Below are 57,671 nucleotides of genomic sequence, written 5' to 3' on the forward strand. Positions count from 1 at the left end.
GCGATGCTGGTCTGCTGCATGCGGAACTCGCCCTTCAGGCTGCTGCGCGCGCGCAGCACATCGATCAGGCCCTCGACCATCAAGCGGTAACTGCGGCCGATGGTTTCCATCTGCGCGGCGGCATCGGCGGCGTCGATGCGCAGGTGCTCGATGCCGGCACCGCGCAGGAAGGCCTGGAGCAAGGCATCGCCAGCGGCCGCCTGGGCCGCTGCCACAGGGGCCGGCGCCACCGCTGCGAGCGGGGTCGCGACGGGCGCGGGCACGGCGTGCGGCTCTGGCGTCGGGGGCGGCGGCGCGGCCGCTGCTCGCTGGGGTACTGGTGCAGGGGCGTCGTCGAACAGCGCCCAGTCGGCGGGAATCACCCCTGGGGCAGCCGGCGCGGCGGCAGGCGGCGCGGGCGGCGGCGCCACAGGCGTTGGTGGGCGAAAATCGTGCTGCTGGGCCGGCACATGGTCCGGCTGGCTCACCGGCGCCACGCTGGCCGGGCCAAGAAAATCGAACAGGTCCGGCAGGGTATCGTGGCTCGACGCCCCTTGCAGGAAGGCCGCTGGCGCGCCGCCGATAGGTGCGCTGGGCGCCGCTACCTGGTTGGCCATCAGCGCCTCGAAGCTGTGGACCTCGGGCTGTCCGCCCAAGGGAATGGCCAGGCCGGCATCGATGCGCGCCTGGATTTCGTAATCGCCAATTCGAATAACTTCGCCGTCCATCAACGGTTCGCTGTTACCCCGGCGCAGGCGAATACCGGCGTGTACCAACTCCACGCCGTTGGTGCTGTTGTCGGTCAGGTAGTAACGGCCATCCTTGAACTGGATGACGCAATGTTTCGAAGATACAAGGCGCTCGGGATCGGGTAATACCCAATCATTATCCGTGGCTCTTCCCACCGTAATGGCACCGGTTTCCAGCAACTTCTCCGGACATTGTCCTGGGGTGATCTTGTGGTAACTGGTGATGGTCAGGCAAAGTGCCATCATGCCTCCTTGCATATATATGAAACACTTATCCATCCATTTGAGTGGATGCACAAGCCCGACCCAGCAAACCGGCAAACCCCCTGTGAACACTGGGGTAACGCCGAGAAGCCTCATTCCGGAAGGTCGTATTAAACCCTATCGGCAAGGCACTTTGATGGCACCTGACCAATGGACACGAAGGCTTGCCAACTGGTTCACAGTCGCCTCCTCGCGGCGCGTAGCTTACCTTGACAGCAATTTGGAAATAAACCATAAATGCGCAACTTGAGAGTGCCAAAGTGATATCACACTGATATCAACTTCGCATTCTTTGACAAGTTTGTGCGCCAGTTCACAGTTGCAACTTGGTGTATACCAAGCCCGTGCCAAGGGCCGATATGGAGATCGAATTCTGGTGAACTCGCCGCTGCTGCTCGCCGCTGTTTCCGCAGACTTCCCCTGTGGCGACGATCTCGAATACGACGCCGATTTCCTGCAACTGGAACGCGATGCCCAGGGCCGCCCCGAGCGCGTGATGGGCGACGCCGTGCAGCCGGCCGAACCGCCGCAGTGGCGCGCCATCGAACAGTCCTGCAGCACCCTGCTGCAACGCAGCAAGGACCTGCGCATCACCCATTTCCTGGTCCAGGCCAACCTGGCCCTGCACGGCCTGCCGGGCCTGGCCGCCAGCCTCGAGCTGATTCGCGACCTGCTGGGCGAATACTGGCTGTACCTGCATCCGCAACTGGACGCCGCCGACGACAACGACCCCACCGTACGGGTCAACGCCTTGGCCGGCCTCACCTGCGACACCAACATCGCCCTGCTGCGCGACGCCGTGCTGGTGCGCTCGCGTGCCTTCGGCCCAGTGACCCTGCGCGCCGCCCTGCATGCCGCTGGCGTGCAGCACTTCGCCAGCGAGCAACTGAGCGCCGAGGAGCTGGGCGCCGCCCTGCGCGACGCCGACCCCGAGCAACTTGGGCAATGCCACCAGGCCCTGCAACTGGCCCGCGAAGCGCTGGACAGCATCGAAAGCCGGGTCAACGACCAGGTCGGTTCGGCCAGCGGCATCGACCTGTCCGCCCTGCGCCAGCCACTGCGCCAGGTCCAGCAGGTGCTCGCCGACTACAGCCCGGAAGGTGCCGCGGCGCCGCTGGAGGCCAGCGACGACGAGACGGCGCCGGGCCCCCACCACGACCCACAGCCCACGGCCAGCGCCACTGCCGTCGCGCCGCGCCCTGCCGCGCGCCCCGGCGAAGTGAACAGCCGCGACGACGTGCTGCAAAGCCTGGACCGCCTGCTCCAGTACTACGCCCGCCACGAGCCCTCGAGCCCGCTGCCGGTGCTGCTGCGCCGGGCGAAGAACCTGGTCAACGCCGACTTCGCGACCATCGTCCGCGACCTGATCCCCGACGGGATGTCGCAATTCGAGAACCTGCGCGGCCCGGAACACGACTGACGTCGCTCCGGCCGCCTAAACACCGACGCCCGCAACAAGCAGAGCCGCCCTACCGGCGACCAGGAGGAACAACGTGGCGAAAGACAGCTCCCAGAAATTCATCGCGCGCAACCGTGCGCCGCGGGTACAGATCGAGTACGACGTCGAGCTGTACGGCGCCGAGAAGAAGGTCCAGCTGCCCTTCGTCATGGGCGTGCTCTCCGACCTCGCCGGCAAGCCCGCCGAGCCGCTGCCGGCAGTGGCCGAGCGCAAGTTCCTGGAAGTCGACGTCGACAACTTCGACTCGCGCCTGAAGGCCATGAAGCCACGCGTGGCGTTCAACGTGCCCAACGAGCTGACCGGTGAAGGCAACCTGAGCCTGGACATCACCTTCGAGAGCATGGACGACTTCAGCCCCGCCGCCGTGGCGCGCAAGGTCGACGCCTTGAACCAGCTGCTCGAGGCGCGTACCCAGCTGGCCAACCTGCTGACCTACATGGACGGCAAGACCGGCGCCGAGGACATCATCCTCAAGGCCATCAAGGACCCGGCCCTGCTCCAGGCCCTGGCCAGCGCGCCGAAACCCGCCGACACCGAGCCGAAGGCCTGAGGAGACCGACCATGAACGATCCGTTGCGCGACAGCCAGGCCCCGCAGGCGGCCACCCAGGACCCGAGCGAGTTCGCAAGCCTCTTGCTGCAGGAGTTCAAGCCCAAGACCGAGCGGGCCAAGGAAGCCGTGGAGAGCGCCGTGCGCACCCTGGCCGAGCAGGCCCTGGCGCAGACCAACCTGGTGTCCAACGATGCCATCGGCTCGATCGAGCAGATCATCGCCGCCATCGACGCCAAGCTCACCGCCCAGGTCAACCAGATCATCCACCACGATGACTTCCAGCAACTGGAAAGCGCCTGGCGTGGCCTGCACTACCTGGTCAACAACACCGAGAGCGACGAGCAGCTGAAGATTCGCGTGCTCAACATCTCGAAGACCGACCTGCACAAGACCCTGAAGAAATTCAAGGGCACCGCCTGGGACCAGAGCCCGGTGTTCAAGAAGCTCTACGAAGAGGAATACGGCCAGTTCGGCGGCGAGCCTTACGGCTGCCTGGTGGGCGACTACTACTTCGACCAGTCACCGCCGGATGTCGAGCTGCTGGGCGAGGTGTCCAAGGTCTGCGCCTCGATGCACGCGCCGTTCATTTCCGCCGCCTCGCCGACGGTGATGGGCATGGGCTCGTGGCAGGAGCTGTCCAACCCGCGCGACCTGACCAAGATCTTCACCACCCCGGAGTACGCCGGCTGGCGCTCGCTGCGCGAATCGGAAGACTCGCGCTACATCGGCCTGACCATGCCACGTTTCCTGGCGCGCCTGCCCTACGGCGCCAAGACCGACCCGGTCGAGGCCTTCGCCTTCGAGGAAGACACCGACGGCGCCGACAGCAGCAAGTACACCTGGGCCAACGCCGCCTACGCCATGGCGGTGAACATCAACCGCTCGTTCAAGCACTACGGCTGGTGCTCGCGCATCCGCGGCGTGGAATCGGGCGGTGAAGTGCAGGGCCTGCCGGCCCACACCTTCCCCACCGACGACGGTGGCGTGGACATGAAGTGCCCGACCGAGATCGCCATTTCCGACCGCCGCGAGGCGGAGCTGGCGAAAAACGGTTTCATGCCGCTGCTGCACAAGAAGAACACCGACTTCGCCGCCTTCATCGGCGCGCAGTCGCTGCAGAAGCCGGCCGAGTACGACGACCCGGACGCCACCGCCAACGCCAACCTGGCCGCGCGCCTGCCGTACCTGTTCGCCACCTGCCGCTTCGCCCATTACCTGAAGTGCATCGTTCGCGACAAGATCGGTTCGTTCAAGGAAAAGGACGAGATGCAGCGCTGGCTGCAGGACTGGATCCTCAACTACGTCGACGGCGACCCGGCGCACTCCACCGAGACCACCAAGGCCCAGCACCCGCTGGCGGCCGCCGAAGTGGTGGTCGAGGACGTCGAAGGCAACCCGGGTTACTACAACTCGCGCTTCTACCTGCGCCCGCACTACCAGCTCGAAGGGCTGACCGTGTCGCTGCGCCTGGTGTCGAAGCTGCCTTCGGCCAAAGGAGCCTGACAGCCCAGGGGCCGCTTTGCGGCCCTTTCGCGACACAAGGCCGCTCCTACACAGAGGGCCTGTGTCATGTGCTGAGTGAGAGACCGACGCAGCTTCTGTAGGAGCGGCCTTGCGTCGCGAAAGGGCTGCGCAGCAGCCCCAACTGCACCAAACCGCCAACCTGACGCGAAATCCCGAGGACATCATGGCTGTAGATATTTTCATCAAGATCGGCGACATCAAGGGCGAGTCCCACGACAAGGCCCACAAGGACGAAATCGACGTGCTCAACTGGAGCTGGGGCATGTCCCAGTCCGGCAACATGCACCTGGGCAGCGGTGGCGGCTCGGGCAAGGTCAACATCCAGGACCTGTCGATCACCAAGTACATCGACAAGTCCAGCCCCAACCTGATGGCCCACTGCTCCAGCGGCAAGCACATCGACAAGGTCAAGCTGACCGTGCGCAAGGCTGGCGGTGAAAGCCAGGTCGAGTACCTGATCATCAACCTCGAAGAGGTGATCATCAGCTCGCTGAGCACCGGTGGCTCGGGCAGCGACGACCGCCTGACCGAGAACGTGACCCTGAACTTCGCCAAGGTCACCGTCGACTACCAGCCGCAGAAAGCCGACGGCACCAAGGAAGGCGGCCCGATCAAGTACGGCTGGAACATCCGCTCCAACGTCAAGATCTGATCGACCGCGTGCGCGCCGGCCCGCCCGGCGCGCACGCCCCTCCCCACGCCTCACCCGCTCACGGTGAACCTTATGGCCAAGCCTTCTTTCATCAACCTGTGGAATGCCTACCCAAAGGTGTCCTCGCCTTGCGACGGCCCGTGGGACAACCAGTGCGCCATCCGCATGAGCATCGCGCTCAATGGCGAGATGGGCCTGAAGGTCAACAAGTCGACCTACACCGAACCCAAGTGCGCCCATGGCCATGCCCGTGGCGCCGAATCCCTGGCCAACTGGCTGGAGCGCCAGCTCGGCCGCCCGCAGCGCATCGGCGGCAGCGCCCAGGAGCGCGAGACGCTCAAGGCCAAGACCGGGATCATCTTCTACAAGGACTGCTTCGCCCGTGCCGGGCAAAGCCAGGAAAACCGCACCGGCGACCATATCGACCTGTGGAACCGCGGCCTGACCAAGGGCTTCTCCGACCAGAACTACCAGTCCAAGCAGGTCTGGTTCTGGGAGCTGACATGACCCGCGCGGCCCTGGCAGGTGCCCTGCTGCTGGCCCTGAGCGCCTGCGCCGATGCCGAGCTGCTGACCGCGGCCACCCTCGGCGGCCAGCCCGTGACCCTCGCCGAGCGTGCCGGCCAGTGCGTGCTCAGCCGTGGCGAGCAAAGCCTGGCGCTGGACATGCAGTGGCCGTGCAGCCTCAGCCCGGACCGCGCCGGCCAGGCCCGGGTCGAGCAGTTCAACGGCGTGCCGATCGTGCTGGTCACCCACGTGCAGCCGCACCCGACGCTCCAGGGCGAATGCCTGAAGACCTCGCGCGCCGTGCGCCTGACCCAGACCGGCCTGGAGGCATCCACAGCGGCGCCGAGCGCCTCGTGCGACACCGGTTTCGAAGACCAGAAGCTGTTCACGGGGATGTTCCAGTGGTAGCCGAGATCGCCACCCGCGACCGCCTGCAGCCCTCGCTGCTGGACCGTCTGACCGACGACGACCCGGGCAACCCGCAGGAAGCCCCCGACAAACGCGTGCTCAGCCTGCACCAGCTCAAGGCCTCGGTGCTGCGCGACCTGGCCTGGCTGCTCAACACCACCTCGTTGCTCGACAGCGTCGATACCCTGAACTCCCAGGCCGGTGCCTCGGTGGTCAACTACGGCCTGCCGGCCCTGGCCGGCAACAGTGCCTCGAACATCGACCTGAGCGCCCTGGAGCGCATCATCCACCAGGCCATCGCCACCTACGAGCCACGCATTCTCGCCCATACCCTGAAGGTGCGCGCCCAGGCCGCCCCCGGCGAGATGAACGCCAACGCCCTGAGCTTCGAGATCGAAGGCGACCTGTGGGCCCAGCCGGCGGCGCTGCCGCTGCTGCTGCAGACCGACGTCGACCTGGAGTCCGGCCATGTCCGCGTGGCGCCCGCCGAGCGCCGGAGGCGTGCATGAACCCGCGCCTGCTCGAGCTGTACAACCAGGAACTGCAGCACATCCGCGAAGGTGCCGCCGAGTTCGCCAAGGAATACCCGAAGATCGCCGGGCGCCTGACGCTGTCGGGGATCGAGTGCGCCGACCCCTACGTCGAGCGCCTGCTCGAAGGCTTCGCCTACCTCACCGCGCGGGTGCAGCTGAAACTCGACGCCGAGTACCCGACCTTCACCCACAACCTGCTGGAAATCGCCTACCCGCACTACCTGGCGCCGACCCCGTCGATGACCGTGGTGCAGTTGCAGACCGACCCCGACGAGGGCTCGCTGGCTGCCGGTTTCCGCCTGCCGCGCGACAGCGTGCTGCGCGCCAACCTGGGGCGCAACTCGCAGACCCCCTGTGAGTTTCGCAGCACCCAGGACGTCACCCTGTGGCCCTTGCAGGTGGCCCGCGCCGAGTACTTCGGCAACCCCGGCGCCGTGCTCGGGCGCCTGGCCGCCAGCGTGCCCAAGGCCCGCGCCGGCCTGCGCCTGAGCCTGCGCAGCGGCGCCGAGATTCCGTTCGCCAGCCTGCCGCTGAGCCACCTGCCGCTATACCTCAACGGCGCCGACGAAACCCCGTTCCGCCTCTACGAGCAACTGCTCGGCAGCGCCTGCGCGGTGTTCGTGCGCCAGCCCGGCGCCGACTGGGTCGAGCGCATCCCGGTCGAGCAAGCCTTGCTGCCGTGCGGCTTCGACGACCGCGAGGCGGCGCTGCCGGTGGTGCCCCAGGCGTTCCAGGGCTATCGCCTGTTGCAGGAGTATTTCGCCCTGCCGCAACGCTTGCTGTTCGTCGATTTCGCCGGCCTGGAGCGGGCGGTGCAACGCTGCAGCGGCCAGGAGCTGGAGATCATCGTGCTGTTCGAGCGTTTCGAGCAGAGCCTGGAGAGCAGCGTCGGCGCCGGCCAGTTCGTGCCGTTCTGCACCCCGGCGATCAACCTGTTCCCGCGCCGGGTCGACCGCATCCACCTGAGCGACCGGGTGCACGAGCACCACGTGATCGCCGACCGCACCCGGCCTACCGATTTCGAGATTCACTCGTTGCAACGGGTCAGCGGCCACGGCACGGGCCCCGACCAGGAGTTCCTGCCGTTCTATGCCGTGCGCGACCCGTCGCGCTATGGCCGCGACCAGGCCTACTACATCGTCCGCCGCGAGCCACGGGTGCTGTCCAGCGAACAGCGGCGCAATGGCACGCGCTCCAGCTACATGGGCAGCGAGACCTTCGTCAGCCTGGTCGACGGCCAGCAGGCGCCCTACCGCCATGACCTGCGCCAGCTGGGCATCAGTGCCCTGTGCAGCAACCGCGACCTGCCGCTGTTCATGAACGTCGGCGACGGGCGCAGCGACTTCAGCCTGGCCGACAGCGCCCCGGTCGCCGCCGTGCGCTGCCTGGCCGGCCCCAGCCGGCCCAAGGCCAGCCATGCCCACGATAATCGCGCCTGGCGCCTGATCAGCCAGTTGTCGCTGAACTACCTGTCGCTGGCCGAACAGGGCCAGGGCGCCGCCGCCCTGCGCGAACTGCTGCGCCTGTACGGCGACCCGCAGGACAGCGCCCTGCTCCTGCAGATCGACGGCCTGCGCGAGGTCAGCAGCAAGCCCTGCACCCGGCGCCTGCCAATGCCCGGGCCGATCGTCTTCGGCCGCGGCCTGGAAATCACCCTGACCTTCGACGAGAACGCCTTCCGCGGCACCGGCGTGTTCCTGCTGGGCGCGGTGTTCGAGCGCTTCCTGACCCGCTACGTGTCGATCAACAGCTTCACCGAAACCGTGCTGCGCACCAGCGAACGAGGCGAGATCATGCGCTGGAACGCCAAGCCCGGACGCAGGCCGACCCTGTGAACACGCTACAGGCGATGCAAGCCGAGCCCTGGGCGTACGACTTCTTCCAGGCGCTGCGCCGCCTCGAGGCGGAAAACCCGGAGCTGCCACGCTTCGGCCACTCGCAGCGCCTGGCCGACGAGCCGGTGCGCCTGGGCCAGCGCCTGGACTGCGGTTTCGCCCCGGCGACCCTGGCCTCGGTCACCGCCGTGGACGACCAGCCGGCGCGCCTGGAGCAGTTCTTCTTCGGCCTCGGCGGCCCCAACGGCCCGCTGCCGCTGCACCTGACCGAGTACATGCGCGAGCGCCAGCGCAACCATGCCGACCCCACCAGCAAGCGCTTTCTCGATATCTTCCACCACCGCCTGCTGAGCCTGTTCTACCGCGCCTGGGCCGAGGCCCGGCCGACGGTCAGCCACGACCGTCCGGGCGACGACTACTGGGCCGCGCGCCTGGCCGCCTTGAGCGGCCGTGGCCAGCCGGAGCTGCACGGCCAGGGGCCGCTGGCCGATACCGCCAAGCTGCACTGGTCCGGTCACCTGGCCGCGCAAACCCGCTACCCCGATGGCCTGTGCAGCATCCTGGCAGGCTACTTCGGCGTGCCGGTAAAGCTCGAGGAGTACGTCGGCCAGTGGCTCGAGCTGCCCGAGCGCAGCCAGCTCGGCGTGCGCGCCAACCGCCTGGGCCTGGACCTGTGCCTGGGCCGCTACGTCTGGGACCGCCAGCACAAGTTCCGCCTGTGCCTCGGCCCGCTGAGCCTCGACCAGTACCACGCCCTGCTGCCCGGCGGGCAGGCGTTCGTCGAGCTGGCGGCGTGGGTCGCCGAGTACCTGGGCCAGGAACTGGACTGGGACCTCAACCTCATCCTTGCGCAGGACCAAGTGCCCGCGCTGCAACTCAACGCTGGCCAACGCCTGGGGTTCGATACCTGGCTCGGCCGGCCATCGCACGATGCAGGCGACCTGAAGCTGGCCCGGTACTACGCCGACCAGCCGGTCGCCGCCCCCCTCACAAGGAGTCAGGACCATGGGTGAAATCAGCCGCGCCGCGCTGTTCGGCAAACTCAACAGCGTCGCCTACAAGGCCATCGAGGCGGCCACGGTGTTCTGCAAGCTGCGGGGCAACCCCTATGTCGAGCTGGTGCACTGGCTGCACCAGCTGCTGCAACTGCAGGACAGCGACCTGCACCGCATCATCCGCCAGTTCAACGTCGAGCCGGCACGCCTGGCCCGCGACCTGACCGACGCCCTGGACCGCCTGCCGCGCGGCTCGACCTCAATCACCGACCTGTCCTCGCAAGTGGAAGAAGCCGTCGAGCGCGGCTGGGTCTACGGCAGCCTGATGTTCGGCGAAAGCCAGGTACGCACCGGCTACCTGCTGGTCGGCATCCTCAAGACGCCGAGCCTGCGCAATGCGTTGCTGGGGCTGTCCAGCGAGTTCGCCAAGCTGAAGATCGAGGCCCTGAGCGAGCGCTTCGACGAGTACGTGGGCGACTCGCCGGAGAACAACCTGGCGGCCAGCGACGGCTTCAGCGCCGCCGCCCCGGGCGAGGCCAGCGGCGCCGTGGCCCCGGCGGCGATGGGCAAGCAGGAGGCGCTCAAGCGCTTCACTGTCGACCTCACCGAGCAGGCCCGCAGCGGCAAGCTCGACCCCATCGTCGGCCGTGACGAGGAGATCCGCCAGCTGGTCGACATCCTCATGCGCCGCCGCCAGAACAACCCGATCCTCACTGGCGAGGCCGGCGTCGGCAAGACCGCGGTGGTCGAAGGTTTCGCCCTGCGCATCGTCGCCGGCGACGTGCCACCGGCGCTCAAGGATGTCGAGCTGCGCAGCCTGGACGTCGGCCTGTTGCAGGCCGGCGCCAGCATGAAGGGCGAATTCGAACAACGCCTGCGCCAGGTGATCGAGGACGTGCAGGCCTCGCCCAAGCCGATCATCCTGTTCATCGACGAGGCCCATACCCTGGTCGGCGCCGGGGGCGCCGCCGGCACCGGTGACGCCGCCAACCTGCTCAAGCCGGCCCTGGCCCGTGGCAGCCTGCGCACGGTGGCCGCGACCACCTGGGCCGAGTACAAGAAGCACATCGAGAAGGACCCGGCCCTGACCCGCCGCTTCCAGGTGGTGCAAGTGGACGAGCCGAGCGAAGCCAAGGCGCTGCTGATGATGCGCGGCGTGGCCTCGACCATGGAGAAACACCACCAGGTGCAGATCCTCGACGAGGCGCTGGAAGCCGCGGTGAAACTGTCGCACCGCTACATCCCGGCGCGCCAGCTGCCGGACAAGTCAGTGAGCCTGCTCGATACCGCCTGCGCCCGCGTGGCCATCAGCCTGCACGCGGTGCCGGCCGAGGTGGACGACAGCCGTCGGCGCATCGAGGCACTGGAAGTCGAATTGCAGATCATTGCCCGCGAAGCCGCCATCGGCGTCAACACCGCGCAACGCCAAGCCCAGGCCAACAGCCTGCTGGCTGAGGAGCGCGAGCGCCTGACCGGCCTGGAAAGTCGCTGGGCCGAGGAGAAAGCCCTGGTGGACGAGCTGCTGGCCACCCGCGCGCAACTGCGCGAGCAAGTGGGCGTGGTCGACCAGGAAGTGGACGTGCAGGGCAGCCATGAACTGCGCGAGAAGCTCAGCGACCTGCAACAGCGCCTCACCACCCTGCAAGGCGAGAGCCCGTTGATCCTGCCGACCGTGGACTACCAGGCGGTGGCCTCGGTGGTCGCCGACTGGACCGGCATCCCGGTGGGACGCATGGCGCGCAACGAGATCGAGACCGTGCTCAACCTCGACAGCCACCTGGCCAAGCGCATCATCGGCCAGGACCACGCGCTGAAGATGATCGCCAAGCGCATCCAGACCTCCCGCGCAGGCCTGGACAACCCGAACAAGCCGATCGGCGTGTTCATGCTCGCCGGCACCTCCGGCGTGGGCAAGACCGAGACCGCCCTGGCCCTGGCCGAGGCCATGTACGGCGGTGAACAGAACCTGATCACCATCAACATGAGCGAGTTCCAGGAAGCCCACACCGTCTCCACCCTCAAGGGCGCCCCGCCCGGCTACGTCGGTTACGGCGAAGGCGGCGTGCTGACCGAGGCCGTGCGCCGCCGGCCCTACAGCGTGGTGCTGCTGGACGAGGTGGAAAAAGCCCACCCCGACGTGCACGAGATCTTCTTCCAGGTGTTCGACAAGGGCGTGATGGAAGACGGCGAGGGGCGCCAGATCGATTTTCGCAACACCCTGATCCTGCTCACCACCAACGCCGGCACCGAGCTGATCGCCAATACCTGCAAGGACCCGCAGGCGCTGCCCGACCCAGAGTCGGTGGCCAGCTCGCTGCGCCAGCCGCTGCTGGAGATCTTCCCGCCCGCCTTGCTTGGCCGCCTGGTGACCATCCCCTACTACCCGCTCAGCGACGCCATGCTCAAGGCCATCACCCGCCTGCAGCTGGAGCGCATCCGCAAGCGCGTGGAAGGCACTCACAAGGTCGGCTTCGCCTACGACGACGACGTGGTCGAGCTGATCGTCTCGCGCTGCACCGAGACCGAGAGCGGTGGCCGCATGATCGACGCTATCCTGACCAATGGCCTGCTGCCGGACATGAGCCGCGAGTTCCTGACCCGCCTGCTCGAAGGCAAGCCGCTGGCCAGCGTCAGCATCAGCCGTCGTGACAACGACCTGCACTATGACTTCGGCGCCGCCGACTGACAGGACCGACCATGCTGTTCAAGCAGTTCACGCGCCTGGCGCAGATCAACAGCCCCCTGGGGCCGGACAAGCTGATCCTTGCCGAAATGGGCGGCAGCGAGGAACTCGGCCGCCTGTTCGACTTCGAGCTGCAGCTGACCAGCGACGATCCGGCCATCGACCTCAACCAACTGCTGGGCAAGCCGATGAGCCTGAGCGTGCAGCAGAGCGTCGGCAGCTCGCGCTACTTCCACGGCATCGTCGCCCGCTGCAGCCAGTCGGTGGACCAGGGCCAGTTCGCCGCCTACCGGGTCACCCTGCGCCCCTGGCTGTGGTTGCTGACCCGCACCAGCGACTGCCGGATCTTCCAGCACCTGAGCGCGCCGCAGATCATCAAGCAGGTGTTCCGCGACCTGGGCTTCTCGGACTTCGAGGACGCCCTGAGCCGCAACTACCGCGAGCGCGAATACTGCGTGCAGTATCGTGAGACCAGCTTCGACTTCGTCAGCCGGCTGATGGAGGAAGAAGGCATCTACTACTTCTTCCGCCACGAACAGGAGCGCCACGTGCTGGTGCTCGCCGACGCCTACGGCGCGCACCAGAAGGTTCCCGGCTACGAGACCGTGCCCTACTACCCGCCGGACGGCCAGCACCGCGAGCGCGACCATATCAACGACTGGCACCTGGCCCAGGAGGTCCAGCCCGGCTCGCTGGAGCTCAACGACTATGATTTCCAGCGCCCCAGCGCGCGCATCGACGTGCGCTCGGCGATGCCGCGCCCGCACCAGGCCGGCGACTACCCGTTGTACGACTACCCCGGTGCCTACGAGCAGACCCAGGACGGCGAGCACTACGCCCGCACCCGCCTGGAGTCGCTGCAGAGCCTGCACGAACGCGTCGAGCTGCGCGGCAACGCCCGCGGCCTGGGCAGTGGCCACCTGTTCAGCCTGAGCAACTTCAGCCGCCAGGACCAGAACCGCGAGTACCTGATCGTCGCCGCCCGCTACTACGTGCACCAGGAGCGCCTGGAGAGCGGTGGCGGCAGCGGTGCGGCGCAGTTCGAGAGCAACCTCAGCTGCATCGACGCCCAGCAAAGCTACCGCCCGGTGGGCAGCACCCTGCGGCCGATCGTCAAGGGCCCGCAGACGGCCGTGGTGGTCGGCCCTTCTGGCGAGGAGATCTGGACCGACCAGTACGGCCGGGTCAAGGTGCACTTCCACTGGGACCGCCACGACCAGTCCAACGAGAACAGCTCGTGCTGGATCCGCGTGTCGCAAGCCACGGCGGGCAAGAACTGGGGCGCGATCCAGGTACCGCGCATCGGCCAGGAGGTGATCGTCAGTTTTCTCGAAGGCGACCCCGACCGGCCGATCATCACCGGGCGGGTCTACAACGCCGAGCAGACGGTGCCCTACGACCTGCCCGGCAGCGCCACGCAAAGCGGCATGAAGAGCCGTTCGAGCAAGGGCGGCAGCCCGGCCAACTTCAATGAAATCCGCATGGAGGACAAGAAGGGCGCCGAGCAGTTGTACGTGCATGCCGAACGCAACATGGACAGCGTGGTGGAGCAGAACCAGACGTTGTCGGTGGGCATCAGCCGGGTCAAGACCGTGGGCATGATCGAGACCGTGACCATCGGCCAGGACCGCCTGCGCTCGGTGCGCCAGCGCGACATCCTGCTGGTCGGTGGCGACAAGCGCGACAGCGTGCACGGCAACTACGTGATGGATGCCGGCGACCAGATCCGCCTGGTCTGTGGCGACAGCGTGATCGAGCTGAAGTCGGACGGCACCATCAATATCAGCTGCACCCAGTTCAATATCCATGCGACGGCGGACGGGATCATCAACACCGATGGCAAGCTCGACCTGAACCTGGGCGGCGGCCCGCAGGCCAAGGCCTCGGGCCAGGGCGACAAGGGCGAGATCGACGGGCGGGTGAAGCAGGTGTTCAAGCAGTAGGTCGAGCGCGTGAGGGCCGCCAGGTGCTTGCCGGGGGATTTGCAGCGCCTATCAGATCGAGCGCCGCGCGGGCGGCGCTGGGCCTCACAGGCCCTGCAACGCCAACGTCGAACACCTCGAAGCGCTGGCGACAAGACAAAAACCACTACCCTCGCTTGCAGGTAACAGTGTTTTACCAATCACCCAGGTTTTCCGCCGTGCGGCTTTGCCTATCCTAGGCCGGTCACCTCGTCTGCGATGGACCCATGAAAGCCGCCTTCCTCAGCCGTTACGCCTGCCTGGCCCTGTGCCTGCTGTTCACCCTCGCCAGCCTGCCCTTGCTCGCCCAGCACAGCTGGCTTTGGCCCTTCACCCTGGCCTGCGCCCTGCTCAGCCTGGTCGGCCTCAACGACCTGCGCCAAGCCCAGCACGCCGTGCGCCGCAACTACCCGATCCTGGGCAACATCCGCTACCTGATCGAAACCATCCGCCCGGAGATCCGCCAGTACCTGCTCGAAGGCGACGACGACAAGCTGCCGTTCTCCCGCGCCCAGCGCTCGCTGGTCTATGCCCGGGCCAAGAACGAAAGCGCCGAGAAAGCCTTCGGCACGCTCAACGACGCCTACAAGCCTGGCTTCGAGTTCATCAGCCACTCGATGCTGCCGGTGCAGATGCCCGACCCGGCGTCGTTTCGCATCCGCATCGGCGGGCCGCAATGCAGCCAGCCGTACTCGGCGTCGATCTTCAATATCTCGGCGATGAGCTTCGGCGCCCTCAGCGCCAACGCCATCGCCGCGCTGAACAAGGGCGCGCGCCTGGGCCGCTTCGCCCACGACACCGGCGAAGGCAGCATCAGCCCCTATCACCGCGAGCACGGCGGCGACCTGATCTGGGAAATCGGCAGTGGCTACTTTGGCTGCCGCACCGAGGACGGGCGCTTCGACCCCGAGCGATTCGCCGCCCAGGCCCGCGACCGCCAGGTGAAGATGATCGAGATCAAGCTCAGCCAAGGGGCCAAGCCAGGCCATGGCGGGATCCTCCCAGGGCACAAGGTCAGCGCCGAGATTGCCGCCACCCGCGGCGTGCGCCAGGGTGAAGACTGCATCTCGCCGGCCGCGCACAGCGCCTTTCGCACGCCGGTGGAACTGCTGCAGTTCATCGCCCGGCTGCGCGAGCTGTCTGGCGGCAAGCCGGTGGGCTTCAAGTTCTGCCTGGGCCACCCGTGGGAATTCATGGGCATCGCCAAGGCCATGCTGGCCACCGGCATCACCCCGGACTTCATCGTCGTCGATGGCAAGGAGGGCGGCACCGGCGCGGCGCCCCGGGAGTTCTCCGACAACATCGGCGTGCCGCTGCGCGAGGGGCTGATGTTCGTGCACAACACCCTGGTCGGGCTGAACCTGCGCGAGCGCGTGCGCATTGGCGCGGCGGGCAAGCTGGTCAGCGCCTTCGACATCGCCTGTGTGCTGGCCATCGGCGCCGACTGGGTGAACTCGGCGCGCGGCTTCATGTTCGCCATCGGCTGCATCCAGTCGCAGAGCTGCCATACCAACAAGTGCCCGACCGGGGTGGCCACCCAAGACCCGCTGCGCCAGCGCGCGCTGGTGGTGCCGGAAAAGGCCGAGCGGGTCGCCAGCTTCCACCGCAATACCCTGCATGCCCTGGCCGAGATGCTCGCCGCCGCGGGCCTGGACCACCCCGCCGAACTCAAGCCCAAGCACCTGGCGCGGCGCATCAGCCCCAGCGAGATCAGCCTGTTCTCGCAGTTGCACACCTTCCTCAAACCGGGGGAATTGCTCAGCGACGCGATCAACAGCGAGTTCTACGCGCGGATGTGGCGGATGGCACGCAGCGACAGCTTTGCGCCAGAGACAGGCGAGACAGGCGAGGCGGCGCAGGCAGCGCTCGCCCCGCGCCGCAAAGAAACAGCCCCGGCATAGGCCGGGGCTGCGGGTGACGCGGGATCAGGATCAGAAGATGCTGATCGGGTACTCGACGAATACGCGGACTTCGTTGCCGTCGTCGGTGTAGTTGTCGGCGTAACGAACGGCGTTGTTGGTACGCAGGAAGGAGCTACGCAGCTTGATCGACAGATCCTTGGCCGGGCCTTCCTGGACCACGTAGCGAATCTGGTTGAAGATTTCGCGCTCTTTACCTTCGCCGAAGCCTTCAGGCTTGCCGACGGTGCGGGTGTTGATGTTGTCACCCACCACGTAGGCGAGCTTGTAGGTCAGGCCAGGGATGCCGAAGGCACCGAAGTCCAGGCCATAGCCCAACTGCCAGGAACGCTCGTCCTCGGCGTTGAAGTCGGACCAGTAGGAGTTGGCCAGGTAGATGGTCGAACCACCGTCACCCACGCCGCCGGCGTTCTGGTACCAGCCGTATTGATAACCGGTGCTGCCGGTGCTGCGCTGGTGCGCCAGGGTGAACGAGTGCGGGCCGTAGGCGTAGGTAGCAGCCAGGCTCCAGATGGTGTTGGAGTCGCCATTGAGGCTGGCGGCCTTGACGTACTTGTTGTCGATGTCCGACTTGTAGCCGTTGAAGTCCAGGGTCAGGGACTGGTCGCTGGCGATCGGGAAGACGTAGTTCAGACCCAGGTAGTGCTTCTTCATCACGTCTTCGTTGTCAGCGGTGTACAACGACGCGGTGAAGTTGTCGGTGAATTTGTAGCTACCGCCAAGCACGTTGATCGACTTCAGGCCACCGCCGTCACGACGCTCGGCACTCTTGCGCGCCTCCTGGGTGAAGCGACCGGCGTTCAGTTCCAGGCCCTTGATTTCCTTGGAGGTGATCAGGGTACCTGTGAAGCTTTCCGGCAGCAGGCGACCATCGTCGTACTGCAGGACCGGCAGGGTCGGCATCTGGTCACCGTACTTGAGCACGGTGTTGGAAATGCGGAACTTCACGGCTGCCCCAGCGCGGGCCAGGTCATGTGGGCCACTGGCGTTCTGGTCGGCGTTCTTGGTGTTGTGCGGCTTGAAGAAGTCGACACCTGCGCCACCGTTGTGGCCCTTGCCGCCATCCAGGCGCACGGCGTACAAGCCGAAGGCATCGACACCCACGCCTACGGTGCCCTGGGTGAAACCGGAGGAGAAGTTGGCGATGAAGGCCTGGCCCCACTCGATCTGGTCGTCGATACCGTGCTTCTTGTCACGGTTGATGTAGGCGTTGCGCAGCAGGACGTTGGCGTGGCTGTCCTCGATGAAGCCCTTGCTTTCGGCCTGCTCATTGGCCTGTGCCTGGGTCGCGGCGATCATCGCCAGGGCGACCAGGCTGATCCTGGTTTTCAACATGTTTATTTTCCTTATTAAGTATTCAAAAACGCTCTGCATTAGAACGCCAGGAACCAACGCCCCTTCGTAGGTTCGACGCTATGCGGATCCAAGCCGGAAGGCCCGTCGATGGTCTGCAACGGGCCTTGCAGCCGCATGGCCAAGTCATGGCCAGCAGGCGTAGACGCCGAATCCTAGCCTTGCCTGCTTATACATGTCAAAAAATCGTGAAATGCAGGTTGATATAACCAAAAACCAGGTCGGCGCTGGTGCATTTCCATGCATATCTGCCGTGGGTCAGCGCAAATTTGTCTCTTTTGTGCAAAGCCGGCGACAAACGCACAACTGTCATATCAATCGCACGGCTTTGCGCCCTTCGCCGGCAAGGCCGGCTCCTACAAAAAGGCATGCATCACGCGGTAGGAGCCGGCCTTGCCGGCGAATAGGCGAATTCGGCAAAACCATCCGAATGGATGTTACAAACTGATACATATGTAAAGACAAGCCTTTACGAATAGGCGAGCAATAGCAAATAGCAAGCATTACCATTCGCGCCCAATTTCTCACTAGCTAATCCGGACGCCCGCAATGCTTGCCCCTTGCCGCCTTTCCCCCCTGACCCTGGGCCTGTCGCTGCTGTGCAGCGCCGGCCTGGCCAGTGCCGCCACCACCACCCTGCCGGAAACCGCGGTCACCGCCGACAGCACCCGCGAGGAAGACAACCCGCGGGTGCGCGAAGTGACCACCGCGACCCGCACCTCGACCCCGGCCCGCTACGTGCCCCAGGCCATCGACTCGGTGAAGACGCGCAACGTGCTGGACTACGGCAGCAGCAACCTGGGCAAGGCGCTCGAGGGCATCCCCAACGTCAGCAGCAGCGCCGACACCCGCTTCGACAGCCTGCGTATTCGCGGCTTCGACGCCAGCAACGACTTCTACCTGGACGGCGTGCGCGACGACAGCCAGTACACCCGCGACCTGCACAACATCGAACGGGTCGAGGTGCTCAAGGGCCCGGCGGCGGTGCTGTATGGCCGTGGCAGCCAGGGCGGCATCGTCAACCGGGTGAGCAAGGCGCCGGAACACGGCCGCCGCTCGACCGTCGAGGCCCAGGGCGGCAGCCAGGACCTGCGCAGCCTGTACGCCGACCTCAGCGCCGACCCCAGCGACACCCTGAGCCTGCGCCTGAACCTGGGCAACGAGGACAAGAACAGCTTCCGTGACGGCATCGACGGCAACCACCGCCAGTTGTTCGCGCCGTCCATGAGCTGGCAGCTGAACCCCGACCTGAACTGGCTGGTGCAATACGAGTACAGCCGCTACAACCGCACCCCGGATCGTGGCATCCCAGGCAACCCGCTGACCGGGCGCCCGGCCGACGTCAGCCGCAAGACCACCTACGGCGACACCCAGCGCGACTACATCGACGACCGCGCGCAATCGCTGCGCTCGCGCCTGAACTACGACCTCAACGACCAGTGGCAGCTGCGCCATACCTTCAGCCTGTTCAAGCTGGAGAGCGATTTCGACAATACCTACCTCACCGGCTACACCCCGTCGACCGGCATGGTCGGGCGCCAGCGCTGGTTGCAGGACCTGAGCACGCGCAATATCTACAACACCGTGGAGCTCGAAGGGCATGTGCAGACCTACGGCCTGGAGCACACCCTGCTGGTGGGCCTGGAAGTGGGCGAGCAACGCCGCCATTCGCGCCTCGACCAGGGTGTCGGTGTGCCCGGCGCGCCGATCAGTGGCTCCAGCGCACGCAATCAGCACAACGGGGCGATGAAGCTGTTCAGCAACAATGTCACCGACGTCGACAGCACTGGCCTGTACCTGCAAGACCAGATCCGCTTGAACGATGAATGGCAAGTGCTGCTGGGCGGGCGTTTCGACCGCTTCGAGGTGCAGACCACCAACAAGATGCGCGGCATTGCCGAGACCCAGAAGGACAGCAGTTTCAGCCCACGCGTGGGGGTGGTCTACACGCCGTGGCGCGAGCACTCCTTCTATGCCTCCTGGAGCAAGAGCTATTCACCGGTCGGTGGCGGCTTGATCGGCATCACCCCCGGCGCTGCCGGCAATGCCAACCAGACCGACCCGGAGCTCACCCGCCAGAAGGAAATCGGGGTCAAGAGCGAGTGGTTCGACGAGCGCCTGAGCACCACCCTCGCCGTCTACGAGCTGGAGCTGTACAACCGTCGCACCCGCGACCCGCTGAACCCGGAGCTGATCCAGCTCAGCGGCCTGCAGCGTTCGCGCGGCATCGAGCTGACCGCCACCGGCAACGTGGTTGGCAACTGGTACGTGCGCGGCGGCCTCGGTTTGCAGGATGCCACCCTCGTCAAGGACAACAACGGCCAGGAAGGCAACCGCATCAACGACGTGGCCAAGCGCAACGCCAGCCTGTTCGTGACCTGGAAACCGGAGCTGGGCTGGTACGCCGAGACCGGCCTGACCCTGGTCGGCGACCGCTACGCCGACAACGCCAACACCATCGTGCTGCCGGGCTATGGCCGCTGGGATGCCCTGGCGGGCTACCGCACCCATGACTGGGATGTACGCGCGGCGCTGAGCAATATCACCGACAAGACCTACTACAGCTCGGCCACCAGTGGCTCGCAGATCCAGGTCGGCGACCCGCGCAGCCTGGTGGTCACGGGCAGCTACACCTTCTGACCCGCCCAACCGATCCTGTAGGAGCGGCCTTGCGTCGCGATGGGGCGCGCAGCGGCCCCAGGTTTCAGCGGCGCCGCATGGATCGCCGGGGCCGCTGCGCGGCCCTTTCCGACCGGCCCAACCGATCCTGTAGGAGCGGCCTCGCGTCGCGATGGGGCGCGCAGCGGCCCCAGGTTTCAGCTACGCCGCATCGATCGCCGGGGCCGCTTTGCGGCCCTTTCCGACCGGTCCGGCGCCCCGGCAAGGCCGCGCCTAACCCGCGGCTCGCGGGTGGTCACAGGGACGCAGGCCTCAGCCCAGAAACGAAAACGCCACCGCTTGCGCGGTGGCGTTTTTCATTGCAACGGGATCCTTCCCGGTCAGTGCCAGACCGCCAGCAAAGCTTCAAGCTCGGCGTCGCTGATCAGGCCTTGAGGGTATCGCCCGTCCAGCAGGCGTCGTGGGTCGGTCGTCCTGACCCGATTGCTTCCATGGTGTTTCAACCACTGCGCCAACATCTTGAGCGACTGGTGATTCACTGCCAGTGGGCGCAAAGCCGACTCACTTGCTGCATTCATTTCAACACGCACTCCCTGGGGCCGTGAGCGGCTAACTTACGTAAGGTTTGTTACAGAAAGGTGTGCCTCTCCTCTCCCTGAAACACACGACAAAGCCAATACAAAAGCTATGCCATTAACCCCCGCCAGCAGTCGTCACCGACAAAAAAGCCCGTCGACGGACGGGCTCTTTGCCACCAGGCAGATCAGCGCTTGAACGGTGCCGGTTGCTGCTGGGTGAGGCAGTGGATATTGCCGCCGCCCAGCAGCAATTCGCGCCCTGGGATCATCACCACTTCGTGGTCCGGGAACACCTTGGCCAGGATCGCTCTGGCCTGGGCATCGGCCGGGTCATCGAAGCTCGGGGCGATGATGCCGCCGTTGACGATAAGGAAGTTCACATAGGAACCGGCCAGGCGCACCGACGGGTCACGCGCCTGGCTGCCGAGCACCTGGTCGACGCCGGCACACTCTTCGGCCGTGGCGAACAGCGGGCCGGGAATCGGCATCTTGTGCACCACGAATTCGCGGCCCTTGGCGTCGCGGCTGTTTTTCAGCACGTCATAGGCGGCGTGGCAGCGTGCATGGTTGGGGTCCTGGGGATCATCGGTCCAGGCCAGTAACACTTCGCCGGGGCTTACGTAACAGCAGAAGTTGTCGACGTGGCCGTCGGTCTCGTCGTTGTACAGGCCGTCGGGCAGCCAGACGATGGTCTGCACCGCCAGGTGCTCGCGCAGGATCTCCTCGATCTGCTCGCGGTTCAGGTGCGGGTTGCGATTGCGGTTGAGCAGGCACTCCTCGGTGGTGATCAGGGTGCCTTCGCCGTCGACATGGATCGAACCGCCCTCGAGTACGAAACCTTCGGTGTGGTAGCGCTGCACGCGCTCCATCTCCATGACCTTGGCCGCCAGCTCTTCATCGCGGTTCCACGGTGCATACAGGCCGCCGTCGAAGCCGCCCCAGGCGTTGAAGCCCCAGTCCACGCCGCGCACTTCACCCTGGTCGTTGATCACGAAGGTCGGGCCGGTGTCGCGCACCCAGGCGTCATCGTTGCTGATCTCGACCACACGGATGTTGGGCAGCTCGAGCTGGCGCCGGGCGTTCTCGTACTGGCCGGCGGAAACCGCCACGGTCACCGGCTCGAAGCGGGCGATAGCCTTGGCCAGGGTGACATGCGCGGCCTGCGCAGGCTTGCCGCCCAGGCGCCAGTTGTCCGGGCGCTCCGGCCAGACCATCCACACCTGGGTCTGCGGGGCCCACTCGGCGGGCATGTGGAAACCATCGGCACGGGGGGTCGAGTTGAGGGTCTTCATGGGTAACCTCTGCGAAGGCCCGGGGCCAGGGGCGCCAGGTCGGTGAGCGGATAAGGTGCAGGCCCGCCAGTATAGGTGGCAGGCTATTGGTCCGATATTACAACCGATAAATATCGACTTTAAAGCGCTTTTTGTAAAATATTTCGCCACGATAACGCCTTCATGACCGATAACAATCGGTCATGAAGGCTGGCAAAAGGTCAAAGCCCTTCGGCGAGGATCCGCTCCACACTATCGACGAAGTAGTCCACGCTCGCCCGCGTGGTGCACATCGGTGGCTTGATCTTGAGAATGTTCAGGTAGTCGCCGGTCGGCTGCATGAAGATCCCCAGATCGCGCAGGCGATCGCACAGGAGCATGGTTTCCTCGGTGGCAGGCTCCAGGGTCTGGCGGTCACGCACCAGTTCCAGCCCCAGGTAGAACCCCGAGCCATGGGCCGCGCCGGCCAGCGGATAGTTATCGACCAATGCCTGCAGCCGCGCCTTGAAATGGCGCCCCACTTCCCGGGCGTTGTCCCACAGGCCTTCGTCACGCATCACATCGAGCACCGCGATACCGATACGGCAACTGACCGGGCTGCCGCCGGCGGACGAGAAGAAATAGCCCTCGGCCTCCAGTGCCTCGGCGATCTCCCGACGGGTGATCACCGCGCCCAGTGGCTGGCCGTTGCCCATGCCCTTGGCCATGGTGATGATGTCGGGCACCACGCCTTGCTCCTCGAAGCCCCAGAAATACTCGCCCAGGCGTCCGTAACCGACCTGCACCTCGTCGGCGATGCACACGCCGCCGCGCTGGCGCACCTGGGCATAGGCCTGGCGCAGGTAGCCCGGCGGCAGCGAGATGCCCCCGGCGTTGCCGTAGACCGGCTCGCAGATGATGCCGGCCAATTGGCGACCCCGGGCATCGAGGTCGGCAAGCCTGGCCTCGACATCGCGCAGGTAGTCGGCGCTGCTGTCGGCTCCGCGGAAACGGCCACGGAAGGTGTTTGGCGCCTCTACCGGGTGCACCCAGTCCGGGCGGGTCTCCAGGGCTTGTGGGTTGTCGGCGATGGAAGTGGAAATCGCATCGGTGGCCACCGACCAGCCATGGTAGGCCTCCAGCACGCTGAGCAGGTCGCGCCCGCCGCTGTAGGCCCAGGCCAGGCGGATCGCCAGGTCGTTGGCCTCGGTGCCGCTGTTGACCAGGAACACCCGGTCGAAGCCCGGTGGCGCCAGCGCCAGCAGGCGCTCGGCAAACTCGGCGATGGCCGCGTAGTGAAACCGCGAGTTGGTGTTGAGCAACGACCACTGCCGGGCCGATTCGGCGACCATGCGCGGATGGCCGTGGCCCAGCACCGCGACGTTGTTGAGCATGTCCAGGTAGGAGCGGCCCTGCATGTCGATCAGGTAGTTGCGCCAACCGCGCTCGATGTGCGGCGGCTGGGCGTAATAGTGCTTCTGCGAGCGGGCAAAGCTGGCATCGCGACGGGCCAGCAGGGCCTGGGGGTCGGCCAAGGGTTCGGCGTCGCACGCAAAGCCCAGCAGCGCCCGTGGCGACGGGCATAGCGCCAGCCAGGCGGCGGCACGCGATGGCGTGGCGAAGAACGGCGGCTGCAGACCTGCCACCCGGCACAGCTGCACGCTGAGGAAACCACAGGTGGCGCCTAGCGCCTGGCCCTTCGCCAACGCCTGGCCATCGGCCGGCGCCTGCTCCAGGCCATTGAGCCACAGGCTCCAGTGCGCCGTGCGCAGGCAGCCGCGGCCATCACCGCCACGCTGCCAGATCCCGGCCTCGGGGGCCTGCAAGGCGGTGCCGGGCGGCAGCTTGAGCTCCACCCCCAGGGCACAGGTGGCCGGCTCTTCGGGCCGGTCGATATGGGTTTGCGACAACCGGTATTGGCCGTGCAGGCTACAGGCCGGACCGGGCTGGGCCGCGAGCAGGCGCTGGTCGAAGCCAGGTTGCTCCCAGTTGCCGGCCTCGCAATGCGCGCTGAGCACGCCGAGGTCGACCTGGGTCACCGCGTGCCCGGCCAGGCTCGGCAGCAACCGGGCACAATCGGTGAAGTCCACGGCATCTGGGCCACGCCCTGCCGCCTGCAATATCGCCACCTCCATCAACTCGGCAGGCACCGCGCAGGCGGTATCGAGGATTTGCCACTCGTGGTCGATGTTGTCGCGGATGTACTGGTTGCCGGGGTCGATCGCCAATTGCTGCTCGCTGCTCAGTACCAGTACTGCGGCGCGGTTCAGGACCAGCGGCCACAATGCCCGCAGTTCGGCGTCTTGTAGCGGGTTGAGCGCCTGGTAGGCGCTGACCGCCGGGAGGATGCGCAGCGGATCGCCCTCGGCGTGGTGCAGCAAGGCCGCGCAGGTCACCGACAGGTCGGCAACGCGCCAGGTGCGCAGCAGATCGCCGAAGTCGATCACCCCCCGTACTTGCCACTGGCGCGCCTGGTCACGGCGCCAGACCATGTTGTCATCGGTGATGTCCAGGTGCACCGCCTGGGTCGGCAACTTGTCGAGCAACGGTTGCAGACGTTCCGCGGCCCTACGTGCAACCTGCTCGACCTGGGCACGGCGCTGGTCATCTCGCGCCGCCGGCAGCAAGTGACCGATCAACGCCTGGGCATGGCGCGGGTCCCATTGCAGCGTCCGCTCAAGCCCCGGATGGTCGAAGCCGGCCAGCGCCAGGTCGACCTTGGCGCACAACGCGCCCAGCTCGGCGATCACCCGCGACGGCAAGTGCTTCAGACGCGTCAGCGGCTCGCCGTCGAGGTACTCCAGCAGCCGCACCCGCAATGCCTGGCCCTCGATGTCCAGCGCCAGCAGCCCCTCGCCATTGCTGGCCGGACGCACGGCCGGGACCGGCAAGCCCTGCCCGCGCAGGTACTCCAGCGCCGCATGCTGGGCCTCCAGCTCCAGCTGGGCGTAGCTGCCGTGGCAGGCCTTGAGCACATAACGCCCTTGCGCGCAGTCGACCCGCAAGTTCAGGTCCTGCTGGCTGCCCAAGGCCTGCAGGCTGCCCTGCAGATCGTAATGCGCCCGCAACAAGGCATGGGCCTGGGCCTCGCCAAGCAGAGGGGCAGGCAGGCTGGAGCGCTGGATCAGGGTCGAGAGCGGCATGCGGGAAAACCTCATTTTTTTGCTGTATATCGCCATCAGGCCGGCAATTTGGCAAGCAGGCAGCGTACAATCGCAGCTCGTCGCGTGAGTGCGCAGCCCAGCACATTCTCCTTGCCCGCAAACCTGTCCGTCGACAAGCTATGGGCCCGCTAGCCCGCTAATGTGGTGCTTTGCAACTACGAGCCATGATTCGCGCGTGATTTTTGTGCTCAAGCAAGGCGTCGCGACGAGTCGTAGCCCAGCTACGGCGAGCAGTGACAACCCAGCATGAGCGCGAAAAAGCACCGCGAATCAGGGTCGTTTTTTGTCAAACACCGCACTAGTTACCGTCATTTTTGAAAGGAAAGGGAATCCGACATGCGTATTCTCATTACCGGGGGAGCTGGTTTCATCGGCTCGGCACTGGTACGTCACCTGATCAGCAACACCGAGCATGAAGTGCTCAACCTCGACAAGCTGACCTATGCGGGCAACCTGGAATCCCTTTCCAGCATCGCCAACAACACGCGTTACCAATTCGTCCAGGCCGATATCGTCGACCAAGCCGCGGTCAGCGACCTGCTCGCCCGCTTCAAGCCGCAGGCCATCATGCACCTGGCCGCGGAGTCGCACGTAGACCGCTCCATCGACGGCCCGTCCGACTTCATCCAGACCAACATCGTCGGCACCTACAGCCTGCTGGAGGCCGCGCGCGGCTACTGGAACACGCTGGCTGAGGACGAGCGCCAGGCCTTCCGTTTCCACCATATTTCCACCGACGAGGTGTACGGCGACCTGCACGGCGTCGACGACCTGTTCACCGAGACCACCCCGTACGCCCCCAGCTCCCCGTACTCGGCGAGCAAGGCGGCCTCGGACCACCTGGTCCGCGCCTGGCACCGCACCTATGGCCTGCCGGTGCTGCTGACCAACTGCTCGAACAACTATGGGCCATTCCATTTCCCGGAAAAGCTCATTCCGCTGGTCATCCTCAATGCCCTCGAGGGCAAGCCCCTGCCGGTCTACGGCGATGGCCTGCAAGTGCGCGACTGGCTGTTCGTCGAAGACCATGCCCGCGCCCTGTTCAAGGTCGTGAGCGAAGGTGAAGTCGGCCAGACCTACAACATCGGTGGCCACAACGAGCAGAAGAACATCGACGTGGTACGCGGCATCTGCGCATTGCTCGAAGAGCTCGCGCCGCAACACCCCGCCGGTGTCGCCCACTACGCCGACCTGATTACCTTCGTCAAGGACCGTCCTGGCCACGACCAGCGTTACGCGATCGATGCCAGCAAGATCGAGCACGACCTGGGTTGGGTGCCTGAGGAAACCTTCGAGACTGGCCTGCGCAAGACCGTGCAGTGGTACCTGGACAACCTCCAATGGTGTCGCCATGTCCAGGATGGCAGCTATCAACGTGAACGACTGGGCAACAACGATTCCAAGGACTCGATCGCATGACCAAAGGCATCATCCTCGCCGGGGGCTCCGGTACCCGCCTGCACCCGATCACGCTGGCGACCTCCAAACAGCTGCTGCCGATCTACGACAAACCGATGATCTACTACCCGATCTCGGTACTGATGCTGGCGGGTATCCGCGACATCCTGCTGATCTCCACCCCGCATGATCTGCCTCAGTATCGCCAGCTGTTCGGCGATGGCAGCCAGTTCGGCATCAACCTCACCTATGCCGAGCAGCCCTCGCCCGATGGCCTGGCCCAGGCCTTCCTGATTGGCGAGCAGTTCATCGGCGACGACTCGGTCTGCCTGATCCTGGGCGACAACATCTTCCACGGCCAGGGCTTCAGCGAGCAGTTGCAACGTGCGGTCAAGCACCCTAGCGGCGCCACGGTTTTCGGCTACTGGGTGAACGACCCCGAGCGCTTCGGCGTGGTCGAGTTCGACGACCAAGGCCGCGCGCTGTCGATCGAGGAAAAACCCGCCAAGCCAAAATCCAGCTATGCGGTGACCGGCCTGTATTTCTACGACAACGATGTCGTGCAGATCGCCAAGGGCATCAAGCCTTCGCCGCGCGGCGAGCTGGAGATCACCGATGTCAACAACGCCTACCTGGCACGCGGCGACCTGCGCGTGGAGCGCCTGGGCCGCGGCTTCGCCTGGCTTGACACCGGCACCCACGACAGCCTGCTGGAAGCGTCCCAGTACGTCCAGGTCATCGAACATCGGCAAGGCCTGAAAGTGGCGTGCCTGGAAGAGATCGCCTATCAGAAGGGCTGGATCAGCCGCGAGACGTTGCAACACAAGGCTGAAGAGTTGAAAAAGACCGGTTATGGGCAGTACTTGAGCAAGTTGGTTGCAGAGTCGACATGAACATCATTGCTACTGCCATTGCCGATGTGCTGATCATCGAACCCAAGGTGTTCGGTGACAGCCGCGGTTTTTTCTTCGAAAGCTTCAATGCGCGGGACTTCGCCGAGAAGGCCGGCTTCGACGCCCACTTCGTGCAGGATAACCATTCCCGCTCGCAACGTGGCGTGTTGCGCGGCCTTCACTACCAAATCGACAACCCGCAGGGCAAGCTGGTACGCGTCGTTCAAGGTGAAGTGCTGGACGTAGCCGTGGACCTGCGCCGCAGCTCGCCCACCTGCGGCCAGTGGGTGGCCACCCGCCTGTGCGCCAGCGACCACCGTCAGTTCTGGATCCCGCCAGGGTTTGCCCACGGTTTTCTGGTGTTGAGTGAGTCTGCCGACTTTCTCTACAAAACCACCGACTACTACAACCCCGGCGCCGAACGTAGCATCCGCTGGGACGACCCGGACCTGAACATCGACTGGCAACTGGGCGGCCTGCAACCGCAGCTCTCGGCCAAGGACCAGACAGCCGCCCGCTTCAAGGACGCGGAGCTGTTCCCATGAGGATCCTCGTCTGCGGCCACAGCGGTCAGGTCGCGCACGCGCTGGGGCAGGCGTTGAGCGGCTTGGGCGAAGTACAGTCGCTCGGCCGCGACCAGCTCGACCAGTCGCGCCCCGAACACCTGCGCGCGCCCCTGCGCCAGTTGGCCCCCGACCTGATCATCAATGCCGCCGCCTACACCGCGGTCGACCTGGCCGAGAGCGAGGGTGAACTGGCCTTTGCCATCAACGCAGAAGCTCCCCGGGTGCTCGCCGAGGAAGCCGCGCGGCTTGGCGCGCCGCTGATCCACTACTCCACCGACTATGTGTTCGATGGCAGCAAGGCTGCAGCGTACACCGAGGACGACGCGCCCAATCCACTGGGCGTCTACGGCAACAGCAAGCTGGCCGGCGAGCAGGCCATTCGCGCCGTCGACGGCGAGCATCTGATCCTGCGTACCAGCTGGGTCTACTCGCTGCATGGCCGCAACTTCCTGCTGACCATGCAGCGCCTGCTGCAAGAGCGGCCAGAACTGAAGGTGGTGAATGACCAGGTCGGTGCGCCAACCTGGGCCATGTCCATCGCCACCAGCACCCGCGCCCTGATCGAGCGCTGGCGCAACGGCCAGGCCGGCGCCTGGGGCACCTACCACCTGGCCGCCCAGGGCGAAACCTCGTGGTTCGGCTTTGCCCAGGCCATCGCCGAGCAGCTCAAGGCCCGCGGCCTGCCCTGCGCCGAGCTACTGCCGATCCCTTCCAGCGCGTACCCGACACCAGCCCGTCGGCCACTCAACTCGCGCCTGGACTGCTCGCGCCTGGCCCAGCAATGGCAGGTGACCCAGCCAGACTGGCACGAAGCGCTGATCGACTGCCTGAAGTAGCGCATAATTGCGCCAGACTTTTCTGGCGCAATGACCGCGATGATTCCACGACCCACGCCTCCACGCCGCCCCCGCTGGCGCAGCCTGGCCTTGCTGGCGCTGTGCCTGGCGCCGCTGCTGTGGCCGCTGCACCACCTGGCACAGCGTTACTACCAGGACGAACTGGCCTCGCAGAACCGCCAGACCCTCGACCTCTACGTGGCCAACCTGCTCGGCACCCTGCACCGCTACGAGACCCTGCCGCAGATCCTCGGCGACCTGCCGGCGCTGCGCGGCGTGCTGGCCGACCCATTGCGCCTGGAGTCGGTGACCAACGCCAACCGCCTGCTCAAGGACATCGCCCACCAGACCGGCGCCGAGGTGATGTACCTGATGGACGTCAGCGGCAACACCCTGGCGGCCTCCAACTGGGACAAACAGGACAGTTTCGTCGGCCGCAACTTCTCGTTCCGCCCGTACTTCATCGAAGCCATGGACGGCCGCCTGGGGCGCTTCTTCGGCCAGGGCACCACCTCGGCCAAGCGCGGCTACTTCTTCGCTGCCGCCGTGCACGACCGTGAGCGGGTCATCGGCGTGCTGGTGGTCAAGGTCGACCTCGACCACACCGAAACCCTGTGGGGCCGCACCCCGGAGCAATTGCTGCTGACCGACCAGAACGGCGTGGTGGTGCTCACCTCGCGCCCGGACTGGCGCTTTCGCGCCACCCGCGCGCTGAGCGATGCCGAGCGCCAGGCGATCATCGCCATCCAGCCCTACCCGACCCAGGCCCCACAACCGCTGAGCCTGAACCCTGACGCCTGGCTGACCCAGACCCGCAACATCCAGGAGACCGGCTGGCAGGTGAGCATCCTCGCCCCACGCCAGCTGGTGGACCGCTCGGTGCAGACCGTCATGGCCATCGGCGCCGGCGCGCTGCTGGTGACCATGCTGCTGGCCGGCCTGGTGATGCAGCGCCGACGCCACTACATCGACCGCATCGACTTCGAAGCCCGCGCCCGCCAGGAGCTGGAAAACCGCGTGATCGAGCGCACCGCCGACCTGGAGGGCCTCAACACCCGGCTCAAGAGCGCCGTGCTGGAGCGGGAGAATGCCCAGCAGGAGCTGGTGCGCGCCCAGGACGAACTGGTCCAGGCCGGCAAGCTGTCGGTGCTGGGCACCATGTCGGCGAGCATCAGCCACGAGCTCAACCAGCCGCTGGCGGCGATCCGCAGCTACGCCGAGAACGCCGAGATTCTCCTCGACCACCAGCGCACCGACGATGTGCGCGGCAACCTCAAGCTGATTGGCGAACTGACCGGGCGCATGGCCTCGATCATCACCCATCTGCGCGCCTTCGCCCGCCGCGACCAACACGCCCCGGAAAGCGTGGCCCTGCAACCGGCGCTGGACGACGCCCTGGCACTGCTGGCCAAGCGGCGCCGGGCCATGGCCGTGGAGCTGGTGCGCGACCTGCCCGAGGCCACCCTATGGGTGCAGGCCGGCGAAACGCGGCTGCGCCAGGTACTTGGCAACCTGCTGGCCAATGCCCTCGACGCCCTCACCGAAAAAGCCAACCCGCGCAAGCTGTGGCTGAGTGCCGAACGCCAGGATGACTGCGTCTACCTGTACATTCGCGACAATGGCCCAGGCTTCAGTCGCCAGGCCCTGGAGCATGCCAAGGAGCCGTTCTTCACCACCAAGACCCGCACCCAGGGCTTGGGGTTGGGGCTGGCCATCTGCGAAAGCCTGATGCACGCGCTGGGCGGCGAGCTGCTGCTGGGCAACCACCCGGAAGGCGGCGCCCTGCTGACCCTGCGCATGCGCGTGGCCAAGCCCGGCGCCAACCTGCAATCCTCGGAGGACACCTCGGCATGACCGAGACACTGATCGACAGCCGCGCCCAGGTGATCCTGGTCGACGATGACCCCCACCTGCGCCAGGCACTGAGCCAGACCCTCGACCTGGCCGGGCTCAAGGTAGTGGCGCTGGCCGATGCCCAGGGCCTGGCCGGGCGCATCGAGCAGGACTGGCCGGGGGTGGTGGTCAGCGATATCCGCATGCCCGGTATCGATGGCCTGCAACTGCTCGAGCAACTGCATGGCCGCGACAACGAACTGCCGGTGCTGCTGATCACCGGCCACGGCGATGTGCCGTTGGCGGTGCAGGCGATGCGCGCCGGGGCCTATGATTTTCTCGAGAAACCCTTCGCCAGCGACGCCCTGCTCGACAGCGTCCGCCGGGCCCTGGCCCTGCGCCGCCTGGTGCTGGACAACCGCAGCCTGCGCCTGGCCCTGAGCGACCGCCAGCAACTGGCCACGCGCCTGGTCGGCCAGTCGCCGGGCATGCAGCGCCTGCGCGAGCAGATCGGCGCCCTGGCCGCCACCCGTGCCGATGTGCTGATTCTCGGCGAGACCGGCGCCGGCAAGGAGGTGGTGGCCCGCGCCCTGCACGACCTGTCGAGCCGCCGCGACGGGCCGTTCGTGGCGATCAACGCCGGCGCCCTGGCCGAGTCGGTGGTCGAGAGCGAGCTGTTCGGCCATGAGCCGGGGGCGTTCACCGGCGCGCAGAAGCGCCGCATCGGCAAGTTCGAGTTCGCCAACGGCGGCACGCTGTTCCTCGACGAGATCGAGAGCATGAGCCTCGACGTGCAGGTCAAGCTGCTGCGCCTGTTGCAGGAGCGGGTGGTCGAGCGCCTCGGCGGCAACCAACTGATCCCACTGGATATCCGCATCATCGCCGCGACCAAGGAGGACCTGCGCCAGGCCGCCGACCAGGGGCGCTTCCGCGCCGACCTGTACTACCGCCTGAATGTCGCGCCGCTGCGTATCCCCGCGTTGCGCGAGCGCGGCGACGACATTCTCGTGCTGTTCCAGCACTTCGCCAACGCCGCCAGCGAGCGCCACGGCCTGTCGCCCCACAGCCTGCAACCGGCGCAGCGCGCCGTGCTGCTGCGCCACGACTGGCCGGGCAACGTGCGCGAGCTGCAGAACGCCGCCGAACGCTTCGCCCTCGGCCTGGAGCTGGCCCTCGATGGCCAGGAGCCGGCGGCGGCCCATGACATCCAGGTGCCCGCGCCGACCGGCAACCTCAGCGAACAGGTCGAGCAGTTCGAGCGCTCGCTGATCGCCGCCGAGCTGGGCCAACCACACAACTCGATGCGCAGCCTCGCCGAAGCCCTCGGCATCCCGCGCAAGACTCTGCACGACAAGCTGCGCAAGCACGGCCTGAGCTTCGACGGCGGCGGGCACGACGAACAGGAGGACAACCGTCCATGAGCACCGACAGCCAGTACCTGCAGTCCGTACTGCACGGCGATATTCCGCTGACCCGCGAGATGGGGATGGAAGTCATCGATTGGCAGCAGCATTGCCTGCGCCTGAAGTTGCCCCTGGCGCCCAACGTCAACCACAAGAGCACCATGTTCGGCGGCAGCCTGTACTGCGGCGCGGTGCTGGTGGGGTGGGGCTGGCTGCACCTGCGCTTGCGCGAACTGGGCATCGATGACGGGCATATCGTCATCCAGGAGGGGCAGATCAGTTATCCGCTGCCGGTCACCGGGACGGCGGTGGCACAGTGCCCGGCGCCGGACCAGAAGACCTGGGAGCGGTTCCTGACCATGTACCAGCGTCGCGGGCGGGCGAGGCTGACGCTGGAGACGGTGGTGAGCAACGAGGGGAACGACGAGCCTGCCGTGAAATTCAGTGGCCAGTACGTTTTGCATCGCTGAAGGTTTGGGGGCGCTTCGTACCCCTTTCCGACGCCTCGGCAAGGCCGCTCCTACAGGGAAACGTGATCCCCTGTAGGAGCGGCCTTGTGTCGCGATGGGCTGCAAAGCAGCCCCGGCTATCTCAAGCTCGGATCGCGTCTGCCAGCTCGACCAACGCCTGCCGCCAGCCGGCAGCCTTGGGCAACGCCAGGAAAAACGGATTGAGCAACGACTCCCGCGGCGGATACCGGAACGACGATCCATCCAGCCCGATCACCTCGCCCCCGGCCCCTTCCAGCACGCCCTGGGCAGCCGCCGTATCCCACTGCGAAGTCGGCGCCAACCGCGGATAACAGTCGGCACTGCCTTCGGCCAGCAGGCAGAACTTCAGCGAACTGCCGATATTGGCCAGCTCCAGCTCACCCACCGCACCACTCAATCCGGCCAGCAGGGTCTCCTGCTGCGCGCTGGTATGCCGGCGGCTGGCGACGACGGTAAACTTCGTCCCCTGCGCCGGCGCGTTGCGTACCTGGATCGGCTGCGCGGCGCCATCACGCTCCACACGCCAAGCCCCCAGGTCGCGGCCACCGCAATAACAGCGGCCATTAGTCGGCATCGCCACCACCCCAAACACCACTTCGCCATGCTCGATCAGCGCGATGTTGACGGTGAACTCCTCGCTGCCGGCGATGAACTCCTTGGTGCCATCCAAAGGATCGACCAGCCACCAACGCTGCCAGCCTTCACGGGTGGCCAGCGGAATCTCGCAGTCTTCCTCGGACAGCACCGGAATCTGCGGTGCCAATGCCTGCAGGCCCTCGGCGATAACCCGATGGGCCGCCAGGTCGGCAGCGGTCACCGGTGAATCGTCGGCCTTGTTGCTTACTGCCACATCAGCGCGCCAGAACGGCAGGGTCGCCTCGCCGGCCAACAGGGCGAGCTTGACCACGTCCTGCATCAGTTGCCGATCATTCATACGCTGAGCACCCCACGCTGGATCAGCAGGTCCCGGGCCAGGTACAGCGCCGCCAATGCCCGGCCTTCGGTGAACTGCGGGTGCATGGCCAAGGCCGACAGTTCGCGCAGGTTGACCTTGTCGACCCGCATCGGCTCAGGCTCGTCGCCTTCCAGGCGCTCTTCGTACAGGTCGGTGGCCAGCACCACCTGGATCTTCTGGCTCATGTAGCCGGGCGACAGCGACAGTTCGGTCAGGTGCTCCAGCTGGCGCGCGCCAAACCCGGCCTCTTCCTTGAGTTCGCGGTCGGCGGCGGCCAGCACGTCCTCGCCCGGCTCGATCAGGCCCTTGGGCAGGGACAGCTCGTATTCGTCGGTGCCGCCGCAGTACTCCTCGACCAGTACCGCATGCTCGGCGTCGAGCATGGCCACGATCATCACCGCGCCATAGCCGTTGCCACGCCCGACCAGGCGCTCGTAGGTGCGCTCGGCGCCGTTGGCGAAGCGCAACTGCACGGCTTCGACACGGAACAGGCGGCTGCTGGCGACAATCTCGCGATTGAGGACGGTGGGTTTCTGGCGCATGGGGCGGCTCCTTGGCGTGAACGGGTTACTATACCGTGGCTTGCCGACTGATCGAGAGTTTCCCATGCCCGTTCTTCCCTGGTCTGCCATCGATACCGTCCTGCTGGACATGGACGGCACCCTGCTCGACCTGCACTACGACAACCGCTTCTGGCTGGAACACCTGCCCCAGCGCTATGCCGAGCTGCATGGCGTGAGCCGGGCCATGGCCGAAATGGAGCTGCAACCGCTGTTCGAGCGCCACGCCGGCACGCTCAACTGGTACTGCCTGGACTTCTGGAGCCACGAGCTGCGCCTGCCGATTCGCGCACTCAAACAGGAGATCGCCGAGTTGATCGCGCTCAAGCCCGACGCCGACACCTTCTTGGCCGCCGTTCGTCAGGCAGGCAAGCGCGTGGTGATGATCACCAATGCGCACCGCGACTCGCTGTCGCTGAAACTGGAGCGGGTGGAGTTGGCGCCGTATTTCGAACGGCTGATCAGCTCCCATGACTACGGCTACCCAAAGGAGAGCCCGCAGTTCTGGGACGCGTTGCAGGCGGACATCGGCTTCGACCCGGCGCGCAGCCTGTTCATCGACGACACCCTGGCGATCCTGCGCAGTGCCCGGCAGTTTGGCGTCGGGCATCTGCTGGCGGTGCGCCAGCCGGATAGCCGCGCCGCGCCGCGGGATACCCAGGAGTTTGCGGCGGTGGAAGATTACCGGACCTTGCTGGAAGGGTTGTAACGACGCATTCACCCCGTAGGAGCGGCTTCAGCCGCGATCACCCGCGAAGCGGGTGCCGAGCACCGCGATGCCCGCATCGCGGCTGAAGCCGCTCCTACCGGCGAACCCATCACTCCGGAATACGCAGCACCTGCCCCGGATAGATCTTATTTGGGTCCTTCAGCATCGGCTTGTTCGCCTCGAAGATCTTGTTGTACTTGTTGGCGTCGCCATACACCCGCTTGGAAATGGCACTGAGGGTGTCGCCCTTCTCGACCTCGACGAACCGCGCCGCCTGAGCCACCGGCCCGGTAACGGTGATCTGGTCGTCCACCGAGGCCACGCCGGCGATGTTGCCCGCGGCCAGGATGATCTTCTCCTTTTCTTCCTGGCTGCTCACCTCACCCTTGAGGATCACCTTGTCGCCCTCTACAGTGGCGGAGATGTTCGGGTTGCCCAGGCCAACGTCCTGGACGTGCTTCTTCAACTGCTCCTCGGCATTGGCATTACCCGGTGTCAGCAGGTCGATCAACTTCTCGCCGGCTTCCTTCACGAAACTGAACAGGCTCATGTGGCGCTCCTTGATGATGAATCCATGGAAGCAGCAGTCTAGGCCAGGATCGCCCAACCCGCCGCCCTGCGACTGATCGACGCGCTCTATCACGGGATAGACGCTAGCGATTAGACGCCCTCGGCCCAGAGGCCTAGGCTGGTGGGGTCAAACTGCCAGCCGGTATTCACCCCGATGAACAGCAAGCCACCGGTCTGCGCGGCGTCCACGCCCCTCGCCCTGCCCGCCGCCAGCAACACCTACGACTACGCCCAACTGTCCGACGCAAGCCGCGACAGCACCCCGCTGGCCGAGGAAGTCGCCCTGGCCATTGTCTACAACGGCCTCAACCAGGCGGTGATGCTGGTCAGCCCCACCGACTTGGAAGACTTCGCCGTGGGCTTCAGCGTCGGCAGCGGCATCGTCGCCAGCACCGATGAAATCTATGACGTGAAGCTCTCCGGCAGCGGCTCGGCGTTGTACGCCGACCTGGAGATCTCCAGCCGCGCGTTCTGGAACCTCAAGGACCAGCGCCGCCAGCTGGCCGGCACCAGCGGCTGCGGCCTGTGCGGGGTCGAAGCCCTGGAGCAGGCGCTGCCCGAACTCAACGTGCTGCCCGGGGCGCCGCTGCCGCCGGCGCACTGGCTCAAGGACCTGCGCCAGCGCATCGATGCCTTCCAGCCCCTCGGCCAGCATTGCGGCGCGGTGCACGCGGCGCTGTTCATGGACCGCGACGGCCAGCTGCTGCTGGGCCGCGAGGACATCGGCCGGCACAACGCCCTGGACAAGCTGATCGGCGCCCTGCTGCGCCAACGCATCGACAGCGAAGGTGGGCTGGCCATCGTCACCAGCCGCTGCAGCCTGGAGCTGATCCAGAAAGTCCTGCGCGCTGGTATCCAGACCCTGGTCAGCCTCTCGGCCCCCACCGGCCTTGCCCTGCAATGGGCGCGCAAGCACAACCTCAACCTCATCCACCTGCCCAAACACAGCGCACCGCGGGTCTTCAGCCCAGCGGCGGAGTAGCAACAGCCGTGACCTCGTACGAAAAACTGCCCGACAACGCCCCCGCCGCCTCCCCCCGCTACCAACCCTACCCCGGCCCCGCCGGCGGCTGGGGCGCACTGCGCAGCGTGGCCAAGGCCTGGGTCGGCAGCGACAATGCCCTGAAGAACATCCGCGCCCTGCTCAAGACCAACCAGAACGGCGGCTTCGACTGCCCCGGCTGCGCCTGGGGCGACTCGCCCGAGAGCGGCATGGTCAAGTTCTGCGAAAACGGCGCCAAGGCGGTCAACTGGGAAGCCACCAAGCGCCGCGTCGACGCGGCGTTCTTCGCCCGCTACAGCGTCAGCGCGCTGCTCACGCAGAGCGACTACTGGCTCGAATACCAGGGCCGGCTGACCGAGCCGATGGTCTACGACCCGCTCAGCGACCGCTACCAGCCGATCGAATGGGACGCGGCCTTCGCCCTGATCGCCCGTCACCTGAACGACCTGACCAGCCCCGACCAGGCCGAGTTCTACACCTCGGGCCGGGCCAGCAACGAGGCGGCCTACCTCTACCAGCTGTTCGTGCGCGCCTACGGCACCAACAACTTCCCGGACTGCTCGAACATGTGCCACGAGGCCAGCGGCGTGGCCCTGGGGCAAAGCGTCGGCGTGGGCAAGGGCACCGTCACCTACGATGACTTCGAACACGCCGATGCGATCTTCGTCTGGGGCCAGAACCCCGGCACCAACCACCCGCGCATGCTCGACCCGCTGCGCGACGCGGTGAAGCGCGGCGCCCAGGTGGTCTGCGTCAACCCGCTCAAGGAACGCGGCCTGGAGCGCTTCCAGCACCCGCAGAACCCGCTGGAGATGCTGACCAACAGCGACCGCCCGACCAACACGGCCTTCTTCCGCCCGGCCCTGGGTGGCGACATGGCGCTGCTGCGCGGCATGGCCAAGTTCCTCCTGCAGTGGGAACGCGAAGCGCAGGCCAAGGGCGAGCCGGCAATCTTCGACCATGCCTTCATCGCCGAACATGGCCACGGCGTGGCGCAGTACCTGGCGGTGGTCGACGCCACGTCCTGGGAGCAGATCCAGGCGCAATCGGGCCTGACCCTGGCCGACATCGAGCTGTCGGCGCGCATGTACTGCAAGGGCAAGCGGGTGATCATGTGCTGGGCCATGGGCATCACCCAGCACCGCCATTCGGTGCCGACCATCCAGGAAATCGTCAACCTCATGCTGCTGCGCGGCAACCTCGGCGTGGCGGGTGCCGGCCTGTGCCCGGTACGTGGCCACAGCAACGTGCAAGGCGACCGCACCATGGGCATCAACGAGCGCCCACCGGTGGCGCTGCTCGATGCCTTGGAACAGCGCTTCGGCTTTGCCGTGCCCCGCCACAACGGCCACAACACGGTGGAGGCGATCCACGCCATGCTCGAAGGCCGGGCCAAGGTGTTCATCGGCCTGGGCGGCAACTTCGCCCAAGCCACCCCGGACACCGAGCGCACCGCCCAGGCCTTGCGCAACTGCGAGCTGACCGTGCACATCAGCACCAAGCTCAACCGCAGCCACCTGGTGCACGGCAAGCAGGCACTGATCCTGCCGTGCCTGGGCCGCACCGATATCGACCTGCAGGGCGAAGGCCCGCAGGCGGTGACGGTGGAAGACTCGTTCAGCATGGTTCATGCCTCCAACGGCCAGCTCAAGCCGCTGTCCCGGCAGATGCGCTCGGAGCCTGCGGTGGTCGCCGGTATCGCCGCCGCCACCTTGGGCAAGCAGCCGGTGGACTGGCATTGGCTGGTGGCCGACTACGATCGCATCCGCGAGCTGATTGCCGACACCATCCCAGGTTTCGCCGACTTCAATCAGCGCCTGCGCCTGCCCGGTGGTTTCTACCTGGGCAACAGCGCCGGCAGCCGCCAGTGGAAGACCGCCAGCGGCCGCGCCAACTTCAAGGCCAACCTGCTGCCCGACAGCCTGCTCGACGAACGCGTGCGCGCCAGCGGCCAGGTGCCGGACCTGATCCTGCAGTCGATGCGCTCCCACGACCAGTACAACACCACCATCTACGGCATGGACGACCGCTACCGCGGCGTGCGCGGCCAGCGCGACGTGCTGTTCGTCAACGAGGCCGACATCGTGCGCCTGGGCTTCCAGCCGGGGCAGAAGGTCGACATCGTCTCGCTGTGGGGGGATGCCCATGTGCGCCGGGTGCATGGCTTCACCTTGCTGGCGTTCGATATTCCGGCGGGGCAGGCGGCGGCCTACTATCCAGAGGTGAACCCGCTGGTGCCGCTGGAGAGCATCGGCGATGGCAGCCACACGCCGACGTCGAAGTTCATCGCCATCAAGCTGGAGCGTGCGCGGGACGACGGGCGTATTGTCTGAACCGTACTCCAGACGCACGGCCCCTGTAGGAGCGGCCTTGTGTCGCGATGGGGCGCGCAGCGGCCCTAGATTTCAGCTGCGCCGCGTAGTTTCAGCTGCGCCGCATAGATGGCCGGGGCCGCTGCGCGGCCCTTTCGCGACACAAGGCCGCTCCTACAAGGGCCCGCCAAGCCCCCTGAACGCCACCCACAAAAAAGCCCCGGTCCGCAACGGCTCAGGGCTTTGTCATAAATACCTCAGACCGCCGAAAATCGAGAAAGTTTCATACATAATTCAATAAGTTAGAGAATTGTGTACAACTCGTGCTACTCGTCGGATTTCCATTGCAAGCCCATTCGCCGAGCCTCACATTCCGCCTCGTCATCCCCTTGAGGCTCTCTTGATGAAGAAGTACTCCTCGATTCTGTTGTTGTCTTTCAGCTTGCTCAGCGGCGTTGCCATGGCAGGCGGCACCACCGAGGCCGGCATTGGCGGCGCATTGGGTGGGGTACTGGGCTCCGTGGTGGGCAACTCCATCGGCGGTAGCACCGGCGGCGCCATTGGTGCCGGCCTGGGCGGCGCAGCCGGCGGTGCCCTGGGCGCCGACAAGCGCCAGCGTGGCGAAGCCGCCATCGGTGGCGCCCTGGGCGCGGCCGGCGGCAACGTGGTCGGTCGCTCCATGGGCGGCACCACCGGTAGCTATATCGGTGCCGCGGCCGGCGGTGGCGCCGGTGGCGCACTGGGTAACTACATGGGCAACAAGGCCGACGAAGACGAGCGCCATGAGCGCCGCTACCGTCGCGGCTACGACGACCGCCGCCACTATGACCGTGGCCACCACTACGGCCACCGCAAGCACAAGCGTCACTGGCGCGACTGATCGCCAGCCTTACGCCTGATGCCTAAGGCCCCGCCCTCACCGGCGGGGCCTTTTCGTTGCTGCCTGCGCCAGGGGATTAAGGGCCGCCCCGATATGGAGGCTACTAGCCACTAGTTATTATCCGCCCTTCAAACCATGCACAGGACGCAGGGAATGCGCGCGATCGTCACCGATCCGATCTGTTCGGCCCAGGCCAGGGATACCTGACCGATGCCTGGCCGCCGCCCGCCCCTGCTCAGCGAAGCCGGTTTTGCGAACATTCGCCAGCGGGTCGAGCAAGCCACCGGCGTGCACCTGGCCGATGACCGCCGCACCGGCGTGGCCGCCCGCCTGCACCAGCGGCTCAAGGCCCTGCGGCTGACGCAGTTCGAGCAGTACCTGGCAGTGCTCGACGGCCCCGCTGGCCCGGGTGAGCTCGAACACCTGCTGCGCCTGCTGGTTGCCCGCGACAGTTACTTCTTCCGTGAACACCGCCACTTCGAATGCCTGGCCCACTGGCTGGCCACGCTGGAACATCCGCCGCGCCTGTGGAGCGCCGCCTGTGCCAGCGGCGAAGAGGCCTGGAGCCTGGCCATGGTCGCCGCGCAAAGCTCGCGGCTGCCGGGCTGGCAGGTGCTGGCCAGCGACTTCGACCCTCAGTTGCTGGCGCGCGCCGCCACCGGCATCTACGACATAGCCCAGGCCCGCTACTTCCCCGAAGGCTGGCTGGTCCGCCATTGTCTGTGCGGGGTCGGCGAGACGGCGGGGCGCCTGCGCATCGCGTCATCGCTGCGCGAGCGCGTACGCTTCGAGGCGATCAACCTGATCCGCACCCTGCCGGCTCACCTTGGCAGCTTCGATGCCATCCTGTTGCGCAACCTGCTGGCGAACCTGGCGCCACCGTACAAGGCCAAGCTGCTGCCGCGCCTGCTGGAACACCTGCGCCCGGGCGGGCTGCTGATCATCAGCCATAGCGAGAGCATCCACGGGCTGGACCTGCCGCTGCGGCCACTGCTGCCGTCAGTGTTCGAGCGCCTATGATCAGAGGTACTGCCGCGCCGCTCGGCAGACAAGGACTGATCGCGCACCCGCGCGGCAGTGCGCTTTGGGATCGAGCCAGCCTGCCGCCCCCCTTCCCTTGCGAAACAGGCCCTTATCCATGCCCTGCCGAATCCTCCTTGCCGATCAATCGCCGCTCTTTCGCGCCGGGCTGCGCGCCCTGCTCGAGCAGAAGAAAGACTTCGTCGTGGTGGGCGATACCGGCGATGCCATGGCCGCCGTGAGCCTGGCCGAAAAGCTCAAGCCCGACATCGTGGTGCTCGACATGAGTGGCGAACTGGACAGCCAGCAGGCCTTGCAGGAACTGTTCATCCGTGTGCCCGGCAGCCGGGTCCTGATGTTCTCGGCACGTTCGGAACTGGACCACGTGATGAACTGCCTGCAACTGGGCGCCCACGGTTTCCTGTTGAAGAACGCGCCGGTGGTCGAGCTCGAACAGGCCCTGCAGACCTTGCGTGGCGGTGGCCAGTACCTGTGCTCGGCGGTACTGCCAATGGTCATAGGCCAGGCCCTCAAGCACAGCCGCAAGCGCACCACCGCCCAGGCCCCGGCTCAGCCGTTGACCACCCGCCAGCTGGAGATCCTGCGCCTGATCGCCCGCGGCGAGACCACCCGCTCCATCGCCGACGGCCTGGGCCTGAGCATCAAGACTGTCGAGGCCCACCGCTCGCAGATCATGCACCGCCTGCAGATCCACGATGTGCCCGGGCTGGTGTTGTTCGCCGTGCGCGAAGGGATCATCCGCCTCAACGATTGAGCGACAGCCCGGCGAGGATCAGTTGCAAAGCCTCGGGCAGCACTGCCGGCCGCCCCGAGGCACGCTCGATGAACACCTGGACCAGGGTGCCCGCCGCGCAGGCCTCGGCCTCACCGGGGCGGAACAGCGCCAGGCGGAACTCCACCGTGCTGCCCGCCAGGCGCGTCACCCCCAGGCCCACCTCGAGCACGTCCGGGAAGCCCGGCAAGGCGAAGAAGTCGGCCGCCGAGCTGACCACGAAAGCGGCCAGCTCGCCGTCGCGCAGGTCCAGCTCGGCCTGCTCCACGAGGAAGGCCTGGATGGCGGTTTCGAAGAAACCGTGCACGGTGGAGCCGGCGAGATGGCCGTTGAGGTCGTTGTCCTGCGGGCGGGTGAGGATGGGGTGGAAGTGGGAGAAGGCGTCGCGTTGCGGCGATTCGGTCATGGCAACATCCTGGGCTGTCTTCGACATGTCGTGGCAGCTTCCCACACTGCGCCGCAAACGCCTATCACCCTGTAGGCGCCGGCGTTGCCGGCGCCTTCGCCGCCCAGGTCATCCTCAGGCTCAGATATCCGCCACCTTCTGCCACACCTTCGGCCGGAAGAACAACGTCTCGCCCCGCGCCAGCCCGGTCAGGCTGTCGTGGTCCTTGACCACTTCGGCCTCGATCAGCTCGCTCTGCCCTTCTACTTTCAAGGTCACCCGGGTGGTCGCGCCTAGCGGGCGGATATCACGCACTTCGGCGGCATGGTGCCCCTCGGTTTCATGGCGCGACAGCGACACCTCGTGCGGGCGGAACAGCACATGCTGCCCCTCGGCCAGCGCCAGGCGGTTGGAGTCGCCGAGGAAGTGGTAGACGAAGTCATTGGCCGGCTGCTCGTACACCTCGCCCGGCGAGCCGATCTGCTCGATCACGCCCTTGTTCATCACCACGATGCGGTCGGCGACTTCCATGGCTTCTTCCTGGTCGTGGGTGACGAACACCGAGGTCAGGTTGATGTCCTCGTGCAGCCGCGCCAGCCAGCGGCGCAGCTCCTTGCGCACCTTGGCATCCAGCGCGCCGAACGGTTCGTCGAGCAGCAGCACCTTGGGCTCCACCGCCAGGGCGCGGGCCAAAGCGATACGCTGGCGCTGGCCGCCGGACAATTGCTCGGGGTAGCGGTCGGACAGCCAGTCGAGCTGGACCATGTTCAGCAGCTCATGGACCTTCTCGGCGATCTTGCTTTCGCTCGGGCGCTCGCCCTTGGGCTTCATGCGCAGGCCAAAGGCGACGTTGTCGAACACGCTCATGTGGCGAAACAGGGCATAGTGCTGGAACACGAAACCGACGTTGCGATCGCGCACGTCGTGGCCGGAAACATCCTCGCCATGGAACACGATGCTGCCGTTATCCGGGGTCTCGAGCCCGGCGATGATCCGCAGCAGGGTGGTCTTGCCGCAGCCGGACGGGCCGAGCAAGGCCACCAGTTCACCGCTGTGGATATCCAGGTTGATGTTGTCCAGGGCCTGGAAGCTGTTGAAGCGCTTGCTGACGTTACGTACTTCGATCGACATGAATCATTCCTCCGCGGCGCTGTGGCGCAGGCGGTTAATACGGTTCTCGCTCCACTGCTTGAGCAGCAGGATGAAGAGCGCCAGGATCAGCAACAGGCTGGCCACGCTGAAGGCCGCGACATGGTTGTACTCGTTGTAGAGGATCTCCACGTGCAGCGGCAAGGTGTTGGTGACGCCGCGAATGTGCCCGGACACCACCGACACCGCGCCGAACTCGCCCATGGCCCGGGCGGTGCACAGCACCACGCCGTAGATCAGGCCCCACTTGATGTTCGGCAGGGTCACGTGCCAGAACATCTGCCAGCCGTTGGCGCCGAGCAGGCGCGCGGCCTCCTCCTCCTGGGTGCCCTGCTCCTGCATCAGCGGGATCAGTTCACGGGCCACGAACGGCACGGTGACGAAGATGGTCGCCAGGACGATGCCCGGCAGGGCGAAGACGATCTGGATGTCGTGGTCCTGCAACCACGGGCCGAACAGGCCCTGGGCGCCGAACATCAGCACGTAGACCAGGCCGGCGATCACCGGCGACACCGAGAACGGCAGGTCGATCAGGGTCACCAGCACGCTCTTGCCGCGGAAGCTGTACTTGCTCACGCACCAGGCGGCGGATACCCCGAACACCAGGTTCAGCGGCACCGAGATGGCCACCGCCAGCAAGGTCAGCTTCAGCGCAGAGAGCGCGTCGGGCTCGAAGATCGCCTCGAAGAAGGTGCCGAAGCCGTTCTTCAGCGCCTGCGACACCACGATCACCAGCGGCAGCGCCAGGAACAGCGCGAAGACGATCCAGCCCAGGGTGATCAGCACACGGCGCGAGGTGGCGCTGCCACGCCGGGCGGCGTTGGCGGCGGCGGTCGCGCCAAGGGAAGACGAAGACATTACCGGGCCTCCTTCAAGGGGTTTCGATGCGCCGCTGCAACAGGTTGATCAGCAGCAGCAGGATGAAGGAAACCACCAGCATCAGCACGCCGATGGCGGTGGCGCCGGTGTAGTCGTACTGGTCGAGCTTGACCATGATCAGCAGCGGCAGGATCTCGGTCTTCATCGGCATGTTGCCGGCGATGAAGATCACCGAGCCGTACTCGCCGACACCCCGGGCGAAGGCCAGGGCGAAGCCGGTGAGCCAGGCGGGCAGCAAGGCCGGAGCGAGGATGTGGCGGAACACCTGCAACGGTTTCGCGCCCAGGCAGGCAGCGGCTTCCTCGACTTCCCGCGGGATGTCCGCCAGCACCGGCTGCACCGTGCGCACCACGAACGGCAGGGTGACGAAGGTCAGCGCCAGGGTGATGCCCAGCGGCGTGTAGGCGATCTTGAAACCCAGGTCGGTGGCGAACTGGCCGACCCAGCCCGACGGGGCATACAGGGCGGTCAAGGCAATACCGGCGACGGCGGTGGGCAGGGCGAACGGCAGGTCGATCATGGCGTCGATGACCTTGCGCCCGGGGAAGGTATAGCGCACCAGCACCCAGGCCAGCAGGGTGCCGATCACGCCATTGATGATGGCGGCGAACAGGGCGGTGCCGAAACTCAGCTTCAGCGCGGCGATGACCCGCGGCGCGCTGACGATGTTCCAGAACTGCTCCCAGGTGAGCTGCGAGGCATGAATGAACATGGCCGCCAGCGGTATCAGCACGATCAGGCTGAGATACACCAAGGTGTAGCCCAGTGTCAGCCCGAAGCCGGGTATGACGGGGGAAATGCGACGTGACATAAAGGTCCCTGGTTGAACGCACGAAGCCCGGGAGCGCTCCCGGGCCGGTGCAGGCTTCTGAATCCTGGGGCTGCTGCGCAGCCCTTTCGCGACACAAGGCCGCTCCTACAGGGGATCGCGGATTCTTGTAGGAGCGGCCTTGTGTCGCGAAAGGGCCGCACAGCGGCCCCGCTTCTCCATACCGCTTACTGTGCCTGATAGATCTGATCAAACACCCCACCGTCATTGAAGAACTTCGGTTGTGCAGTCTTCCAGCCGCCGAAGTCCTTGTCGATGGTCACCAGGTCCAGTTTCGGGAACTGCTTGCCGAATTCGGCGGCAACCTTCTCGTCACGCGGGCGGTAGAAGTTCTCGGCGGCGATCTTCTGCCCGGCTGGGCTGTACAGGTGCTTGAGGTACTCGGTGGCGATCGCGGTATTGCCCTTCTTCTCGGCGTTCTTGTCCACCACCGCCACCGGCGGCTCGGCCAGGATCGACAGCGACGGCACGACGATCTCGAACTTGTCGCCGCCGCCGTCTTCCTTCAGCGCCAGGAAGGCTTCGTTTTCCCAGGCCAGCAGCACATCGCCCTGGCCGTTGTTGACGAAGGTGATGGTCGAGCCACGGGCACCGGTGTCCAGCACCGGCACATGCTTGAACAGCGCCTGCACGTATTCCTTGGCCTTGTCTTCGCTGCCGCCGGTCTTCAGGCCGTAGGCCCAGGCGGCGAGGAAGTTCCAGCGGGCGCCACCGGAGGTTTTCGGGTTGGGGGTGATCACCGAGACGTCCGGCTTGATCAGGTCGCCCCAGTCCTTGATGCCTTTCGGGTTGCCCTTGCGCACCAGGAACACGATGGTCGAGGTGTACGGCGTGCTCGCCTGCGGCAGGCGCTTCTGCCAGTCCTCGGGCAAGGTTTTGCCGAGCTTGGCGATCTCGTCGATGTCACCGGCCAGGGCCAGGGTCACCACATCGGCACGCAGGCCGTCGATCACCGCCCGGCCCTGCTTGCCGGAGCCGCCGTGGGATTGCTGGATCTTCACCTTGTCGCCCGGGTGGGTGGCCTGCCAGTGCTGGATGAACTCGGCGTTGTACTGCTGGTACAGCTCGCGGGTCGGGTCGTAGGACACGTTCAGCAGTTCGTAGTCCTTGGCGATCGCGGAACCGGCAAAAACAGCGCTGGCCAGGGCGGCCAGGGCATAACGGCGGATGGACATGGTGAAGCTCCCGATTGGCATTTTTCTAGTTTTGAAGTGATGCGGTATCAGCCGGACTTGTTGCCGGGCTGCTGCAGGCGGAACTTCTCCTTGCGTTCGATCTGCACCACCTGGGCGTTGTGCACGGTGATCTCCACCGCGCCGAAGCGCAGGTCGCGCAGGGCACTCTGGATTTCCCGCAGGATGGTGGTTTCGTCCTGACCGTCGATGCTGCGCAGAGATGCACTCATGCTCGTTCTCCTGTGAGTAAGGGTGCCGGGCAGAGGTTCTGAAGGGGATTTGCGCCTGGCGTGAAAGCCATACTAGAGAGGCGCGGATATTCTTAAAAATACTGTTTAAGAATGTTTATATAACCAACGATGAGCAGCATTCCTGTAGGAGCGGCCTCGTGTCGCGAAAGGGCTGCGCGGCAGCCCCAGGATCTCTGCATCATGCAGGACTGCCGGGGCTGCTGCGCAGCCCTTTCGCGACGCAAGGCCGCTCCTACAGGGGGTCAGTGTTGGGTTTTGGCGGTGTGCTCCGGCTCGCGGATCTTGTACCAGGCCACATACAGCGCCGGCAGGAACAGCAGCGTCAGCAGCGTTGCACTGATGATGCCGCCGATCATGGCGTAGGCCATCGGCCCCCAGAACACTTCCCGGGCGATGGGGATCATGCCCAGGCTCGCCGCCGCGGCCGTCAGCAAGATCGGCCGGCGCCGGTGGTTGGTAGCCTCGACCACCGCGTCCCAGGGGGCGAAGCCCTGCGCCTCGAACTCGTCGATCTGGGTCACCAGGATCACCGAGTTGCGGATGATGATGCCGATCAGCGCGAGGATCCCGAGGATCGCCACGAACCCCATCGGCGTGCCCGTGGGCACCAGCGCCAGGACTACGCCGATCAGCCCCAGCGGCGCCACGCTGACCACCAGGAACAGCTTCTGCACGCTGTGCAGCTGGATCATCAGGAAGGTCGCCATCAGGAACAGCATCAACGGCACCACCTGGCGAATCGGCCCCTGGGCCTTGGCGCTCTCCTCCACGGTGCCGCCGGTGGCCACCTCGTAGCCGGCGGGCAGCTGGCTGGCGAATTTATCGATATCCGGCTTGAGCTGGGCCACCAGGTCGGTGGGCTGGATCTCGCCGTTGACCGAGGCCTTGATGGTGATGGTCGGCTTGCGGTCGCGGCGCCACACCAGCGGCTGCTCCAGCTCGTAGCGCACGGTGGCGAAGGCCAGCAGCGGAATCGAGGTGCCGTTGGGGCTGACGATCTGCAGGTTCTGCAGGGTATCGGGCGAGCCGCGCTCGCTGTCCTCGGCACGGGCGACCACGTTGACCAGGTAGATGTTGTCGTTGACCTGGGTGATCGGCACGCCGCTGACGATGCTGTTCATCACGTTGGCCACGTCCTCGGACGACAGCCCGAGCTGGCGCGCCTTGTCCTGGGCGATCTCGACCCGCAGCACTTTGCCCGGCTCGTTCCAGTCGTAGATCATCTCGCCGATGTGCTCGTTCTGGTCGAGCAGGGTGGCCAGGTCGATGGCGTGCTTGCGCACCTGGTCGATGTCCTTGCCGCTGACCCGGTACTGGATCGGCCGGCCCACCGGCGGGCCCATTTCCAGCGACTGGACGTTGGTGCCGATGCCGACGAAGTCCCGGGTCAGGCGCTCCTGCAGGCGCTGCATCAGCCCGCCACGCTGCTCCAGGCCCTTGCTGACGATGACGAACTGGGCGTAGTAGGGGTTCTGCAGTTGCTGGTCCAGGGGCAGGTAGAAGCGGATTGCGCCCTGGCCGATGTAGGTGCTCCAGCTGACGATGTCCGGGTCGTCCTTGAAGGTGGCCTCGAAGCGGTCGACCACCTTGCGCGTCTCCTCGATCGAGGCGTTCTGCGGCAGGTTGAGGTCGACGAGGATTTCCGGACGGTCCGACGACGGGAAGAACTGGTTCTGCACGAAGCGCATGCCCACCACCGACAGCACGAACAGCACGATGGTGCCGATCACCGTCACCCAGCGGTGGCGCAGGCACCACAGCAGGCCATGCTCGAACGCGCGCCCCACCCGTCCCGGTTCGGCCTCGTGGGCCTTGAGCTTCTTGCTGTCGAGAATGTGCACGCCCAGCACCGGGGCGAAGAACACCGCGACGATCCACGACACCAGCAGCGCCACGGCGATCACCGCGAACAGGGTGAAGGTGTACTCGCCCGCGGAGCTGGCGTTCAGGCCGATCGGCACGAAGCCGGCCACGGTCACCAGGGTGCCGGTGAGCATGGGGAAGGCGGTGGAGGTATAGGCGAAGGTCGCCGCCTGCTCCTTGGTCTCGCCCATTTCCAGGCGCGTGACCATCACCTCCACGGTGATCATCGCGTCATCCACCAGCAGGCCCAGGGCAATGATCAGCGCGCCGAGGGAAATCCGCTGCATGGTGATGTCGGTGTATTCCATGAACACGAACACCATGGCCAGCACCAGCGGGATCGAGCAGGCCACCACCAGCCCGGCGCGCACCCCCAGGCTGACGAAGCTCACCACCAGCACGATCACCACGGCCTCGAACAGCGCGCTGGTAAAGCCACCCACCGCCTGCTTGACCACCACCGCCTGGTCGGAAACGGTATGCACCTCCACGCCCACCGGCAGGTCGTTGGTGATCTGGTCCATGCGCTCGCGCAGCAGTTTGCCGAACACCTGCATGTTGCCGCCGGCCTTCATGCCGATGGCCAGGCCGATGGCGGTCTGGCCGTTGTAGCGGAACATCGGCGACGGCGGGTCGACGTAGCCACGCTCGATGTCGGCCAAATCGGCCAGGCGGAAGAAGCGGTCGTTGATGCGCAGGTTGACGGTTTCCAGGTCCTTCTCCGAGGCGAACTGCCCGGTGGTGCGCACCGAGATGCGCTCGGGCCCGGCCTCGATCACCCCTGCCGGGGTCACCGCGTTCTGCGCCTGCAAGGCCTGCATCACCTGGCTCTGGTCGATGCCGAAAGAGGCCAGCTTGCGGGTCGAGAAGTTCAGGTAGAGCACTTCGTCCTGGGTGCCGATCAACTCGATCTTGCCGATATTGGGCACATCGCGTACCTCGGCGCGCACCTGCTCCACATAGTCACGCAGTTGGCGCAGGGTCAGGCCGTCGGAGGTGAAACCGTAGATCGAGCCGTAGACGTCGCCGAATTCGTCGTTGAAGCCCGGGCCCTGGATGCCCTTGGGGAACTGGCCGCTGATGTCCTGGATCTTCTTGCGCACCTGGTACCAGATTTCCGGGATGTCCTTGGCCTTGGTGGTGTCGCGCAGGTACACATAGACCGTGGACTCGCCCGGCCGGGTATAGCTTTTCACGTAGTCGAGCGAGTCCAGCTCCTCGAGTTTCTTCTCGATGCGGTCGGTGACCTGCAGCAGGGTCTCGTCCTGGGTCGCCCCCGGCCAGCGGGTCTGGATGACCATGGTCTTGATGGTGAACGAGGGGTCTTCCTCGCGGCCCAGGTTGAGGTAGGAGAACACCCCCATCACCAGGCTGACGGCCATCAGGTACCAGACGAACGACTGGTGCCGCAGCGCCCACTCGGACAGGTTGAAGCTTCCTTTCATCGTGCGTCCTCGTCGAAGGTGACCTTCTGGCCGGGCTTGAGGATGTTGACGCCAGCGGTAACCACCCGCTCGCCGGGCTGCACGCCGCCCGCCAGGACGATGCGCTGCTCGTCACGCTCCAGCAGTTGCACGTCGCGGGTGGCGACCGTCTTGTGCTGCGGGTCGACCACCCACACCTGGGTCTTGCCGTCGCGCTCCAGCAGGGCGGTGCGCGGCAGTTCGCTGCGCGGGCTGACCGCCGAGCTCAGGGTCACGCTGACGGCGGTGCCGAGGTGGAAGGTATCCGGGGTGCTGGCCAGGGTCAGGCGCGCGCGCCGGGTACGCGTGGTGGCGTCGGCCTGGGGCTCCAGCTCGCGCAGGGTGGCGGTGGTGCTGATGCTCGGCTCCAGCTGCAGGGCGACGGTGAAGGTCAGGTCCTTGCTCAGTTGCTCGGCCAGGTAGGTGGGCAGGTCGATCACTGCCTCCTTGACATCGGGCCGGGCCAGGGTGACCACCGCCTGGCCGGCACTGACGGTCTGCCCGGCTTCGGCCTGCCAGGCGGTGACCACGGCGGCGTGGTCGGTGCCCAGGGTGCTGTAGTCGAGCTGGTCACGGGCCTGGCTGACCGCCGAGCGCGCCTGCTCCAGCGCGGCACCGGTGGTCTTCAGGTTGGTCTGGGCAATGTCCAGCTGGGCCTGGGCCCCCACGCCGCGGTCGTACAGCTGCTGCTGGCGGCGGGCGTCGGCCTGGGCATTGATCCACTGCGCCTGGACCTTGGCCAGGTCGCCCTCGGCGGCGCGCAACTGGTTCTGCTGGTCGGTCGGGTCGAGGGTGGCCAGGGTATCGCCGGGCTTCACCTGGGCGCCGACATCGACCCAGCGCCGGGCGATGCGCCCTGAGACGCGAAAGCCCAAGGTGCTCTCGAAGCGTGCCTGGATGGTCCCGGCAAAGCGCCCCAGTTGTGCCTGCATTTGGGGTTCGACCAGGGTGGAAAGCACTGGCCGGATCGGTTCGGCCTGTTCCTTGTCGCTGCCACACGCGGCCAGCAGCAAGGCGGCTGGCAGCAGGATCATCAGGCGGTTCATTGCGCACCTCCGGCGTCCCGGGCGTCGATCTTCTGCACCTGCATGCCCGGGTGCAGCAACTGGGCGCCGCCAACCACCACGGTCTCGCCGCCCTTCACGCCCTCGGCGATCACCACCTTGCCGGTCAGGTAGCGCCCCACCTGGACCTTGCGCAACTCGACCTTGTCGCCCTCGCCCACTACCCACACCGCCGGTTCGTGCAACGCCTTGGTCAGCGCCGCCCACGGCAGCTCGATGCTTGGCCGGCTCTGGGCATTGGTCGCGGCGGTGACCGGCGAGCCGAGCTGCATGCCCGCCGGCACGTCGCGCAGGGCCACCTTGATCTGCACCGTGCCGCTCTGCGCCGACACGGTCGGGGTGATCTCGCGCACATGGCCCTTGGCCTGGATCTTCGGGTCGTCGAGCAGGCTGACCGTCACCCCTTCATCGCTCGGCCCGCCCACCAGCAGGGATTCATAGACGTTGAACACCGCATCGCGGTCGCCGTCCACGGCCAGGCTGAAGATCGGCATGGTCGCCTGCACCACCTGGCCGACCTCGGCCTGGCGCGCGGTGATCACGCCGTCCGCCTCGGACACCAGCGCGGTGTAGCTCAACTGTTCGTTGGCATTGGCCAACTGCGCCTGGGCAGCCTTGAGCGCGCTCTGGCTGCTGCGCAGGGCGGCTTCGGCGGCGTCGTACTCGCTCTGGCTGGTGTAGCCCTTGGGCAGCAGTTTTTGCTGGCGGACGAACGCGGCGCTGGTCTGGGTGACGCGCGCCTGCTCGGCGAACACCTCGGCCTTGGCCGAGTCGACGTTGTTCTGCAGGTCTTTTGGGTCCAGCCGCGCCAGCACCTGGTTGGCCTTGACGTGGTCGCCCACATCGACGCTGCGGGAAATGATCTTGCCGCCCACGCGGAACGACAAGTCGGTCTGTACCCGCGCCTGAACGTCGCCGGTCAAGGTGACCCTGGCGGCGAAGTCGGTGGGCTTGACCTGTTGCACCACGACCCGCGGCAACGCCGGGGCGGCTTCTTCCTGGCTACAGCCCGACAGCATGAACAGCAGCCCCAGGCAAACGACCATCGGCGGACGCGTTACCGTCATGCAGGCTCCTTTGCTTCTTCGAATGGTGGGAGGGACGCGATTGAAAGCGTAGATCAGGGATCGACAAACGGCATTGACCGGGGTTCAACAAAGCGCAGCGGGATCGGCGATACTGCCAGCCAACCGCTCAAGGACGCCGCCGATGCTGACTACCCTGGCCATTGCCAACTACCGCTCGATCAACCAGCTGGTGCTGCCGCTGGGGCGGTTGAACCTGATTACCGGTGCCAATGGCAGCGGCAAGTCCAACCTCTACAAGGCCCTGCGCCTGCTGGCCGAGACAGCCCGCGGCGGCGTGGTCAACGCCCTGGCGGCCGAGGGTGGGCTGGAGTCGACGTTCTGGGCGGGCCCCGAGAAAATCAGCCGGCGCATGCTCAGTGGCGAGGTGCCCGTCGAAGGCGGCCCGCGCCAGCAGGCCAGGCGCCTGAAGATGGGCTTCACCGGCGAGGACTTCGGCTACGCCATCAGCCTCGGCCTGCCCGAGCCAAGCCGCTCCATGTTCGCCCTCGACCCGCAGATCAAGCAGGAGACCATCTGGGCCGGCGCGCTATGCCGCCCGGCCAGCCAGCTGGTGCAGCGCAACGCAGCGATGGTCAAAGCGCGCGATGGCCGCCAGTGGCAGGTGCTGCAGCAGCACATGACCGAGTTCGACAGCCTGTTCGACCAGGTCGGCAGCCTGCAAGGCTCGCCAGAAGTGCTGCATCTGCGCGAACAGATTCGCAGCTGGCGCTTCTACGACCACTTCAGGACCGACGCCGAAGCACCGGCCCGCCAGGCACGGCTGGGCACTCGCACCCCGGTGCTGCACCACGATGGCCGCGACCTTGCCGCCGCCTTGCAGACCATCGACGAGATCGGCGACCTGCAGGCGCTGCAGGAGGCGGTTGGCGATGCCTTCCCCGGCGCCCGGCTGACCATCGACGCCCAGCCCGGCGGCCTGTTCAGCCTACGCTTTCACCAGGCCGGGTTGCTGCGCCCGCTGAGCGCCGCGGAACTGTCCGACGGCACCTTGCGCTACCTGTTGCTGGTGGCCGCCCTGCTCACCCCGCGCCCACCCAGCATGATGGTGCTCAACGAGCCGGAGACCAGCCTGCATCCGGACCTGCTGCCGGCGCTGGCACGGCTGATCCGCCGCGCGGCGCGGCACTGCCAGGTGTGGGTGGTGTCGCACGCGCCGCGGCTGGTGGCGGCACTGGAGGAGGACGACGACTGCAATTCGATCCACCTGGAGAAGACCCTGGGGCAGACCGGGATCGTCGGCCAGGGCATGCTCGACGAACCGGCCTGGTACTGGCCGGATCAGGGCTGATCAGACGCAAGCCGCAGGAGCCAGCCTTGCTGGCGAGCCAGGCACCGCGGTGCATGGCACCGGCTATGCCGGTGTTCGCCGGCAAGGCCGGCTCCTGCGCTAATCCCCTGGTTCAGGCCTGCGCTGCGGCCGGGGCCGGGCGACGGGCCTGGGGCTGCGACACGTTCGCCGCGGCGCCCTCTTCGATCGCCTGCTGGATTGCCCGGCGGCGGCGCTCTTCGGCCTGGCGGCTGAAGTACCAGACCAGGAAGGTCACCAGCGACACCGACAGCAGGATCAAGCTGGCCACGGCGTTGATCTCCGGCTTCACACCCAGGCGCACGGCCGAGAACACCTCCATCGGCAGGGTGGTCGAACCAGGGCCGGAGACGAAGCTCGCCAGCACCAGGTCATCCAGCGACAGGGCGAACGACATCATGCCGCCCGCCGCCAGCGACGGCGCGATCATCGGGATGGTGATCAGGAAGAACACCTTCCACGGCTTGGCGCCCAGGTCCATGGCCGCCTCTTCGATGGACAGGTCCAGCTCGCGCAGGCGCGCCGACACCACCACCGCCACATAGGCGGCGCAGAACGTGGTGTGGGCGATCCAGATGGTGACGATGCCGCGCTCCTGCGGCCAGCCGATCATCTGCGCCATGGCCACGAACAGCAGCAACAGCGACAGACCGGTGATCACCTCGGGCATCACCAACGGCGCGGTGACCAGGCCGCCGAACAGCGTGCGGCCCTTGAAGCGGGTGACCCGGGTCAGCACGAAGGCCGCCAGGGTACCCAGCGCCACCGCCGCCACCGCGGTGTACAGGGCGATCTCCAGCGAGCGCATCACCGAGCCCATCAGCTGCGAGTTGTCGAGCAGGCCGACGTACCACTTCACCGACCAGCCGCCCCACACCGTCACCAGCTTCGAGGCGTTGAACGAGTAGATCACCAGGATCAGCATCGGCAGGTAGATGAACAGCAAGCCGAGCACCAGCATCAGCTTGGAGAAACTGAAGCGTTTCATGCGCGGCCCTCCATTTCTTTGGCCTGGCTACGGTTGAACAGCAGGATCGGCACGATCAGGATCGCCAGCATCACCACCGCCAGGGCGGAGGCCACCGGCCAGTCGCGGTTGTTGAAGAACTCCTGCCACAGCACTTTACCGATCATCAGGGTTTCCGGGCCGCCGAGCAGCTCAGGGATGACGAACTCGCCCACCACCGGAATGAACACCAGCATGCAGCCGGCGATGATGCCGTTCTTCGACAGCGGCACGGTGATCTTCCAGAAGCTGTTGAAGGTGCTCGACCCCAGGTCCGAGGCGGCCTCGAGCAGGCTTTCGTCGTGTTTCACCAGGTTGGCGTACAACGGCAGGATCATGAACGGCAGGTACGAGTAGACCACGCCGATATACACCGCCAGGTTGGTGTTGAGGATCTGCAACGGCTGGTCGATCAGCCCCAGCCACAACAGGAAGCTGTTGAGCAGCCCGTTGTTGCTGAGGATGCCCATCCAGGCATAGACACGGATCAGGATCGCGGTCCAGGTCGGCATCATGATCAGCAGCAGCAGGACCGTCTGCGATTCCTTGCGGGCCTTGGAGATGGCGTAGGCCATCGGGTAGCCGATCAACAGGCACAGCAAGGTGCTGAAGAACGCCACCTTCAACGAGCCGAGGTAGGCCGAGATATACAGCTCGTCCTCGGTGAGCAGGCCGTAGTTGGCCAGGTTCAGCACCAACTGGATCTTGCTTTCGACGTAGGTGTAGATCTCGGTGTACGGCGGGATCGCCACGTCGGCTTCGGCGAAGCTGATCTTCAACACGATGAAGAACGGCAGCATGAAGAACAGGAACAGCCAGATGAACGGCACGCCGATCACCAGGTGCCGTCCCTCCGGCACGATGCGCTGGAACGCTCGCTTGAGCTTGCGCAGCTTCATGACCGCAGTACCACGCCGCTGTCGTCTTCCCACCACACATAGACTTCGTCGTCCCAGGTCGGGCGGGTGCCCTGGCGCTCGGCGTTGGCGACGAACGACTGGACGATCTTGCCGGTGGGCAGCTCGACGTAGAACACCGAGTGGCCGCCGAGGTAGGCGATGTCGTGGACCTTGCCGCGCGACCAGTTGTGCTCGAACTCAGGCTGGGTGGTGGTGACCAGCAGCTTTTCCGGGCGCAGGGCATAGGTGATGTGCTTGTCCTCGACCGAGGTGGTGACCCCGTGGCCGACGTAGATCTTGCGCTCCAGCTCCGGGCTGGCAATGATCGCGTGGCCTTCGGCGTCGTCGATCACTTCACCTTCGAACAGGTTGACGTTGCCGATGAACTCGCAGACCAGGCGGCTGGTCGGCGTTTCGTAGATATCCACAGGCGAGCCGATCTGGGCGATCCAGCCCAGGTGCATGATGGCGATGCGCTGGGCCATGGTCATGGCCTCTTCCTGGTCGTGGGTCACCATCACGCAGGTCACGCCCACGCGTTCGATGATCTCGACCAGTTCAAGCTGCATCTGCGAGCGCAGCTTCTTGTCCAGCGCGCCCATCGGCTCGTCGAGCAGCAGCAGCTTGGGACGCTTGGCCAGCGAACGGGCCAGGGCCACGCGCTGGCGCTGGCCACCGGACAGCTGGTGCGGCTTGCGCTTGGCGTACTGGGTCATGTGCACCAGCTTGAGCATCTCGGCCACGCGGGCGTCGATCTCGGCCTTGGGCATCCGGTCCTGCTGCAGGCCGAAGGCGATGTTCTGCGCCACGGTCATGTGCGGGAACAGCGCGTAGGACTGGAACATCATGTTGATCGGCCGCTCGTAGGGCGGCATGTCGGTGATGTCGACGCCATCGAGGAAAATCCGCCCTTCGGTCGGGCGCTCGAAGCCGGCCAGCATGCGCAGCAAGGTGGACTTGCCGGAACCGGAGCCACCCAGCAGGGCGAAGATCTCGCCCTTGCGGATTTCCAGGGACACATCGTCCACGGCTACCGTTTCGTCGAACTTTTTCGTGACCCGGTCGATCTTGACCAGCACCTGCTTGGGTTGCTGGCCACCCTCGAGGGCTTTCTTATAGGCACCGGAGGCAACTGCCATGAGTGAAACTCCCAACAAGATTTGTGTGCCCGCCGCTGCGCTGGCGGGCCTGGATTGTTACTTGCCCGACTTGACCTTGGTCCAGCTGCGGGTCATCAAACGTTGCACCTTGGGTGGCAACTCGGCGTTGACGAACATCTTGTCCAGCACTTCCTGCGGTGGGTAAACCGCGGCGTCAGTCCTCACGGCCTGGTCCATCAGGTCGCCAGCCTTGGGGTTCGGGTTGGCGTAACCGACGTAATCACTGACCTGGGCGATCACCTCAGGCTTCAGCAAATAGTTGATGAAGGCGTGCGCCTGCTTGACGTTGCGGGCGTCCTTGGGGATCGCCAGCACATCGAACCAGAGGTTGCCGCCCTCCTTGGGAATGGCGTAGGCCAGCTTCACGCCCTTCTTCGCTTCTTCGGCGCGGGCCTTGGCCTGGAACACGTCGCCGGAGAAACCGGCGGCCACGCAGATGTCGCCGTTGGCCAGATCGGTGATGTATTTCGAGGAGTGGAAGTAGGTCACGTAGGGACGTACCGCCTGCAGTTTCTGCTCGGCCGCCTGGTAGTCCTTGGGGTTGCTGCTGTTGGGGTCCAGCCCCATGTAGTTGAGCACCGCCGGCAGCATTTCGTCGGCCGAGTCGAGGAAGGCCACGCCGCACTTGTTGAGCTTCTTCATGTTCTCGGGCTCGAACAGCACCGCCCAGGAATCGATCTTGTCGATGCCCAGCGCCTCCTTGACCTTGTCGACGTTGTAGCCGATGCCATTGGTGCCCCACAGGTAGGGGACGGCGTACTGGTTGCCCGGATCGTTCTTCTCCAGACGCTTCATCAGCGACGGGTCGAGGTTGGCATAGTTGGGCAGCAGCTCACGGTCGAGCTTCTGGAACGCGCCCGCCTTGATCTGCTTGCCAAGGAAATGGTTGGTCGGCACGACCACGTCATAGCCGCTGCGCCCGGCCAGCAACTTGCCTTCCAGCGTGTCGTTGCTGTCGAACACGTCGTAGCGGGGCTCGATGCCGGTTTCCTTCTGGAAATCGGCGAGGGTGGTAGGGCCGACATAGTCGGACCAGTTGTAGATGTGCACCGTGGGCGCCGCTTGGACGCTGCAAGCCAGCGTCAGGCCCGCTCCGGCCATCAAGGCCTGGCGAAAAACAGAAATAGACAAGTGGGTGGTCCTCACAATCAGTGCCTTTGCGGGCAGTAGAACTCGGCCGCACACGCAAAACCGGCGCGCAACTTACCTTCACGGCGTGGATGCCGCAAACTTATTTGCCTCAAGCGCCCTCCAGGCCGGCAAACCCCGACCCAGAGGGCCCTGCATCGGGCTTACTTGCCCGACTTGATCTTGGTCCAGCTGCGGGTGATCACACGCTGGGCAGCAGCCTCGGGGGCGGCGATCGCGTACAGCTGTTTCTTCACCTCGGCCGGCGGGTAGATGCTCGGGTCGCTGGTGATGTCCTTGTCGACGAACGCGGTGGCGGCCTTGTTGCCGTTCGGGAAGCGCACGGCGTTGGTGATCTCGGCCATGACTTCAGGCTGCATCAGGAAGTCCATGAACTTGTAGGCGGCGTCCTTGTGCTCGGCATCCTTGGGGATGGCGACCATGTCGTAGAAGGTACCGGCGCCTTCTTTCGGAATGATGTAGTCCAGTTTGACCTTGTCGCCGGCTTCGTGGGCACGGGCCTTGGACTGCTCCAGGTCGCCCGAGTAACCGACGGCCAGGCAGATGTTGCCGTTGGCCAGGTCACCGATGTACTTGGAGGAATGGAAGTAGGTGATCGAAGGACGGATGCTCAGGAACAGGTCCTCGGCGGCCTTCAGGTCTTCTTTCTTGGTGCTGTTGCTCGGCTTGCCCAGGTAGTGCAGGGCGGCCGGAAGCATTTCGGTGGGCGCATCGAGGAAGCTCACGCCGCAGCTCTTGAGCTTGGCGATGTTCTCGGGCTTGAATACCACGTCCCACGAGTCGATCTTGTCCACGCCGAG

At 65.9% G+C, this 57,671-nt stretch carries 48 protein-coding genes (2 of these 48 cut by a window edge); 27 read left to right on the forward strand and 21 right to left on the reverse strand.

Annotated features, from left to right (window positions below; all coding sequences use genetic code 11):
• On the reverse strand, positions 1–971 hold the 5' portion of the coding sequence (tagH, locus tag KSS95_RS01750; RefSeq protein WP_217853919.1) for a type VI secretion system-associated FHA domain protein TagH. It extends 400 nt beyond the left edge of the window; the window shows 971 of its 1,371 coding nt (coding positions 1–971); its start codon is at positions 969–971; its stop codon lies beyond the left edge, outside the window.
• Between the two features lie 397 nt (positions 972–1,368).
• Between tagH and tssA the strand changes: the two genes are divergently transcribed.
• The 12 genes from tssA to KSS95_RS01810 all read left to right on the forward strand — a co-directional run bounded on the left by tssA (position 1,369) and on the right by KSS95_RS01810 (position 16,001).
• Complete coding sequence (tssA, locus tag KSS95_RS01755) at positions 1,369–2,412, forward strand: type VI secretion system protein TssA (RefSeq protein WP_217851090.1); 1,044 nt, start codon at positions 1,369–1,371, stop codon at positions 2,410–2,412.
• Positions 2,413–2,485: 73 nt separating this feature from the next.
• The gene (gene tssB / locus KSS95_RS01760) at positions 2,486–3,001 is read left to right on the forward strand and encodes a type VI secretion system contractile sheath small subunit (protein WP_217851092.1); all 516 of its coding nucleotides are present in this window, start codon (positions 2,486–2,488) and stop codon (positions 2,999–3,001) included.
• An 11-nt stretch (positions 3,002–3,012) separates the two neighbouring features.
• Complete coding sequence (gene tssC, locus KSS95_RS01765) at positions 3,013–4,506, forward strand: type VI secretion system contractile sheath large subunit (RefSeq protein WP_217851094.1); 1,494 nt, start codon at positions 3,013–3,015, stop codon at positions 4,504–4,506.
• Positions 4,507–4,690: 184 nt separating this feature from the next.
• The gene (locus KSS95_RS01770; protein ID WP_023632508.1) at positions 4,691–5,179 is read left to right on the forward strand and encodes an Hcp family type VI secretion system effector; all 489 of its coding nucleotides are present in this window, start codon (positions 4,691–4,693) and stop codon (positions 5,177–5,179) included.
• A gap of 72 nt (positions 5,180–5,251) precedes the next feature.
• The gene (locus KSS95_RS01775; RefSeq protein WP_134693243.1) at positions 5,252–5,686 is read left to right on the forward strand and encodes a type VI secretion system amidase effector protein Tae4; all 435 of its coding nucleotides are present in this window, start codon (positions 5,252–5,254) and stop codon (positions 5,684–5,686) included.
• Entirely contained in the window at positions 5,683–6,093 is a 411-nt protein-coding gene (locus KSS95_RS01780) for a hypothetical protein (RefSeq protein WP_217851096.1), read from the forward strand. The genes KSS95_RS01775 and KSS95_RS01780 overlap by 4 nt, the downstream gene beginning before the upstream one ends.
• Positions 6,087–6,602: a type VI secretion system baseplate subunit TssE gene (gene tssE, locus KSS95_RS01785; protein ID WP_217851098.1), complete on the forward strand. Its 516-nt coding sequence runs from the start codon at positions 6,087–6,089 to the stop codon at positions 6,600–6,602. Before KSS95_RS01780 ends, tssE begins: the two co-directional genes overlap by 7 nt.
• Positions 6,599–8,461: a type VI secretion system baseplate subunit TssF gene (gene tssF / locus KSS95_RS01790; protein ID WP_217851104.1), complete on the forward strand. Its 1,863-nt coding sequence runs from the start codon at positions 6,599–6,601 to the stop codon at positions 8,459–8,461. Before tssE ends, tssF begins: the two co-directional genes overlap by 4 nt.
• Complete coding sequence (gene tssG, locus KSS95_RS01795; RefSeq protein WP_217853920.1) at positions 8,425–9,474, forward strand: type VI secretion system baseplate subunit TssG; 1,050 nt, start codon at positions 8,425–8,427, stop codon at positions 9,472–9,474. The genes tssF and tssG overlap by 37 nt, the downstream gene beginning before the upstream one ends.
• Positions 9,467–12,142, forward strand: a complete 2,676-nt coding sequence (tssH, locus tag KSS95_RS01800) for a type VI secretion system ATPase TssH (RefSeq protein ID WP_217851105.1) — start codon at positions 9,467–9,469, stop codon at positions 12,140–12,142. Before tssG ends, tssH begins: the two co-directional genes overlap by 8 nt.
• A gap of 11 nt (positions 12,143–12,153) precedes the next feature.
• Positions 12,154–14,082, forward strand: coding sequence for a type VI secretion system Vgr family protein (locus KSS95_RS01805; RefSeq protein WP_217851107.1), 1,929 nt, complete (start codon positions 12,154–12,156; stop codon positions 14,080–14,082).
• Between the two features lie 245 nt (positions 14,083–14,327).
• A complete protein-coding gene (locus tag KSS95_RS01810) occupies positions 14,328–16,001 on the forward strand; it encodes an FMN-binding glutamate synthase family protein (protein ID WP_217851109.1) in 1,674 nt (557 codons plus the stop codon).
• Positions 16,002–16,031: 30 nt separating this feature from the next.
• Here KSS95_RS01810 and KSS95_RS01815 read toward each other — a convergent pair whose 3' ends face one another.
• Positions 16,032–17,354, reverse strand: a complete 1,323-nt coding sequence (locus tag KSS95_RS01815; protein ID WP_217851117.1) for an OprD family porin — start codon at positions 17,352–17,354, stop codon at positions 16,032–16,034.
• Between the two features lie 567 nt (positions 17,355–17,921).
• Here KSS95_RS01815 and KSS95_RS01820 point away from each other — a divergent pair.
• On the forward strand, positions 17,922–20,012 hold the full coding sequence (locus KSS95_RS01820) for a TonB-dependent receptor (protein ID WP_217851119.1): 2,091 nt from the start codon (positions 17,922–17,924) through the stop codon (positions 20,010–20,012).
• Positions 20,013–20,754: 742 nt separating this feature from the next.
• Here the strand turns inward: KSS95_RS01820 and aguA are convergent.
• A complete protein-coding gene (aguA, locus tag KSS95_RS01825) occupies positions 20,755–21,861 on the reverse strand; it encodes an agmatine deiminase (protein WP_217851121.1) in 1,107 nt (368 codons plus the stop codon).
• 200 nt (positions 21,862–22,061) lie between these two features.
• Positions 22,062–24,962: an aminotransferase gene (locus tag KSS95_RS01830; RefSeq protein WP_217851123.1), complete on the reverse strand. Its 2,901-nt coding sequence runs from the start codon at positions 24,960–24,962 to the stop codon at positions 22,062–22,064.
• A 357-nt stretch (positions 24,963–25,319) separates the two neighbouring features.
• Here KSS95_RS01830 and rfbB point away from each other — a divergent pair, with 357 nt between their 5' ends.
• The 7 genes from rfbB to KSS95_RS01865 are packed head-to-tail and all read left to right on the forward strand — an operon-like array spanning position 25,320 to position 32,382.
• On the forward strand, positions 25,320–26,402 hold the full coding sequence (gene rfbB, locus KSS95_RS01835) for a dTDP-glucose 4,6-dehydratase (RefSeq protein ID WP_217851125.1): 1,083 nt from the start codon (positions 25,320–25,322) through the stop codon (positions 26,400–26,402).
• On the forward strand, positions 26,399–27,274 hold the full coding sequence (rfbA, locus tag KSS95_RS01840; protein ID WP_217851132.1) for a glucose-1-phosphate thymidylyltransferase RfbA: 876 nt from the start codon (positions 26,399–26,401) through the stop codon (positions 27,272–27,274). The genes rfbB and rfbA overlap by 4 nt, the downstream gene beginning before the upstream one ends.
• On the forward strand, positions 27,271–27,819 hold the full coding sequence (gene rfbC / locus KSS95_RS01845; protein ID WP_217851134.1) for a dTDP-4-dehydrorhamnose 3,5-epimerase: 549 nt from the start codon (positions 27,271–27,273) through the stop codon (positions 27,817–27,819). Before rfbA ends, rfbC begins: the two co-directional genes overlap by 4 nt.
• A complete protein-coding gene (gene rfbD / locus KSS95_RS01850; protein WP_217851135.1) occupies positions 27,816–28,676 on the forward strand; it encodes a dTDP-4-dehydrorhamnose reductase in 861 nt (286 codons plus the stop codon). Before rfbC ends, rfbD begins: the two co-directional genes overlap by 4 nt.
• Positions 28,677–28,715: 39 nt before the next feature.
• On the forward strand, positions 28,716–30,530 hold the full coding sequence (locus tag KSS95_RS01855) for a sensor histidine kinase (RefSeq protein WP_217851137.1): 1,815 nt from the start codon (positions 28,716–28,718) through the stop codon (positions 30,528–30,530).
• Positions 30,527–31,930 (forward strand): sigma-54-dependent transcriptional regulator, encoded by a 1,404-nt coding sequence (locus KSS95_RS01860; protein ID WP_217851139.1) that lies wholly within the window; start codon positions 30,527–30,529, stop codon positions 31,928–31,930. Before KSS95_RS01855 ends, KSS95_RS01860 begins: the two co-directional genes overlap by 4 nt.
• Positions 31,927–32,382: a thioesterase domain-containing protein gene (locus KSS95_RS01865; protein ID WP_217851141.1), complete on the forward strand. Its 456-nt coding sequence runs from the start codon at positions 31,927–31,929 to the stop codon at positions 32,380–32,382. The genes KSS95_RS01860 and KSS95_RS01865 overlap by 4 nt, the downstream gene beginning before the upstream one ends.
• Positions 32,383–32,503: 121 nt before the next feature.
• Here the strand turns inward: KSS95_RS01865 and cysQ are convergent, their stop codons facing one another.
• Together cysQ and nudE are read right to left on the reverse strand one after the other, a co-directional pair.
• Positions 32,504–33,337 (reverse strand): 3'(2'),5'-bisphosphate nucleotidase CysQ, encoded by an 834-nt coding sequence (cysQ, locus tag KSS95_RS01870; RefSeq protein WP_217851143.1) that lies wholly within the window; start codon positions 33,335–33,337, stop codon positions 32,504–32,506.
• A complete protein-coding gene (gene nudE, locus KSS95_RS01875; RefSeq protein WP_217851145.1) occupies positions 33,334–33,900 on the reverse strand; it encodes an ADP compounds hydrolase NudE in 567 nt (188 codons plus the stop codon). Before nudE ends, cysQ begins: the two co-directional genes overlap by 4 nt.
• A 64-nt stretch (positions 33,901–33,964) precedes the next feature.
• Between nudE and yrfG the strand changes: the two genes are divergently transcribed.
• Entirely contained in the window at positions 33,965–34,627 is a 663-nt protein-coding gene (gene yrfG, locus KSS95_RS01880) for a GMP/IMP nucleotidase (RefSeq protein WP_217851146.1), read from the forward strand.
• A 109-nt stretch (positions 34,628–34,736) separates the two neighbouring features.
• Here yrfG and lysM read toward each other — a convergent pair whose 3' ends face one another.
• Positions 34,737–35,177, reverse strand: coding sequence for a peptidoglycan-binding protein LysM (lysM, locus tag KSS95_RS01885; protein ID WP_217851148.1), 441 nt, complete (start codon positions 35,175–35,177; stop codon positions 34,737–34,739).
• A 174-nt stretch (positions 35,178–35,351) separates the two neighbouring features.
• Here lysM and fdhD point away from each other — a divergent pair, with 174 nt between their 5' ends.
• From fdhD to KSS95_RS01910, 5 genes are all read left to right on the forward strand, one after another.
• Positions 35,352–36,179 carry a formate dehydrogenase accessory sulfurtransferase FdhD gene (gene fdhD / locus KSS95_RS01890; protein ID WP_217851150.1) on the forward strand — a complete coding sequence of 276 codons (828 nt, stop codon included), beginning with the start codon at positions 35,352–35,354 and terminating at the stop codon, positions 36,177–36,179.
• Positions 36,180–36,187: 8 nt separating this feature from the next.
• Entirely contained in the window at positions 36,188–38,533 is a 2,346-nt protein-coding gene (locus tag KSS95_RS01895) for an FdhF/YdeP family oxidoreductase (protein ID WP_217851152.1), read from the forward strand.
• Between the two features lie 382 nt (positions 38,534–38,915).
• Positions 38,916–39,392, forward strand: coding sequence for a YMGG-like glycine zipper-containing protein (locus KSS95_RS01900; RefSeq protein ID WP_217851154.1), 477 nt, complete (start codon positions 38,916–38,918; stop codon positions 39,390–39,392).
• A gap of 210 nt (positions 39,393–39,602) precedes the next feature.
• Positions 39,603–40,412, forward strand: coding sequence for a CheR family methyltransferase (locus KSS95_RS01905; protein WP_217851156.1), 810 nt, complete (start codon positions 39,603–39,605; stop codon positions 40,410–40,412).
• 118 nt (positions 40,413–40,530) lie between these two features.
• On the forward strand, positions 40,531–41,187 hold the full coding sequence (locus KSS95_RS01910) for a response regulator (protein WP_217851158.1): 657 nt from the start codon (positions 40,531–40,533) through the stop codon (positions 41,185–41,187).
• Here KSS95_RS01910 and KSS95_RS01915 read toward each other — a convergent pair.
• From KSS95_RS01915 to KSS95_RS01955, 9 genes are all read right to left on the reverse strand, one after another.
• Positions 41,177–41,611, reverse strand: a complete 435-nt coding sequence (locus KSS95_RS01915) for an acyl-CoA thioesterase (protein WP_217851160.1) — start codon at positions 41,609–41,611, stop codon at positions 41,177–41,179. The two genes, KSS95_RS01910 and KSS95_RS01915, sit on opposite strands and share 11 nt — an antisense overlap.
• Positions 41,612–41,731: 120 nt before the next feature.
• On the reverse strand, positions 41,732–42,721 hold the full coding sequence (locus KSS95_RS01920; RefSeq protein WP_217851162.1) for a sulfate/molybdate ABC transporter ATP-binding protein: 990 nt from the start codon (positions 42,719–42,721) through the stop codon (positions 41,732–41,734).
• A 3-nt stretch (positions 42,722–42,724) separates the two neighbouring features.
• A complete protein-coding gene (gene cysW, locus KSS95_RS01925; RefSeq protein WP_217851163.1) occupies positions 42,725–43,597 on the reverse strand; it encodes a sulfate ABC transporter permease subunit CysW in 873 nt (290 codons plus the stop codon).
• Between the two features lie 13 nt (positions 43,598–43,610).
• Entirely contained in the window at positions 43,611–44,429 is an 819-nt protein-coding gene (gene cysT / locus KSS95_RS01930; protein ID WP_217851165.1) for a sulfate ABC transporter permease subunit CysT, read from the reverse strand.
• 185 nt (positions 44,430–44,614) lie between these two features.
• Positions 44,615–45,622, reverse strand: a complete 1,008-nt coding sequence (locus tag KSS95_RS01935; RefSeq protein ID WP_217851167.1) for a sulfate ABC transporter substrate-binding protein — start codon at positions 45,620–45,622, stop codon at positions 44,615–44,617.
• 47 nt (positions 45,623–45,669) lie between these two features.
• A complete protein-coding gene (gene oscA, locus KSS95_RS01940; RefSeq protein ID WP_134688907.1) occupies positions 45,670–45,852 on the reverse strand; it encodes a sulfur starvation response protein OscA in 183 nt (60 codons plus the stop codon).
• A 263-nt stretch (positions 45,853–46,115) separates the two neighbouring features.
• Entirely contained in the window at positions 46,116–49,181 is a 3,066-nt protein-coding gene (locus tag KSS95_RS01945) for an efflux RND transporter permease subunit (RefSeq protein WP_217851169.1), read from the reverse strand.
• On the reverse strand, positions 49,178–50,245 hold the full coding sequence (locus tag KSS95_RS01950; protein ID WP_217851171.1) for an efflux RND transporter periplasmic adaptor subunit: 1,068 nt from the start codon (positions 50,243–50,245) through the stop codon (positions 49,178–49,180). The genes KSS95_RS01945 and KSS95_RS01950 overlap by 4 nt, the downstream gene beginning before the upstream one ends.
• On the reverse strand, positions 50,242–51,330 hold the full coding sequence (locus tag KSS95_RS01955) for an efflux RND transporter periplasmic adaptor subunit (protein ID WP_217851173.1): 1,089 nt from the start codon (positions 51,328–51,330) through the stop codon (positions 50,242–50,244). Before KSS95_RS01955 ends, KSS95_RS01950 begins: the two co-directional genes overlap by 4 nt.
• A 142-nt stretch (positions 51,331–51,472) precedes the next feature.
• On the opposite strand from KSS95_RS01955, the gene KSS95_RS01960 reads away from it, so the two are divergent.
• Complete coding sequence (locus tag KSS95_RS01960) at positions 51,473–52,639, forward strand: AAA family ATPase (RefSeq protein WP_217851175.1); 1,167 nt, start codon at positions 51,473–51,475, stop codon at positions 52,637–52,639.
• Positions 52,640–52,751: 112 nt separating this feature from the next.
• On the opposite strand, the gene KSS95_RS01965 is transcribed toward KSS95_RS01960, so the two are convergent.
• The 5 genes from KSS95_RS01965 to KSS95_RS01985 all read right to left on the reverse strand — a co-directional run.
• Positions 52,752–53,645, reverse strand: coding sequence for an ABC transporter permease subunit (locus KSS95_RS01965; RefSeq protein WP_217851177.1), 894 nt, complete (start codon positions 53,643–53,645; stop codon positions 52,752–52,754).
• The gene (locus tag KSS95_RS01970; RefSeq protein ID WP_177414182.1) at positions 53,642–54,523 is read right to left on the reverse strand and encodes an ABC transporter permease subunit; all 882 of its coding nucleotides are present in this window, start codon (positions 54,521–54,523) and stop codon (positions 53,642–53,644) included. The genes KSS95_RS01965 and KSS95_RS01970 overlap by 4 nt, the downstream gene beginning before the upstream one ends.
• Positions 54,524–54,558: 35 nt before the next feature.
• A complete protein-coding gene (potA, locus tag KSS95_RS01975) occupies positions 54,559–55,701 on the reverse strand; it encodes a polyamine ABC transporter ATP-binding protein (protein WP_134688914.1) in 1,143 nt (380 codons plus the stop codon).
• A 57-nt stretch (positions 55,702–55,758) separates the two neighbouring features.
• On the reverse strand, positions 55,759–56,853 hold the full coding sequence (locus tag KSS95_RS01980; RefSeq protein ID WP_217851179.1) for a polyamine ABC transporter substrate-binding protein: 1,095 nt from the start codon (positions 56,851–56,853) through the stop codon (positions 55,759–55,761).
• Between the two features lie 161 nt (positions 56,854–57,014).
• Positions 57,015–57,671, reverse strand: partial view of a polyamine ABC transporter substrate-binding protein gene (locus tag KSS95_RS01985; RefSeq protein ID WP_217851181.1) — the 3' portion only. Its footprint extends 441 nt past the window's final position; only the last 657 of its 1,098 coding nucleotides appear in the window; its start codon lies off the right edge, out of view; its stop codon occupies positions 57,015–57,017.

Source organism: Pseudomonas muyukensis, from assembly GCF_019139535.1.
GTDB classification, from domain to species: Bacteria; Pseudomonadota; Gammaproteobacteria; order Pseudomonadales; family Pseudomonadaceae; genus Aquipseudomonas; species Aquipseudomonas muyukensis.

Bases quoted from the DNA above. Each gene is read 5' to 3' on its own strand.
- KSS95_RS01910 (WP_217851158.1), top strand. From the start codon at position 40,531: ATGCCCTGCCGAATCCTCCTTGCCGATCAATCGCCGCTCTTTCGCGCC.
- tssH (WP_217851105.1), top strand. From the start codon at position 9,467: ATGGGTGAAATCAGCCGCGCCGCGCTGTTCGGCAAACTCAACAGCGTC.
- rfbC (WP_217851134.1), top strand. From the start codon at position 27,271: ATGAACATCATTGCTACTGCCATTGCCGATGTGCTGATCATCGAACCC.
- KSS95_RS01775 (WP_134693243.1), top strand. From the start codon at position 5,252: ATGGCCAAGCCTTCTTTCATCAACCTGTGGAATGCCTACCCAAAGGTG.
- KSS95_RS01945 (WP_217851169.1), bottom strand. From the start codon at position 49,181: ATGAAAGGAAGCTTCAACCTGTCCGAGTGGGCGCTGCGGCACCAGTCG.
- yrfG (WP_217851146.1), top strand. From the start codon at position 33,965: ATGCCCGTTCTTCCCTGGTCTGCCATCGATACCGTCCTGCTGGACATG.
- KSS95_RS01955 (WP_217851173.1), bottom strand. From the start codon at position 51,330: ATGACGGTAACGCGTCCGCCGATGGTCGTTTGCCTGGGGCTGCTGTTC.
- KSS95_RS01865 (WP_217851141.1), top strand. From the start codon at position 31,927: ATGAGCACCGACAGCCAGTACCTGCAGTCCGTACTGCACGGCGATATT.
- KSS95_RS01780 (WP_217851096.1), top strand. From the start codon at position 5,683: ATGACCCGCGCGGCCCTGGCAGGTGCCCTGCTGCTGGCCCTGAGCGCC.
- KSS95_RS01770 (WP_023632508.1), top strand. From the start codon at position 4,691: ATGGCTGTAGATATTTTCATCAAGATCGGCGACATCAAGGGCGAGTCC.
- KSS95_RS01950 (WP_217851171.1), bottom strand. From the start codon at position 50,245: ATGAACCGCCTGATGATCCTGCTGCCAGCCGCCTTGCTGCTGGCCGCG.
- rfbB (WP_217851125.1), top strand. From the start codon at position 25,320: ATGCGTATTCTCATTACCGGGGGAGCTGGTTTCATCGGCTCGGCACTG.
- KSS95_RS01855 (WP_217851137.1), top strand. From the start codon at position 28,716: ATGATTCCACGACCCACGCCTCCACGCCGCCCCCGCTGGCGCAGCCTG.
- aguA (WP_217851121.1), bottom strand. From the start codon at position 21,861: ATGAAGACCCTCAACTCGACCCCCCGTGCCGATGGTTTCCACATGCCC.
- tssF (WP_217851104.1), top strand. From the start codon at position 6,599: ATGAACCCGCGCCTGCTCGAGCTGTACAACCAGGAACTGCAGCACATC.
- KSS95_RS01960 (WP_217851175.1), top strand. From the start codon at position 51,473: ATGCTGACTACCCTGGCCATTGCCAACTACCGCTCGATCAACCAGCTG.
- nudE (WP_217851145.1), bottom strand. From the start codon at position 33,900: ATGCGCCAGAAACCCACCGTCCTCAATCGCGAGATTGTCGCCAGCAGC.
- KSS95_RS01935 (WP_217851167.1), bottom strand. From the start codon at position 45,622: ATGTCCATCCGCCGTTATGCCCTGGCCGCCCTGGCCAGCGCTGTTTTT.
- rfbA (WP_217851132.1), top strand. From the start codon at position 26,399: ATGACCAAAGGCATCATCCTCGCCGGGGGCTCCGGTACCCGCCTGCAC.
- KSS95_RS01965 (WP_217851177.1), bottom strand. From the start codon at position 53,645: ATGAAACGCTTCAGTTTCTCCAAGCTGATGCTGGTGCTCGGCTTGCTG.
- KSS95_RS01815 (WP_217851117.1), bottom strand. From the start codon at position 17,354: ATGTTGAAAACCAGGATCAGCCTGGTCGCCCTGGCGATGATCGCCGCG.
- potA (WP_134688914.1), bottom strand. From the start codon at position 55,701: ATGGCAGTTGCCTCCGGTGCCTATAAGAAAGCCCTCGAGGGTGGCCAG.
- KSS95_RS01905 (WP_217851156.1), top strand. From the start codon at position 39,603: ATGCCTGGCCGCCGCCCGCCCCTGCTCAGCGAAGCCGGTTTTGCGAAC.
- tssC (WP_217851094.1), top strand. From the start codon at position 3,013: ATGAACGATCCGTTGCGCGACAGCCAGGCCCCGCAGGCGGCCACCCAG.
- KSS95_RS01860 (WP_217851139.1), top strand. From the start codon at position 30,527: ATGACCGAGACACTGATCGACAGCCGCGCCCAGGTGATCCTGGTCGAC.
- rfbD (WP_217851135.1), top strand. From the start codon at position 27,816: ATGAGGATCCTCGTCTGCGGCCACAGCGGTCAGGTCGCGCACGCGCTG.
- lysM (WP_217851148.1), bottom strand. From the start codon at position 35,177: ATGAGCCTGTTCAGTTTCGTGAAGGAAGCCGGCGAGAAGTTGATCGAC.
- cysQ (WP_217851143.1), bottom strand. From the start codon at position 33,337: ATGAATGATCGGCAACTGATGCAGGACGTGGTCAAGCTCGCCCTGTTG.
- KSS95_RS01830 (WP_217851123.1), bottom strand. From the start codon at position 24,962: ATGCCGCTCTCGACCCTGATCCAGCGCTCCAGCCTGCCTGCCCCTCTG.
- KSS95_RS01820 (WP_217851119.1), top strand. From the start codon at position 17,922: ATGCTTGCCCCTTGCCGCCTTTCCCCCCTGACCCTGGGCCTGTCGCTG.
- KSS95_RS01805 (WP_217851107.1), top strand. From the start codon at position 12,154: ATGCTGTTCAAGCAGTTCACGCGCCTGGCGCAGATCAACAGCCCCCTG.
- cysW (WP_217851163.1), bottom strand. From the start codon at position 43,597: ATGTCTTCGTCTTCCCTTGGCGCGACCGCCGCCGCCAACGCCGCCCGG.
- KSS95_RS01920 (WP_217851162.1), bottom strand. From the start codon at position 42,721: ATGTCGATCGAAGTACGTAACGTCAGCAAGCGCTTCAACAGCTTCCAG.
- KSS95_RS01810 (WP_217851109.1), top strand. From the start codon at position 14,328: ATGAAAGCCGCCTTCCTCAGCCGTTACGCCTGCCTGGCCCTGTGCCTG.
- KSS95_RS01900 (WP_217851154.1), top strand. From the start codon at position 38,916: ATGAAGAAGTACTCCTCGATTCTGTTGTTGTCTTTCAGCTTGCTCAGC.
- cysT (WP_217851165.1), bottom strand. From the start codon at position 44,429: ATGTCACGTCGCATTTCCCCCGTCATACCCGGCTTCGGGCTGACACTG.
- KSS95_RS01915 (WP_217851160.1), bottom strand. From the start codon at position 41,611: ATGACCGAATCGCCGCAACGCGACGCCTTCTCCCACTTCCACCCCATC.
- fdhD (WP_217851150.1), top strand. From the start codon at position 35,352: ATGAACAGCAAGCCACCGGTCTGCGCGGCGTCCACGCCCCTCGCCCTG.
- oscA (WP_134688907.1), bottom strand. From the start codon at position 45,852: ATGAGTGCATCTCTGCGCAGCATCGACGGTCAGGACGAAACCACCATC.